The 57,671-nt window shown below is 68.6% G+C and carries 39 protein-coding genes (2 of these 39 cut by a window edge); 26 read left to right on the forward strand and 13 right to left on the reverse strand.

The annotated features are described in order from the left end of the window. The 8 genes from fliM to fliF all read right to left on the reverse strand — a co-directional run. Positions 1-522 carry the beginning of a flagellar motor switch protein FliM gene (gene fliM, locus FIU83_RS00540; RefSeq protein ID WP_152482263.1) on the reverse strand. Its footprint begins 522 nt before the window's first position, so the window shows 522 of its 1,044 coding nt (coding positions 1-522); its start codon is at positions 520-522; its stop codon lies beyond the left edge, outside the window. Positions 523-542: 20 nt separating this feature from the next. Then, positions 543-1,022 (reverse strand): flagellar basal body-associated protein FliL, encoded by a 480-nt coding sequence (fliL, locus tag FIU83_RS00545; RefSeq protein ID WP_152482264.1) that lies wholly within the window; start codon positions 1,020-1,022, stop codon positions 543-545. Positions 1,023-1,154: 132 nt separating this feature from the next. Then, entirely contained in the window at positions 1,155-2,582 is a 1,428-nt protein-coding gene (locus FIU83_RS17510; protein WP_216645045.1) for a flagellar hook-length control protein FliK, read from the reverse strand. A 19-nt stretch (positions 2,583-2,601) separates the two neighbouring features. Next, positions 2,602-3,063, reverse strand: a complete 462-nt coding sequence (gene fliJ, locus FIU83_RS00555) for a flagellar export protein FliJ (RefSeq protein ID WP_152482265.1) — start codon at positions 3,061-3,063, stop codon at positions 2,602-2,604. After that, a complete protein-coding gene (gene fliI / locus FIU83_RS00560) occupies positions 3,060-4,451 on the reverse strand; it encodes a flagellar protein export ATPase FliI (RefSeq protein WP_301538564.1) in 1,392 nt (463 codons plus the stop codon). The genes fliJ and fliI overlap by 4 nt, the downstream gene beginning before the upstream one ends. After that, entirely contained in the window at positions 4,448-5,203 is a 756-nt protein-coding gene (locus FIU83_RS00565; RefSeq protein WP_152482266.1) for a flagellar assembly protein FliH, read from the reverse strand. Before FIU83_RS00565 ends, fliI begins: the two co-directional genes overlap by 4 nt. Next, a complete protein-coding gene (fliG, locus tag FIU83_RS00570; protein WP_152482267.1) occupies positions 5,196-6,200 on the reverse strand; it encodes a flagellar motor switch protein FliG in 1,005 nt (334 codons plus the stop codon). The genes FIU83_RS00565 and fliG overlap by 8 nt, the downstream gene beginning before the upstream one ends. Then, a complete protein-coding gene (gene fliF, locus FIU83_RS00575) occupies positions 6,193-7,920 on the reverse strand; it encodes a flagellar basal-body MS-ring/collar protein FliF (RefSeq protein ID WP_152482268.1) in 1,728 nt (575 codons plus the stop codon). Before fliF ends, fliG begins: the two co-directional genes overlap by 8 nt. 253 nt (positions 7,921-8,173) lie before the next feature. On the opposite strand from fliF, the gene fliE reads away from it, so the two are divergent. Further along, a complete protein-coding gene (gene fliE, locus FIU83_RS00580) occupies positions 8,174-8,503 on the forward strand; it encodes a flagellar hook-basal body complex protein FliE (RefSeq protein WP_152482269.1) in 330 nt (109 codons plus the stop codon). Here the strand turns inward: fliE and FIU83_RS00585 are convergent, their stop codons facing one another. Beyond that, positions 8,504-8,869, reverse strand: a complete 366-nt coding sequence (locus FIU83_RS00585) for a flagellar protein FlaG (RefSeq protein WP_152482270.1) — start codon at positions 8,867-8,869, stop codon at positions 8,504-8,506. Between the two features lie 468 nt (positions 8,870-9,337). On the opposite strand from FIU83_RS00585, the gene FIU83_RS00590 reads away from it, so the two are divergent. The 5 genes from FIU83_RS00590 to FIU83_RS00610 all read left to right on the forward strand — a co-directional run bounded on the left by FIU83_RS00590 (position 9,338) and on the right by FIU83_RS00610 (position 18,784). After that, entirely contained in the window at positions 9,338-10,651 is a 1,314-nt protein-coding gene (locus FIU83_RS00590; protein ID WP_152482271.1) for a diguanylate cyclase, read from the forward strand. A 57-nt stretch (positions 10,652-10,708) separates the two neighbouring features. Continuing rightward, on the forward strand, positions 10,709-12,517 hold the full coding sequence (locus FIU83_RS00595; RefSeq protein WP_152482272.1) for a bifunctional diguanylate cyclase/phosphodiesterase: 1,809 nt from the start codon (positions 10,709-10,711) through the stop codon (positions 12,515-12,517). Positions 12,518-12,675: 158 nt separating this feature from the next. After that, complete coding sequence (locus tag FIU83_RS00600; protein WP_152482273.1) at positions 12,676-15,183, forward strand: EAL domain-containing protein; 2,508 nt, start codon at positions 12,676-12,678, stop codon at positions 15,181-15,183. 98 nt (positions 15,184-15,281) lie between these two features. After that, the gene (locus FIU83_RS00605) at positions 15,282-16,985 is read left to right on the forward strand and encodes a methyl-accepting chemotaxis protein (RefSeq protein WP_152482274.1); all 1,704 of its coding nucleotides are present in this window, start codon (positions 15,282-15,284) and stop codon (positions 16,983-16,985) included. Between the two features lie 14 nt (positions 16,986-16,999). Beyond that, the gene (locus FIU83_RS00610; RefSeq protein ID WP_253939509.1) at positions 17,000-18,784 is read left to right on the forward strand and encodes a bifunctional diguanylate cyclase/phosphodiesterase; all 1,785 of its coding nucleotides are present in this window, start codon (positions 17,000-17,002) and stop codon (positions 18,782-18,784) included. Here FIU83_RS00610 and FIU83_RS00615 read toward each other — a convergent pair. Further along, entirely contained in the window at positions 18,774-20,810 is a 2,037-nt protein-coding gene (locus FIU83_RS00615; protein WP_152482275.1) for a diguanylate cyclase, read from the reverse strand. The genes FIU83_RS00610 and FIU83_RS00615 overlap by 11 nt on opposite strands. 188 nt (positions 20,811-20,998) lie before the next feature. Between FIU83_RS00615 and FIU83_RS00620 the strand changes: the two genes are divergently transcribed. Next, positions 20,999-22,858 carry a methyl-accepting chemotaxis protein gene (locus tag FIU83_RS00620; protein ID WP_152482276.1) on the forward strand — a complete coding sequence of 620 codons (1,860 nt, stop codon included), beginning with the start codon at positions 20,999-21,001 and terminating at the stop codon, positions 22,856-22,858. 85 nt (positions 22,859-22,943) lie between these two features. Here the strand turns inward: FIU83_RS00620 and FIU83_RS00625 are convergent, their stop codons facing one another. Further along, positions 22,944-23,306, reverse strand: coding sequence for a hypothetical protein (locus FIU83_RS00625; RefSeq protein WP_152482277.1), 363 nt, complete (start codon positions 23,304-23,306; stop codon positions 22,944-22,946). Positions 23,307-23,507: 201 nt separating this feature from the next. On the opposite strand from FIU83_RS00625, the gene fliD reads away from it, so the two are divergent. Next, complete coding sequence (gene fliD, locus FIU83_RS00630; protein WP_152482278.1) at positions 23,508-24,902, forward strand: flagellar filament capping protein FliD; 1,395 nt, start codon at positions 23,508-23,510, stop codon at positions 24,900-24,902. A 231-nt stretch (positions 24,903-25,133) separates the two neighbouring features. Here fliD and FIU83_RS00635 read toward each other — a convergent pair whose 3' ends face one another. Next, complete coding sequence (locus tag FIU83_RS00635; RefSeq protein WP_172975994.1) at positions 25,134-27,464, reverse strand: flagellin; 2,331 nt, start codon at positions 27,462-27,464, stop codon at positions 25,134-25,136. Positions 27,465-27,747: 283 nt separating this feature from the next. Here FIU83_RS00635 and FIU83_RS00640 point away from each other — a divergent pair, with 283 nt between their 5' ends. The 12 genes from FIU83_RS00640 to putA all read left to right on the forward strand — a co-directional run bounded on the left by FIU83_RS00640 (position 27,748) and on the right by putA (position 50,363). After that, a complete protein-coding gene (locus FIU83_RS00640; RefSeq protein WP_152482280.1) occupies positions 27,748-29,046 on the forward strand; it encodes a FliC/FljB family flagellin in 1,299 nt (432 codons plus the stop codon). Positions 29,047-29,134: 88 nt separating this feature from the next. Continuing rightward, on the forward strand, positions 29,135-29,359 hold the full coding sequence (locus tag FIU83_RS00645; RefSeq protein ID WP_152482281.1) for a hypothetical protein: 225 nt from the start codon (positions 29,135-29,137) through the stop codon (positions 29,357-29,359). A gap of 90 nt (positions 29,360-29,449) precedes the next feature. Next, the gene (locus tag FIU83_RS00650; RefSeq protein WP_152482282.1) at positions 29,450-34,465 is read left to right on the forward strand and encodes a sulfotransferase; all 5,016 of its coding nucleotides are present in this window, start codon (positions 29,450-29,452) and stop codon (positions 34,463-34,465) included. A 43-nt stretch (positions 34,466-34,508) separates the two neighbouring features. Further along, the gene (locus FIU83_RS00655; protein ID WP_152482283.1) at positions 34,509-35,474 is read left to right on the forward strand and encodes an ABC transporter substrate-binding protein; all 966 of its coding nucleotides are present in this window, start codon (positions 34,509-34,511) and stop codon (positions 35,472-35,474) included. Then, positions 35,471-37,387 (forward strand): diguanylate cyclase, encoded by a 1,917-nt coding sequence (locus tag FIU83_RS00660; RefSeq protein ID WP_216645046.1) that lies wholly within the window; start codon positions 35,471-35,473, stop codon positions 37,385-37,387. The genes FIU83_RS00655 and FIU83_RS00660 overlap by 4 nt, the downstream gene beginning before the upstream one ends. 237 nt (positions 37,388-37,624) lie before the next feature. Further along, entirely contained in the window at positions 37,625-38,122 is a 498-nt protein-coding gene (locus FIU83_RS00665; protein WP_152482284.1) for a DUF3015 family protein, read from the forward strand. A gap of 80 nt (positions 38,123-38,202) precedes the next feature. Then, positions 38,203-40,059, forward strand: coding sequence for a DUF4105 domain-containing protein (locus tag FIU83_RS00670; RefSeq protein WP_152482285.1), 1,857 nt, complete (start codon positions 38,203-38,205; stop codon positions 40,057-40,059). A gap of 186 nt (positions 40,060-40,245) precedes the next feature. Next, positions 40,246-40,899, forward strand: a complete 654-nt coding sequence (locus tag FIU83_RS00675) for a lysozyme-like domain containing protein (RefSeq protein ID WP_216645047.1) — start codon at positions 40,246-40,248, stop codon at positions 40,897-40,899. 87 nt (positions 40,900-40,986) lie between these two features. After that, entirely contained in the window at positions 40,987-41,982 is a 996-nt protein-coding gene (locus FIU83_RS00680; RefSeq protein ID WP_152482287.1) for an OmpA family protein, read from the forward strand. A 143-nt stretch (positions 41,983-42,125) separates the two neighbouring features. Then, a complete protein-coding gene (locus FIU83_RS00685) occupies positions 42,126-42,353 on the forward strand; it encodes a DUF2835 domain-containing protein (RefSeq protein WP_152482288.1) in 228 nt (75 codons plus the stop codon). 175 nt (positions 42,354-42,528) lie between these two features. Then, positions 42,529-46,512, forward strand: coding sequence for an EAL domain-containing protein (locus tag FIU83_RS17590; protein ID WP_253939510.1), 3,984 nt, complete (start codon positions 42,529-42,531; stop codon positions 46,510-46,512). 185 nt (positions 46,513-46,697) lie between these two features. Then, positions 46,698-50,363, forward strand: coding sequence for a bifunctional proline dehydrogenase/L-glutamate gamma-semialdehyde dehydrogenase PutA (gene putA / locus FIU83_RS00695; protein ID WP_152485195.1), 3,666 nt, complete (start codon positions 46,698-46,700; stop codon positions 50,361-50,363). Between the two features lie 253 nt (positions 50,364-50,616). On the opposite strand, the gene FIU83_RS00700 is transcribed toward putA, so the two are convergent. Next, entirely contained in the window at positions 50,617-51,408 is a 792-nt protein-coding gene (locus tag FIU83_RS00700; RefSeq protein ID WP_152482289.1) for a ribonuclease H family protein, read from the reverse strand. A gap of 264 nt (positions 51,409-51,672) precedes the next feature. Here FIU83_RS00700 and FIU83_RS00705 point away from each other — a divergent pair, with 264 nt between their 5' ends. The 6 genes from FIU83_RS00705 to FIU83_RS00730 form a co-directional block, all read left to right on the forward strand. After that, complete coding sequence (locus FIU83_RS00705) at positions 51,673-52,581, forward strand: 3-keto-5-aminohexanoate cleavage protein (protein ID WP_152482290.1); 909 nt, start codon at positions 51,673-51,675, stop codon at positions 52,579-52,581. Continuing rightward, the gene (locus FIU83_RS00710; RefSeq protein WP_152482291.1) at positions 52,578-53,534 is read left to right on the forward strand and encodes an L-carnitine dehydrogenase; all 957 of its coding nucleotides are present in this window, start codon (positions 52,578-52,580) and stop codon (positions 53,532-53,534) included. The genes FIU83_RS00705 and FIU83_RS00710 overlap by 4 nt, the downstream gene beginning before the upstream one ends. Beyond that, positions 53,534-53,995, forward strand: a complete 462-nt coding sequence (locus FIU83_RS00715; RefSeq protein WP_152482292.1) for a thioesterase family protein — start codon at positions 53,534-53,536, stop codon at positions 53,993-53,995. Before FIU83_RS00710 ends, FIU83_RS00715 begins: the two co-directional genes overlap by 1 nt. Before the next feature lie 193 nt (positions 53,996-54,188). Further along, complete coding sequence (locus tag FIU83_RS00720) at positions 54,189-55,796, forward strand: BCCT family transporter (RefSeq protein ID WP_152482293.1); 1,608 nt, start codon at positions 54,189-54,191, stop codon at positions 55,794-55,796. A 122-nt stretch (positions 55,797-55,918) separates the two neighbouring features. Next, positions 55,919-56,884, forward strand: coding sequence for a GlxA family transcriptional regulator (locus FIU83_RS00725; RefSeq protein ID WP_152482294.1), 966 nt, complete (start codon positions 55,919-55,921; stop codon positions 56,882-56,884). Positions 56,885-56,982: 98 nt separating this feature from the next. Beyond that, on the forward strand, positions 56,983-57,671 hold the 5' portion of the coding sequence (locus FIU83_RS00730) for a TauD/TfdA family dioxygenase (protein WP_152482295.1). It continues 532 nt past the right edge of the window; 689 of the gene's 1,221 nt are visible here — the first part of the coding sequence; it begins with the start codon at positions 56,983-56,985; the stop codon falls past the right edge of the window.

Genomic DNA, 57,671 nt, shown 5'->3' on the forward strand with positions numbered 1-57,671 from the left:
GGGGTAGACCGACTTCCAGGACTCGCTGTAGGCGTCGATGGCCAGGTGCAGCAGGCGCTGGATGATGCGCTGTTCGGTGTTGGTGAACTCGCGCCCCTCGGACTTGGTCACGAAGCGCCCGTCGCCGCCGAACAGGTTGTCCACCACCATGAACACCAGGCTCGGAGGGAACACGATCAGCGCCGAGCCGCGTAGCGGCTTCATGGCGATCATGTTGATGTTGGTCGGCACCGGGACGTTGCGGGAGAATTCGCTGTAGCTCTGGTAGCGGACCGAATCCACGGTGATGTCGGCGCTGCGGCGAATCAGGTTGAACAGTCCCATGCGGAAGTGCCGCGCGAAGCGCTCGTTGATGATGTCCAGCGCGTGCAGGCGCTCGCGGATGATGCGGTGCTGGGAGGCCGGGTCGTAGGGGCGCACGCGAGACGTGGCGGGGCTGTTGGCCTCCGGCTCGTCGTCACCGCTGACGCCCTTGAGCAGGGCGTCGATCTCATCCTGGGAAAGCAGGTCGTCTTGGGACATGTGTGTTGCCTACCCTCGGCCTATTGAACGATGAACTCGGTGAAGAGCACGTCGTCGATGGCCAGCTCCGGCTGGTGCTCCGACATGGGTGCCTCGAGGGCGGCGATCACCTGCTCGGCCAGGCGCTGCTTGCCGCCCGGCGAGGTCAGTTCACTGGCCTGCTTGCCGGAGAACAGCATCAGCAGGCGGCTGCGCACCTGAGGCATGTGCTGATCGAGCACCGCCTGGCTCTGCTCGTCGCCGAGCTTCAGCGACAGGCCGGTGTAGAGCAGGCGCGGCCCGTACTCGTCGTCGGCGAGATTGACGGTGAAGGGCTTGATCGGCAGGAAGATCGGTGCCTGGGGTTCGGGTTCGGCCTGGGCGTTGAGTGCCGAGCGCGCCTCGTCCTCGGGCTGGCTGAGCACCATGTAGAGCGCCACCGCCGCCGCCGAGCTCGACAGGATCAGCAGCACCATCATCGTCCACAGGAGCTTGCGCGAGCGGCCACTGGATTTCGCCATTCTCATTCCTAGGTTGCAGTAGATTGCCGACACTGAGGCCGCAGTATGCCGGCCGTGAAGGGCTCATGATGATCCGAACAGGCCCGGGGATGGCGCCTATCTTGTGCGTTTGGCGCCCGCCCCGGGCGCCGCTCAGGCATAGAGGTCGACGCGCCCGTCCAGGACGCGCTCCCGGCTCCCTTGCTCCTCGAGGGTGACGGTCGCCCCCTCCTCGGCGGCATCGCTTCCCGCCGAGGCGAGCATCCCGCCGGGTCGGCCGGAGGCATCGTCGCCCTCGGTGCCGCCCTGGCGCTGCTCGCCCACCGAGGTCTCGCCCAGGCTGATGCCCTGCTCGGCGAGCGCCTCGCGCAGCTGGGGGATCGCCTGCTCCAGCGCCTGGCGGACCTGAGCATGGGCAGAGACGAACTGCGCCTGGGCGCCGTGGTCGCCCATCTTCAGCGAGACGGACAGCGGCCCGAGCTCCGCCGGGTGGAGCTTGAGCTCGACCCGCTGCTCGCCCCCGTGCTGGCTCAGGCGCACCAGCTGCTGGCCCAGCTGCTGTGACCAGGCGGGGCTCGCCACCGGCGCCGGCAGGCTGGCCTGGCCCGGCGATGCAGCGGTGCCGGTCGGTGATCCGGCGGTGCCGCCCGTTGCCGCGCTCATGGCGCCGGACATTGCGTTGGCCGCGCCCTGGCCGGCCGGTTCCTGACCCGCCCCGGTGCGAGGCGTCTCGCCGCGCTGCCCCGGCAGGGCATCGCCGGCGGCCGCGAGGCGCAACGTCTCGTCGCTCGCCGCGGCCTGGCCGGCGCCCTGAGGGGTGAGGCGCTCGGCCGCGGCGGCGAGTGCCGCTGTATTTGCGGGTGACGAGGCGGTAGCGCCGCGACGCTCGGCGGCGATCGCCTCGAGCAGCGGATTGAGGCGCACGGCGTCGCCCGCGGCCGGGTTGGCGGGATTCACCATGCCCGGCGTGCTGGCACCGGCCGGACCCGCGGCGGCCAGGGGGAGCACCGCGAGGGCGTCGTCCGCCTCGGGACGTCCGGCCCGCTCGATCAGCGCGAGACGCACCTGAAAGGCGTCCCAGATGCCGCTGCCCGACGCCTCGACATCATCCGACCGACGCTCGCCCCGCTGGAACCCCTGGAGCGTCGCGGCGAGGGCGTCCTGCCCCGTCGTTTCGCGACTGTCTGGCGGCGCGTCCCCCTGTCGCAACGCCACAAGGGCCGCTTCGATCTCCTCGGTCGAGGCGCCGAGCAGCGAGGCCAGCCGCTCGATGGAGGGGCCGTGCTCCTCCGGCCTGCCGCTGCCGGTCTGGGGCGCTGTCTCGCCCGGCACCTTGGTCAGCAGCGCCTTGAGCGCCTCGACCTGGCCGCGGGTCGCGGCCGGCGACGTGAGCGAGGCGTCGCTCTGCCCGCTCGAGGCCCGGGGCGACGTGCCGTCGGCCTTGCCAGCCCCGCTCCCATGGGCGTAGCTCGCCCCGGCCAGGTGGCGGGCGAACGCGCCGTCCGGTGCCTTGGCATCCCCGGCGGCGGTGCGGTGTCCGGCGGCGTTGCCGGGGGCGTTGATGAGCAGCTGGATATCCATCGACAGTCTCCTTGTCGGCTCAGTGCTCGAAGTGGGACGAGCGCTGGCGGACCAGTCGGTTGTTGACCAGGTCATCACTGACGTGCTGTTCCCGGCGTTGTTCGTCGCGGCGCCTGACGGCCTCCCGGCGCTCGGCCAGGGTGTCGTAGGAGGAGAGGCGCTGCTGCTGTTGCTGCCACTGTTGTCGGGTGCGCTCGACCCGCTGCTGCTGGGCGGCCAGGGCCTGGCGGGCGCGCACCAGGGCGTCGTCCAGGGAGGCGAGGAACTGCTGGTAGTTGCGCATGGTGGCCGGATCGATGCCGTCGCGCATGGCCGCGTTCAGCTTGTCGGCGTACTCCTGGCGATAGCGGTTGAGCGACTCGAGCTGCTGGCCGACCTGGCTCGCGGTGCGCTGCTCGCCGGCCAGGGTCTGGCCGGCCTGGTCCCGAGCCTCCCGGGCGAGTTCGACGAGGGTGTCGAGGGAGGTGCGATCACGGCTCATGGCTGTCCTCCGAGGACGCCGGCCAGGGCCTGGCGGGCATCGTCCATGCTGCTGCTCTCCTCGATCCGCTGCTGCAGGAAGCCCTCGAGCCGGGGATAGCGCCGCACCGCCTCGTCGAGCTGTGGGTCGTTGCCCGGATGGTAGGCGCCGACGCTGATCAGGTCGCGGTTGCGCTGGTAGCGCGAGAAGAGTCCCTTGAACTGCTGGGCCTGGCGCTGCTGCTGCGGGTCGACGACCGCGGTCATCACACGGCTGATGGAGGCCTCGATATCGATCGCCGGATAGTGCCCCGCCTCGGCCAGGGTGCGCGACAGCACGATGTGCCCGTCGAGGATGGCGCGGGCCGAGTCGGCGATGGGGTCCTGCTGGTCATCGCCCTCGGTGAGCACGGTATAGAAGGCGGTGATCGAGCCGCCGCCGCGCTCGGCGTTGCCGGCGCGCTCGACCAGGTTCGGCAGCTTGGCGAAGACCGAGGGCGGGTAGCCCTTGGTCGCCGGCGGCTCGCCCACGGCCAGGGCGATCTCGCGCTGGGCCATGGCGTAGCGCGTCAGGGAGTCCATGATCAGCAGTACGTTGCGTCCCTGATCGCGAAAGCCTTCGGCCAGGCGCGTGGCATAGGAGGCGCCCTGCAGGCGCTGCAGCGGCGAGGTGTCGGCGGGGGCCGCCACCACCACGGCGCGGCGCAGCCCCTCCTCGCCGAGGATGTTGTCGATGAAGTCCTGGACCTCGCGGCCCCGTTCGCCGATCAGCCCCACCACGATCACGTCGGCGCGGGTGTAGCGGGCCATCATGCCGAGCAGGACCGACTTGCCGACCCCGGAGCCCGCGAAGAGCCCCATGCGCTGGCCGCGGCCGACGCTCAGCAGGGCGTTGATGGCGCGGATGCCGACGTCGATCTGCTCCTCGATGGGCGCACGGGCCAGCGGATTGAGCGGCGGCGTGGAGAGCGGGGCCCGGGGCGCCTCGGACAGCGGCGCCAGGCCGTCCAGGGGCGCGCCGCTGCCGTCGACCACGCGTCCCAGCAGCGACTCGCCGAGGGGGAAGCGCCGCGCGCTGTCGTGGGCCCCATCGGAGAGCGCGAAGACCCGGGCGCCTGGCATCAGGCCGGTGATCTCGGCCAGCGGCATCAGGTAGAGTCGCTCGCCGGAGAAGCCCACCACCTCGGCCTCGGCGTAGCGGCGCGGCTCGCCCTGGCCCGCCGGCAGTTCGATGCGACAGGCGTTGCCCAGCGCCACCTGCAGGCCCACCACCTCGATCACCAGGCCGGTGGCCCGCACCACCCGGCCGCTGGTGCGGCAGGGCGGCAGCGGCGCCACCCGGGCGCGCACGCCGCGCAGGGCGTGCTGCCAGTGAGCCTGGTGGGGGTTGGCGGACAGCGACTCGGTCACAGCTGGGGCTCCTCCGATGTCTTGGCGGCGGGACGGCGATGGCGAACCTGGGCCTTCACGGCCTGCCAGCGGCTCTCCCAGGTGGCGTCGAGTTCGCCGTTAGCGCTGGTGACCCGGCAGCCGCCGCGGCTCAGCTGGTCGTCGGGCTGCAGCGTCCAGCCGGCGGCCGAGAGATCGTCGCCCAGGTGCGTCTGCACCAGCTTGTGATCCAGCGGATGCAGCCAGAGGCGCTGCTGGCCGACCAGCGGCGGCTCGGTGTGCAGCAGCGCGCGGACAAGCTCCAGCACCTGGCGGGGCCGCGACTTGAGGGCCTCGCCGGCGAGCTGGTGCCCGGTGGCGAGCGCCAGGTCGACCAGGTCCTCGGCGACGGCCTCGTCGAGCGTCTCGAGGGCCTCACCGAAGGCGCCGGCGAGTTCGGCCAGCGGCGAGAGGGTCTCGGCGAGACGCGCGTCAAGTTCCTCCTGTGCCCGCCGGCGACCCTCCTCGAGCCCTTGGGCCAGCCCCTCGGCATGGCCCTGCTCGCGGCCGGCCGCGAGGCCCGCCTCATGGGCCTCGCGGCGCACCCGCTCGCGCAGCGCCTCGAGCTCTGCCTCGCGGCGCCGGGCCTCACGCCGCTCGGCGGCCTGCTGCGCCTGCTGGGGGCTCTCCGGCTCGCTCGACGCCTGGCGCGGCGGCGCCTTGAGCTCGCCCATCTGCCAGCGGCGCCAGGGGGACGGGGCGTCGTCCCGCTGAAAGCCCTCGGACTCAGACATAGGTGTCGTCTCCGCCGCTCAGCACGATCTCGCCGCCGTCGGCGAGGCGTCGCACCACCTGCAGGATGGTCTTCTGCTCGGTCTCCACCTGGGAGACGCGGATCGGCCCGCGGGCCTCCATGTCCTCGCGCAGGAGGTCGGCGGCGCGCTGGGACATGTTGCGCATGAACTTGTCCATGAGCGTCTCCGGCGCCCCCTTGAGGGCCACCACCAGGGAGTTGGTGTCGATCTCCTTGAGGATCATCTGGATGCTGCGATCGTCGAGGTCGATGAGGTTCTCGAACAGGAACATCTCGTCGATGATCTTCTGGGCCAGGTCCTCGCTGTGGGAGCGCACCGTCTCGATGGCGGCCTCCTCCTGGTGGGAGTTCATCAGGTTGAGGATCTCCGCCGCGGTGCGGGCGCCGCCCATCTTGCTGCGCTTGAGGTTCTGGCCGTCGAGCATGTTGGTCAGCACCTCGGTCAGCTCCTGCAGGGCGGCGGGCTGCACGCCGCTGAAGGTCGCGATGCGCAGCACCACGTCGTTGCGCAGCTTGTCGTCGAACAGCGCCATCACGTCTGCCGCCTGGTGGCGATCCAGATGGATCAGCACGGTGGCGATGATCTGCGGGTGCTCGTCGCGGATCAGCTCCGCCACCATCGAGGCTTCCATCAGGTTCAGGGCATCGATGCCGGAGCCCGAGCCGCTGGTCTCCAGCACGTCCTCGATCAGGCTGGAGGCACGATCGCTGCCGAGCGCCTTGGTCAGCACCGAGCGGATGTGCTCGCTGGAGTTGAGGTTCAGCGCGATGAACTCCTCGGTCTCGTCGCTGAAGGCCTTGAGCACCTGGCGCATCTCGTCGTGGGAGATCTGGTCCAGGCGCGCCATTTCCGTGCTGATCTGCTGGATCTCGGAGGGAGAGAGGTACTTGAAGACCTCCGCCGCACTGTCCTCGTCGAGGGCCAGCAGCAGGATCGCGCTGCGCCGCGCCCCGCCCATCTCTTGAAGCTTACTCATGCTTGTTCATCCAGCCGCGTACGATCATCGCCACCATGCGCGGATCCTCCTCGGCCATCTCGCGAAGATCCCGGAGCTGGTCCTCGTAGGCCGAAGCCTTGCGCCTGCGTCGCGGCTTGTCGTAGGTGGTCTCATCTTCCTGGCCGTCCGAGGACGAGCCCCTCTCTTCTTCCTCTTCGCCGACCCGAGCCTGGAAGGTAGCGGCGGGCGACGCGACGGCCGGCTGCGGCGCCTGGCTGGCGCGCTTGATCAGCGGGCGCAGGATCAGCAGGTAGAGCAGCAGGATCGCCAGGCCCACCAGCAGGTAGCGGCCCAGGGTCAGCGCCAGCTGCTGGAGGTCGGGCTGCTGCCACCACTCGAGGGTCTCGACCTCCGGCGCGGTCCGGGTGAAGGGGCTGTTGACCACCGCGATCTCGTCGCCGCGGGCCTGGGAGAAGCCCATCGCCTGGCGCACCAGGCGCTCGATCTGCTCGATCTCGGTCTCGCTGAGCGCGGTGGGCTGCATCACGCCCTCGTCGTTCGGGGCCTCGCGATAGTTGACGACCACGGCCGCCGATAGCCGCTCCACCTGTCCGCGGCGATGCTGGACGTGGGAGATCTGGCGATCGACCTCGTAGTTGATGACGTCGTCGCGGTTGAGGTTGCGGGTCGCCGGAGCCTCCTCGCCGGCCGGCTCGCCTTCAGCGTCCGCCCCCTCTTCGCCCTCGGGCGGGTTCTCCACGGGGGAGGGCGCCGAGCCGGGCGGTGTGTTGCTCAGGGCGCCGGGGATGCCGCCGGCGAGGTCGTCGCTGCCGCTGTAGTTGACGCTGCTCTGGCGGCTGCGCACGGCGGCCTCGTTGGGCGCCTGGTTGGGGGCGTAGCGCTCCGAGGTCTCCTCGCGGCGGGAGAAGTCCACCTGGGCCGTGACCTGGGCCTTGACGTTCTCGCTGCCGAGTATCGGGGCCAGGATCGATTCGATGCGCCGCTGGTAGGAGCGTTCCACCTCGGCGATGTAGTCCAGCTGGGTGCCGTCCATGCCCAGGCCGTTGCGCTCGGGAGCGGTCAACAGGCGACCGTCCTGGTCGACCACGCTCACCGCCTCGGCGGCCAGTTCCGGCACGCTGCTCGAGACCATGTGCACGATGGCATTGACCTGTCCCTCGCCGAGCACGCGCCCGGGGTGCAGGGTCAGCACCACCGAGGCCTTGGCCGGCTCGCGGTCGCGCACGAACACCGAGTCCTTGGCCAGCGCCAGGTGCACCCGGGCGCGGTTGACCGGCCCCAGCGACTCCATGGAGCGCGACAGCTCGCCCTCCAGGCCGCGCTGGTAGTTGATCTGCTCGGCGAACTGGCTGATGCCGAAGGCCTGGTTCTCCAGCAGCTCGAGGCCGACGTTGCCGCCCTTGGGAAGCCCCTGTTCGGCCAGCTGCAGGCGCAGGGTGTGCACCCGGTCGGCGGGTACCATCAGCGCCTGGCCGCCCTGGCTGAAGCGATAGGGCACGCCGCGGGTATCGAGCTCGCCGATGATGCTGCCGCCGTCTGACTGGCTGAGGTTGCTGTAGAGGACGCGATAGTCGGGGCTGCGGGCCCACAGCAGCAGCGCGACGATGATGGCGATCGAGGCGGCGCCCGCGATCAGCAGGAAGATCAGCGGGTTGCCGCGCAGCTGCTCCTTCAGGCGCGCGACGCCCGCCGCGCCCTGGCCGGCCTGCGGGTGGGTGGCGGAGGCGCCACTGCTCATGCGGGCCTCCCGGCGCGGCGGGAGGCGTTGGCGAAGTTCGTCAAGGCAGAAGACATCGAGTGCTGTCCGTCCATCGCGGTTGACCGCCCTCGGAAATGGGCGGAATTCTGATGGCGGCCATTATCCGCCCCCGCTGTCACCCCAAAGGTCGGAAAAGCCCTGTTTTTATGAGGCAATTGGCCGCTTGGTCGCGATACAGGGGCTGGTAGCCTGCCAGTCCTATTCTCGTGTCCTACAGGCCAAGGTGGTTGTGATGAGCTCGCCCGCGATCGAGTCGGTTCTCTCCCAGATGCAGTCGTTGTCCAGCCAGGCGGCGTCGCAGCCGACCAGCGGTCAGCGTGTCGATACCCAGGTGGGAGGTAGCGGCTTCAGCGGCGAGCTGCAGTCGGCCATCCACCGCATCAACGAGCTGAAGCTCGAGGCCGGGGCCAAGGCCGAGGCCTTCCAGGCGGGCACGCCGGGCGTGGAGCTCAACGACGTGATGGTCGACATGCAGAAGGCGAGCGTGGCCACCGAGATGGGCATCCAGGTGCGCAACCGCCTGGTCACGGCCTACAAGGACGTCATGAACATGCAGGTGTGATCACGCCTCCAGGTGGATCAGCCGGCCCTGCAATTCGTCGAGGCGCTCGGCGACTCGCAGGACCTCCTCCGACGGCACCTGACGGATCAGCTCGCCGCTCTCGCGATCGACGATCCGGGTCACGAGCCGCGATGACGCCTCGCTCAGTTCGAACTCTACGCCGTAGGGGCGCATCACCTCGTTGATGCGCTGGATCGGCGCGACCAGCGCCTCCCGGCCGACGGCCTCCGTGCCTCCTCGCGCCCCGTCCGCCAGCGCCCCGCTCCCGGGAGGCAGGTTGCCCAGCAGGCTCTCCAGCCGCTGGCGGGGCGTCAGCGCCGAGGGAGCCTGAGGCGTCGCGGAGGTCTCGATGAGTGGTGGCGTCATGAACGGTGTCCCTTTGTTGTTGGCTCTGGTCGGGTGATGTCGGCGTCGTGGCGCGCTCTTCTTCCAGGACGCTATGGGTCTATCGGCCACGCCCCTTGCCGGCTTGAGTGCATGGCGTCCCGTGCAGCCGTTGTCAGAGCGGCGCAAGGCGTCTTCTGCTCGGTATTCCCCGATGGCCGTAGGCGCGCGATACCCGAGGGCGATCGCTTTATTCAGCATAAATTGATATACATCAATGAAACCTCAGCGCGTGCCTTCCATCACCGCGATGGAGAGCCTCTTGCACTACCCTCGTCGGCATCGATGACCACGCACACGCGGTGGCGGGTCGGTATCGGCGGCCGTTCGTGCAGGGAGGCTCACTCCCCGAGGCCGATCACGCGAGGCGGGTGCACGCCTTTGCCTGGTGGCCGCCGATGGGCGGGCAGGGCGCCGGCGGGTTCTCCAATAACAAAAGGATGTCGCGGCATGGCCGAAGTCCAGACCGACAGCGTGGCGAAGATCCGGGGCGAGCAGATAGTCGTCGAGGATGTCGAGGCCCTGCGCCAGAGCTACCAGCAGCTCTATATCGCCGTCGAGCAGAGTCCGGCGGCCACCGCGATCACCGACGTCCGGGGGCGCATCGAGTTCGTCAACCAGCGCTTCCTGGATGTGACGGGTTACGCCCGCGAGGAGCTGATCGGCCAGACGCCGGCGATGATCCAGTCAGGCGAGACGCCTCCCGAGGTCTACCGCGACCTGTGGCAGACCCTGAGTGCCGGTCGCGTGTGGCAGGGTGAGCTGCTCAATCGGCGCAAGAGCGGCGAGCTCTACTGGGAGTACGAAGTGATCACGCCGGTGCGCAATGACGCGGGCGAGGTCGTCAATTTCGTGGCGGTCAAGGAGGACATCACCGAGCGCAAGCGCCAGGAGAGCGAGCTGAAGCTGATGGCGACCGCCTTCGAGACCGGGCAGGCGACCCTGATCACCGATGGCGAGATGCGCATCGAGCGCGCCAACCAGGCGTTCACCGATATCACCGGCTATCGGGAGCATGAGGTGCTCGGCAAGACGCCGCGCATCTTCAAGTCCGGACGACACTCCCGCGAGTTCTATGCCGAGCTCTGGGATGCCCTGCTCGGCACCGGCCACTGGCAGGGCGAGATCTGGAACCGCAACAAGTACGGCGAGATCTACCCGCTCTGGCAGTCCATCACGGCGGTCTACGATGACGCCGGCAGGATTCGTCACTTCGTGTCCGTGTTCCACAACATCGCCGAGCGCAAGCGCATGGAGGATGAGCTGGCGCGTCAGGCGACCCGGGACCACCTGACCGGGGTCTGCAACCGGCGCGCCTTCGATGCCGCCCTGCAGGAGGCCGTGTGGCGGGCCGAGGCCAGCGGGGAGCGCTTCTCGCTGCTGATCTTCGATATCGATCACTTCAAGCGAATCAACGATCGCCACGGCCACGACACCGGCGATGCCATCCTCAAGCAGCTGGCCGCTCGCGTGGCGGACAACCTGCGCAGTACCGACCTGCTGGCGCGCTGGGGTGGCGAGGAGTTCACCATCCTGCTGCCCGACACGCGTCGGCGCGGTACCCAGACCTTCGCCGAGCGCCTGCGTGGCCAGATCGCCGAGATGCGGCTGCACGGCCTGCGCGTCACCATCAGCATGGGGCTCACCGAATACCGGCCGGGCGACGACATGGACAGCATGCTGGCGCGCGCCGACGAGGCGCTCTATCGGGCCAAGTCGGCGGGGCGCAATCGTGTGGTGGCCGATGAGGCGGCACCCTGCTAGCGGCCGGCAGGAGTGCCGGAAGCGAACGGAACCATGGATGGAGAGGCGGAGGAGAGGATGAGCAGGGAGCATCACGTGCACCGAGGCGATCGGCTCGCCGCCGCGAGCGGTGGCGGGCATCGCGCCCTGGCGACGTCCCCCGACGCGCTTGCCGCCGGCGTCTTCGAGCATGTCGCCGAGGCGATCGTCATCACCGATGCCGACCATGCCATCCTCGCGGTGAACCCGGCCTTTACCGCGCTGACCGGTCTGCCCCGCGAGGCGGTGCTCGGCCAGTCACCGCGGGAGCTGCTCTTCCCTGGGGCGTCATCGCCCGGCATCGAGGGGCTGTGGCAGGAGGTGGAGCACCACGGCCACGGCAAGGCCGAGACCTCCTATCGGCACCGTGACGGGCGCGCCTGCCCGGCGGTCCTCTCCATCAGCCGCGTATGCGATGCCCAGGGCAAGACCTCGCACTACATCAAGGTGCTCTCCGACCTGGCCGTCCTGGCCTCCTCCGGTCGGCGGGCCGGTCGCCAGGTCTACTTCGATGCCCTGACGGGCCTGCCCAACCTCCAGCTGCTGACGCAGCTGATCCAGGAGTCCCTGCAGCATGCCGCTCGCCATGGCGGCCAGCTGGCGGTATGCGCGCTCGACATCGACCGCTTCAAGCGCATCAACGACCAGCAGGGTCAGGAGGCCGGCGACCTGCTGATCGCCGCCTTCGCCCAGCGCCTCAGCTACCTGCTGCACGGCGACGATATCCTCGCCCGGGTCGGCGGCGACGAGTTCGTGCTGCTGCTGCACCAGGGCGCCGACGACGACACCCTGGAGCAGCTGCTGGTGGCCATCCGCCGGCCGTTCTACCTCAAGGGGCGCTGCGTGCAGGTCACGGCGAGCCTGGGCGTCACCTTCTATCCACAGGACGACGAGGACGGCGACGTGCTGCTGCGTCACGCCACCCAGGCCATGCATCGTGCCAAGCAGCAGGGCCGCGACGGCTTTCACGTCTTCGATACCAGGCTCGACCGCCAGATCCAGGCGCGGGAGGCGGGCCGTCAGCGGTTTGCCGTCGCCGTGGCGCAGGGCGAGCTGACGCTGCACTACCAGCCCCAGGTGGATATGTTCGGCGGCGACGTCATCGGTGCCGAGGCGCTGGTGCGCTGGCAGCATCCGGAGCAGGGCACGCTGGCCCCGGGCGGTTTCCTGCCGCTCATCGAAGGCACGGAGCTCGAGATCGAGCTGGGGGAGTGGGTGATCGAGGCCACGCTGCGCCAGCTGAAGGCCTGGCGGGCGGTCGGGCTCGAGCTGGCGGTGCACGTCAATATCAGCCCCGCGCACCTGCTCAGCGACCGCTTCGGCGAGCGGCTGAGCGAGCTGTTGCAGCGCTTTCCCGAGGTGCCCCCTCGGCTGCTCAAGCTGGAGGTGCTGGAGAGTGCCGCCATGCACGACATGCAGGCGGCCTTGTCGGTCATGCGACAGTGCCAGGCGCTGGGTGTCGACTTCGCCATCGACGACTTCGGCACCGGCTACTCCTCCCTGACGCACCTGCGTCAGCTGCCGGTGGACCTGATCAAGATCGATCAGAGCTTCGTGCGTGACATGCTCACCGACCCCGACGACATGGCCATCGTCGAAAGCGTCATCTACATGGCCAATCGCTTCCGCCGGCCGATGCTGGCCGAAGGCGTCGAGACCCTGGAGCATGCCCGGGCCCTGCTGGCCCTGGGGTGTGCTCGGGTGCAGGGCTACGGCATCGCTCGACCGATGCCACCCGAGCGCTTCCCCGGCTGGCTCGAGGAGTGGCCGAGCCGGCACGAGTGGTCGGCCCTGGCGATGCACCTGAGCGGGCCGCCTGGCCCGGCCTCCTCCCTCGAGGCGAAATGATGTTCGGCAGCGGTCACCGTCAATGCATTGACCTGTATCAAGAAACGAGCGCATCACGCGGTTTCGTATCGCGTCAGGGACGTTTACATTACATCACTTTTTGGTGATGTTGCGGCGAGCCCCTGGCGCGCTGTCCCACGGAGCGAAAGCGAGATCCCATGACGCAAGAGCTCTCCGTCGAGCGCATCATGAACACCGGCCTGCTGACCTGTGCGCCGGAGACTCCCCTGTGCGAGGCCGCGGCCCGCATGGCCGAGCGGCGCGTCAGCGCGATGCTGGTGGTGACGGACGAGCGCGCGGTCGGCATCTGGACCGAGCGCGACAGCCTGTTCGTCGACTTCACCGATCCCGAGGCCGTGAGGCGCCCCATCGAAGGGGTGATGAGCCAGCCGGTGGCCACGATCCATCCCGCCACCCCGGTCGGCGAGGCCGCCCTGCGCTTCAGCGCCGAGCGGCGCCGCCATCTGCTGGTGGTGGACGATGCCGGCCGCCCCCGGGGCATCCTCTCCCAGACCGATCTGGCGCTGAACCAGGGCCTGGAGCCCTACCTTCGCCTGCGCGAGGTCGGCGATGCGATGCGCCAGCGCCCGCTGCTGCTGCCGGGTGACCGGTCGCTGAACGAGGCCGCGCGGCACATGGGGCGCCACGGCTGTGATGCCGCCGTGGTCACCTGCCAGGACGGCGAGCTCGGCATCCTCACCGAGCGTGACCTGGTGCGTTTCGTTGCCCGGCATCCCGGCAACACCGTCATCGGGGAGCTCGCCAGCCGGCCACTGATGACCGTCGACGTCGAGGCGGCGCTGATCCATGCGCGGGACCTGTTGATCGACCAGCGCGTGCGCCACCTGGGCGTGCTCGACGGCGAGGGAGAGGTCGTCGGGCTGCTGGGCTTCCAGGACCTGCTGGCCGGTGCCGAGCACCTCTATCTCGAGGACCTGCGCGAGGCGCTGGAACAGCGCGACCAGGCCCTGTCCCAGTCGCGGCGTCACCTGCAGCTGGCGGAGCGAGTGATCGACGCCTCCCTGGAGGGGATCATCATCACCGATGCCGAGACGCGCATCGAGTTCGTCAACCCGGCCTTCACGCACCTGACCGGCTACAGCCTGGAGGAGGCGGTGGGGCGCACCCCGGCACTGCTCTCCTCGGGGCGCCACGACGCCGACTTCTATCGCGACATGTGGCGGACCCTGCAGGAGTCGGGCTACTGGCGCGGCGAGATCTGGAACCGGCGCAAGAGCGGCCAGCTCTACCTGGAGCTGCTGACCATCACGGCCATTCGCGACGACCGCGGCGAGATCAGCCACTACGCGGCGCTGTTCAGCGATATCACCCACATCCGCGAGAACGAGGAGCAGGTGCGTCGCCTGGCCTACTACGACCCCCTGACCCGGCTGCCCAACCGCCGCCTGCTGGAGGACCGCCTGGAGCTGGGGATCCGCCATGCGCGCCGTTATGGCCAGCGCCTGGCGGTGATCTTCCTCGACCTCGACCACTTCAAGCAGGTCAACGACGCCCTCGGCCACGCCCTGGGCGACGAGCTGCTGCTCAAGGTCTCAAAGCGGCTGCGCGCCCAGCTGCGCGAGGACGACACCCTGGCCCGCCAGGGCGGCGACGAGTTCATCGTGCTGCTCAACGAGATCGAGGCGGTGGAGGAGGTCACCCGGGTGGCGCACCGCCTCGTCGAGTCGGTGAGCGCTCCCTTCGAGGTCGGCGGCCAGGCGTTCCGCGTCGGCTGCAGCCTCGGCATCAGCCTCTATCCGGATGACGGCGACCGGGTCGAGACCCTGGTGCGCCGGGCCGACTCCGCCATGTATCGTGCCAAGCAGGAGGGCCGCAACACCTACCGGCTCTTTCGCGCCGAGATGCACCGCGAGGATCGCGGCCGCCTGGAGCTCGAGACCGCGCTGCGCAACACCGCCGAGACCGGCGCGGGGCTCGGAGTGCACTACCAGCCGCTCTTCGACCGCGACAGCGGCGAGCTGGAGGGCGCCGAGGCCCTGCTGCGCTGGCACCACCCGACGCTTGGCCACGTCTCCCCCGGCGACTTCATCCCCCTGGCCGAGCGCTCGGGGCTGATCCTGCCGCTGGGCGAGCGGCTGATGCAGCTGGTGGCCGCCCAGCTGCGCGACTGGCGGGCCGCCGGGCTCGCGCCGCCGCGGGTCGCCGTCAACCTGTCGGCGCGCCAGTTCTGGCAGAGCGACCTGGTGGCCCAGGTGCGTGAGCTCTACGCCGCCTATGCGCTGCCGCCGGGCCAGATCGGCGTCGAACTCACCGAGAGCGTCCTGCTCGACAAGCACCAGGAGGCGATCGCCACCCTGCAGGCGCTGCGCGAGCTGGGCTGTCGCATCGCCATCGACGACTTCGGCACCGGCTACTCCTCGCTGAGCTACCTGCAGGACCTGCCGGTGACCACCCTCAAGATCGATCGCAGCTTCATCCAGCAGCTCGGCGAGAGTCGCGGCAGCTCGGCCATCGTGGCCGCGGTGACGGGACTCGCCGAGGAGCTCGGCCTGCGCGTGGTGGCCGAGGGCGTGGAGACCGAGGCGCAGCTGCAGGCGCTCTCCCGACATCACGTCAACCTGATCCAGGGCTATCTCACCGGCCGCCCGGTCGAGGCCGCCACCTTCGCGGAGCGCTACCTGGCCCGCCACGGCGCCCCGGCCTGAGGGGGCTCGGGCCGATGCCATCGGAATGTCATAAATCGCTGATATAAATCGGGTCTGGCCGTCCGCCGGCCGCCCGCTTCGCAGCGACAGGACTTCCGATGCGACTTCTCGATCGACTGACCATCCGGCTCAGCTGGAGCCTGGTGCTGATCGCCTTCGGCGCGATCATCCTCGGCACCGGGGCGCTCGGCCTCTACGCCAACCACCATGGCCGCACCGCCTTCGCCGATCTGCGCGAGGTCCAGGAGCAGCAGTCCCGGGCCCTCCACCAGGCCTACATCGCCACCCTTCGGACCCAGGTCGCCATGGAGCGCGCCGCCCACCTGCTCCGGGTGCCCTCCTTCGATCGTCCCGGGCCGATCGTCGACCAGGCCCGGGCCGACATGGACGCGGCCGAGGCGGCCTTCGAGCGCTTCCAGGCCATGGCCGAGGGCGAGACCGCCGAGGCGCTGGGCGAGCGCTTCCATTCGCTGCTCGGGACCGGGCTCTCGCTGCAGCTGATGCTGCTGGAGGAAGAAGATCTGGGCGGCTACGACGCCGGCAAGGCCCGGCTGGCCCAGCTGAGCCAGGCCTTCATGGACGGCGCCGAGGCCTTCTTCGAGGCGTCGACCACCCGCGGCGACGCCCAGGCCGAGCGCTTCAATGCCATGGCGAGCTGGCTCAACCTGGCCCTGGTCGCCGCCCTGGCGGGCGCGCTGGCGCTGGTGCTGGTGGTGGTCTGGGGCGTGCGGGTCAACGTCATCCGCCCCCTGGCACGCATCACCACGCATTTTCGGCGCATCGCCGACGGTGATCTCGCCACGCCGGTGGAGGCCCGCGGCGGCAACGAGATCGGCCAGCTCTATGCCGAGCTCGACGGCATGCGCCGGGCCCTGGCCCAGACCGTCGAGCGCATCCGCCACGGCGGCGGCGCGGTATGGGAGACGGCGGCGCGCCTGAACGAGGGCAATCAGGAGCTTTCGGCGCGCACCCAGCAGCAGGCGGCCTCTCTCGAGCAGACCGCCGCCAGCCTGGATGAGATGACCGCCTCGGTCGCCGACACCGCGGGTCACGTCCGCGAGGCCAACGAGCTGGCCGATCGGGCCACCGAGCGGGCCCGGCGCGGCAGCGAGGGGATGAGCGCCTTCATCGAGACCATGGGGGAGATCCGCGAACGCTCGACCCGCATCGGCGAGATCGTCGGCCTGATCGACGATATCGCCTTCCAGACCAACCTGCTGGCGCTCAACGCCTCGGTGGAGGCCGCCCGGGCGGGCGAGCACGGCCGCGGCTTCGCGGTGGTGGCGGGCGAGGTGCGCCAGCTCGCCTCGCGCAGCGCCCGCTCGGCCAGCGAGATTCGCGGGCTCACCGAGGCCTCCCGGGCCAGTGTCGCGCGGGGCGACGAGCTGTCGTGCCAGGCCAGCGAGGCGATGGAGGCCATCGTCACCGCCATTCGCGGCCTCGGCGAGCGCATCGGCGCGATCGACCATGCCGCCACCGAGCAGCATCGCGGGCTCGACCAGATCAACCGGGCGATGCACCAGATGGGCATCGTCACCCAGCGCAATACCGAGCGGGTGGCCGAGGCGCAGGACACCGCGCGGGCCCTCGAGGAGGAGGCCGAGCGGATGCGGGCCTTCACCGCCCGCTTCTGCCTGCCGGCGCTCGACGAGGAGGCCAGCCGCGACGGCGAGGCGCTGCCCGGCAATGAGGGCGACGGCGTCGGCAGAGCACCCCACGAGCGGGCGGGTCCCGGTCGCTCGGATACTATCGCCGACGAGCCCGCGGCCTGGATGCCCCCGCGAGAGGCCGAGCCCGCCTGATGGAGGAGCCCACCATGCGCAACAGCGCCATCACGCCGGGCCGCGCCGCCGAGGCGATGCTCGATCGCGAGGCCGATGAGCTCGACCGCATCCTGCGTGAGGAGGCCATCACCCCGCTCTTCCAGCCCATCGTCGATGCCGGCTGCCAGGGGATCTTCGGCTACGAGGCGCTGTCTCGCGGGCCGTCGGGCTCGCCGCTGCACTCGCCGGTGACGCTGTTCGACACGGCTCGGCTGACGGGGCGCCTGGTCGAGCTCGACCTGCTCTGCCGGCGCCTGGCCATCGAGGCCTTCGCCGCCCTCGACCTGCCGGGACGACTCTTCCTCAACGTCATGCCGACCTCGCTGCTCGAGGAGGACTTTCGCGAGGGACTCACCCGCGCCTTCCTGGCCGGCGTCGGGCTCTCGCCGGAGCGGGTGGTGATCGAGCTCACCGAGCACCTGCCGATCCACGACTATGCGCTGATGCGCCAGGCCGTGGATCACTACCGGCGCATGGGCTTCCAGGTCGCCCTGGACGACCTGGGGGCCGGCTACTCCAGCCTGCGCCACTGGGCCGAGCTGCGCCCCGACTTCGTCAAGATCGATCGCCACTTCGTGCAGGAGGTCGACCGCGATCCCGGCAAGGGACAGTTCCTGCACTCGCTGCTCGAGGTGTCGCGCAGCCTGGGCTGCCGGGTGATTGCCGAGGGCATCGAGACCGCCGGCGAGCAGCGCTGCCTGTGGGGCATGAACTGCCGCCTGATGCAGGGCTATCACTTCGCACGGCCCGCTCAGCAGCCGCCGCGCCGTCTCGAGCACCCCGCGCCGACGCCGACGGCGGTGTCGGGGGGCGTCGGCGTGGGTGGCACTGCCGCCGCGCTCTGCCGCCATCTGGCGCCGGTGGTCCAGGGAACGCCGGTGCCGGAGGTGGTGGCGCGCTTTCGCGACGACCCGGAACTGCGCTGCCTGGCGGTGCTGGATGCCGAGCAGCGCCCCGTGGGCGTGGTGCGACAGCACGCCTTCCTGTCGCTGTTCACCAACCCCTTCAGCCACGCCCTGCATGCCCGTCAGCCCATCGATGCGGTGATGGATCGGCGCATGCGCGTCGCCGAGGCGTCGATGCCGCTGGAGGCGCTCAGCCGCCACATCACCGGCGCGACCCAGGGCGCGCAGGATGACTTCGTGATCGTCGATGCCGACGGGCGCTATCGCGGGCTCGGCCTGGTGGTCGACCTGCTGCGCGAGATCACCGCCCTGCAGGTGCGCAGCGCCCGCCAGGCCAACCCGCTGACCGGGCTGCCCGGCAACGAGGCGATCAACGATGCCCTGGCGGCGCGACTGGCCGACGGCGGCGCCTTCGTCGCGGTCTATGCCGACCTGGACCGCTTCAAGGCCTTCAACGACGCCTACGGCTACGTCCAGGGCGACCAGGTGATCCTGGCGCTGGGGCGGTTGCTCAAGGAGGTGGTCGGCGAGGCGGGCTTCGTCGGCCATGTGGGCGGCGACGACTTCATGCTGGTGCTCGAGCCCGAGGGCGCCCGGGCGAGCTGCGAGACGATCCTCGCACGCTTCGCCCGCTTCGTTCCGGGCTTCTATGACGCGGCGGCTCGCCCGGGCGGAGGGAGCGGGGGCCCCGATCGGCGCGAGAGCGGCGTACCGCGGATGTCACTCTCCCTGGCCGCCTTTCCGGTGCCGGGGAACGCGGGGCTGACCGCCAGGGAGGTCGCCAACGTGCTGGCCGAGCTCAAGGGGCAGGCCAAGCGTCAGGCGGGCAACAGCCTGTTCGTCGAGCGGCGTGGCGCCGGGGTCATGCGTTGATCACGGCGTCGCGACCTTGCGCCTTGGCGCGGTAGCTTGCGGCATCGGCGCGCCGCACCGCGTCGCCCCCGCTCTCGTCGCCCCGCTGGAAGGTGCTGACGCCGACGCTGGCGGTGACGCGCCAGTGCCTGCCGTCCTGCTCCACGCTGCAGGCGGCGATCCGTGCCCGCAGCGCCTCGGCGATGCGCCGGGCGCGGGGCCACGCGCAGCCCGGCAGCAGCACGGCGAATTCGTCGCCACCCTGGCGGGCGGCGTGATCGCTGCTGCGGGTCACGGTGCCCATTGCGGCAGCCACCTGGCGCAGCATGCTGTCGCCCAGGGCATGGCCGCCCTCATCGTTGACGGGCTTGAAGTGGTCCAGGTCGAAGAGCAGCAGCGCCGAGGGGGTGCCGGCCTGCTCCCAGGCGGCGAAGGCCTCCTCCAGGCGGCGCCCGAAGCCGCGCCGGTTGAGCAGGCCGGTCAGCGGGTCGTGCTCCGCCTCCCAGCGGCGCCGCGCGTCCTCGTGCCGGCGCTGGGTGATGTCGCGCACGGCGCCGACCAGGCCGATGAACTCGCCGTTCACGTGGATCGCCTTGGTGTGCACGTCGAGCCACAGCGTCTCGCCGTTCTCGGCGACATAACGGAACTGGCGCTCGAGATCGTGATGCTCGCGCAGGCTCGACTGCCAGGCGTTGAGCATCGCGTCGCGATCCTTGTCATGGAGACGCCGGGCCCAGGTCGTCAGGCAGATCGGTGAGGAGAGGTTCAGCAGCGCCTTCAGGCTCTCGTTGACGAAGGTCAGCCGGCCGCGGGTATCGGTCACGAACATGCCCTGGGGCGAGGCGTCGAGGATCCCTTCCAGGAAGGCCTCGCGCTCCTGGAGCTCATCCAGGCTCTGCAGGCGCTGATGTTCCAGCTCGTTGAAGACGTCGACGACGCGCCTAAGCTCCGTCATCCGGGTGGGAATCTCCAGCTCATGCCGCTGCCCGAGACTCAGCTCCCTGATCTGCTGGGCCAGGCGCGTCAGCGGCTGCAGGAAGCGCCAGATCAGCCCCCCCATCACCGGCAGCAGCAGGCCCAGGGCCCACCAGGCGCGGTGGGTGATGCGCTGCATGACGCTGGCCAGGGGCGCGAAGGCCTGCTCGAGGGGCAGGTAGACACCCACGACCCATTCGGCGGGCCAGATCTGGCGATAGGCCTTGAGGGCCTTGCCGCCCTGGCCGGTCTCGCCGAGGGCGTCGCCCTCCCAGCCGAGCAGGGCCAGGTCGAGGCCGGGATCGTCCAGCGCCGAGACGGCCCCCGGCAGGCCCCGGCGCTGCTCGGGATGGTAGAGCAGGCGGCCCGAGGCGGTGGCCACGACCACGTGCCCCTCATCGCCCAGGCGCAGGTGCTTGAAGTCCTCGAAGAGCTCGCTGCGCTCGATCTCGACGAGCCCGCCCAGAAAGCCCGTGTAGCGACCCTGGGCATCCCGGACGGGGACCAGCATCATCACCATCGGCTTGCCGGAGACGATGCCGATGAAGGGGTCGCTGACGTGGGGGCGCTGCACGTGGCGCATGTGGCGAGCGTAGGCGCGGTGATCGATGCTGAGGCCGTTGCGGCCGGGGAGCGTCGGCCAGTTGTCGACGATGATGTTGTCGGCATCGACCAGCGCCAGGCCCTCGAAGAGGGTGAGCAGCGCCTCGTGATGGCCCTCGGCCAGGACGCCCGGCGCGGCACTCGGCAGCGCGTCGGCGAGGCGCTCCAGCATCGCCAGGCGCTGTTCGATCTTCTGCGTGATGGCGTTGCGCACCAGCTCCGCCTCGTAGCGCAGGTGGACCCGATTGGACTCCTCGACCAGCAGCGAGCCGGACTGCCAGCCGAAGGCCAGCAGCATCACGCAGAGCACGCCCCATACCGCGGCGACCCCGAGAAGCAGGCGTCCGCGCAGCGAGAGCAGCAGCGCCCGACCGGCGGCTTGCAGAGGCGCGAGGATCTTCAGGGGGCCACCTCTCGGGTCGCTGTGGTCGTCATGATGGGCGTCGTCGTCCAGGCACAAAGCGCACATAGTGCCAGCCTGGGGCGTGTGCTCCAATCCCCGGGGTCATGACTAATTAGTTTTTTCTGTTATTTGGCGCAGCGACGTTGAGTGGCTGGTCCGGCTCAAGTCTCGGCGGACAGCGCCGATAAGCCGGGGGTCGCCGGCACCTGGCACCCGGGCCCGGCGCGGACCATAACCCCTCCACGAGAGTGACCATGCTGACTTCCCTGAGACTGCGCATCCTCCTTGCCACCCTGGCGGTGATCGCCGTGGCGCTGGTCGCCAACGGCGCGGCCAGCTACTTCACCGTCCAATCCCACAACGATCGACAGATCGCCCAGCAGCTCGACTCCGTCGCCAGCGGCAATGCCCAGGCCATCGAGGAGTGGATCGCCGCCCGCGCCACCATGCTCGAGGCGCTCGATCCGGTCGCCACCCGGGAATCACCGATGGACGCGCTGAACCAGCTGCGCGTGTCCGGCGACTTCATGAACACCTACCTCGCCACGCCCCGCGGTGACGTCGTCTTCTCGGCCAGCGAGGCTCCCGAGGGCTACGATCCCCGCGTGCGGCCCTGGTACCGCCAGGCCGTGGAAGCCGGCGAGGTGGTGGTCACCACCCCCTATGCGGATGCCACCTCCGACAAGCGGGTGGTGACCTTCGCCGCTCCCTACTATCGCCAGGGTGAGCTGGTCGCCGTGGCCGGCGGTGACGTGGCCCTCGATGCCATCATCGCGATCGTCGACGAGATCATGCCCACGCCCTCGAGCCTGGCCTTCCTGGCGACTGCCGATGGCACCCTGGTGGCCCATCCCGATCCCGACCTGAGCCTGGCAGCGGTGAGCGAGCTCTCGCCGGCGCTGACGGCCGAACGGCTCGAGGCGCTGCACGCCGCCGAGACGCCGCCGCATGCGGTGCTGGACGGCGCCGACAAGCTGCTGCGGGGCAATACCATCGACGGTACCGACTGGCAGCTGGTCGTGGCCCTGGACGAGCACGAGGCCACCGCCGGGCTTCGCGGCGTGATGAGCGCCTCCGCCATCACCCTGGTTGTGGTCGGCCTGATGGCGGCGCTGCTGCTGGGCACGCTGCTCAAGGTGGTCTTCCGGCGGCTGCTGGCGGCGCGCGATGCCATGGAGAGCGTGGCCAGCGGCAGCGGCGACCTGACGCGACGCCTGCCCGAGGAGGGACGCGACGAGGTGGCGCAGATCGCCAACGCCTTCAACCGCTTCGTCTCGCGCATGGAGACGGTGATGCTGACCATTCGCGACAGCAGCGAATCGGTGCACGTGGCCGCCACCGAGATCGCCCAGGGCGGCCAGGACCTGTCGCGGCGCACCGAGAACGCCGCCTCCAGCCTGCAGCAGACCTCGGCCTCGATGGAAGAGATCACCAGCACCGTGGAGCACACCGCCGAGTCCTCCCGCCAGGCCAACGGCCTGGCCGAGTCGGCCGCCGACACGGCCAAGCGCGGCGGCGAGGCCGTCGATCAGGTGGTGACCACCATGCAGGGCATCACCGATTCCTCTCAGGAGATCAGCGAGATCGTCGGCATGATGGACGGCATCGCCTTCCAGACCAACCTGCTGGCGCTCAACGCCTCGGTGGAGGCCGCCCGGGCCGGCGAGGCCGGACGCGGCTTCGCGGTGGTCGCCGACGAGGTGCGCCAGCTGGCCAGCCGCTCGGCGGACGCCGCCAAGCAGATCAAGGAACTGATCGACACCTCCGCGGAGCGCACCGAGCAGGGTGCCAGCCAGGTGCGCGCCGCCGGCGAGACCATGCAGGAGTTGGTGGCGAGCGTCACCCGGGTCGCCGACGTGCTGGGCGAGATCACCGCCGCCACCGGCGAGCAGAGCGATGGCATCGGCCAGGTCAACGTGGCGGTCAGCGAGCTCGATCGCATGACCCAGCAGAACGCCGCCCTGGTGGAGGAGTCCACCACCGCCGCCGAGCAGTTGAAGGAGCAGGCCAACCGCCTCGCCCAGACGGTGGGCGGCTTCACCTTGAGCCAGCGCTACACGGCGGGGCTGGGCGGCGCCTCCTCCCAGGCCGGTCGCGAAACCGAGCGGGCCTGAGGCCTGTCACTGGCCCGAGGTATAGACCCGACTCAACGCAAGACGCCCGCGGCAACCGCCGCGGGCGTCGTCGTTCATGAGGCCTTCATGTGGCCAGTGCCTGGGCGCGTTGGTAGAGGATGCGAGCACTCTCGATGGCGACGGCCTCGTGGGCGTCCAGCGTCAGCTTCGCCCCCTGGCGCGATGCGCCACTGCGTGCAGCTTCTTCCAACTGCTGCGAATAGCGCCGCATCAGGTGCTCGAGGTTCATGCGGATCATCGAGATCTCGAGCTCGAACTCGATCTTCAGCTCCTCGAGCCGGGCCTTCTCGTCCGCATCGGCGCAGCGGGCGATCCGGCCCTGCAGCGTACTGTCCACAAGGCGTTCGGTGGTCTTGAGCTTGGGGATAAGATCGTAGACGACGTCGCGGGCATAAAGGGTGTCGGCGTGCGGGGTCGGTCCAGGCAAGGTGCTGTGACTCCAGGCAGTCGTGGGTTATCCAGGCCCACTTATCGCCCGCGAATGGCGGAGCTTTAGGGTCCGTCCGGGAGAATCGCGGTGCCCTGTGCGCGTTAACGGATTGGCGCGGACCTTTTTGCTAAAGTTTACCGCGCCACGGCCGATAGTTCGTGGCAGACATCCTATGGGCGCTCACGGAGGGGCTTTCGCATGGCCAGCATCTCATCTCTCGGCATCGGTTCCGGCCTGGACCTCAACGGCCTGCTCGACCAGCTGCGCTCCGCCGAGCGGGAGAAGCTGGCGCCGTTGACGGCCCAAAAGAGCCAGGAACAGGCGAAGATCTCTGCTTACGGGCGACTACAGTCCGGCCTGGACAAGTTCCAGGACGCCGTGGCCGCGCTCAACGACCCCGCGCTCTTCGAGGGGTTGTCGGCCAAGGTACAGGGCGACGGTCTGAGCGCGACCGCCGGCGCCGAGGCCAGCCCGGGACGTTACGAGGTCAGCGTCAATCGGACCGCGACGGCCGGTACGCTGGCGACCACGGCCGCTACTTCCCGAGACGAAGAACTCTTCGCCAGTGCCGCTTCCCTGACCCTGGAGTTCGGCGCTACCTATGATGCGGATGGCAACTTCGACGAGACCGCCCCGGCGCTCAGCAGCCTGAATATCGATATCGCCGCCGGCAGCAGCCTGGAGGACGTGCGCGATGCGATCAACGCCAACGAGGAGGCCGGTGTGGACGCCTCCATCGTCAATGACGGCAGCGGCTATCGGCTGGCGCTGAGCTCTCGGGAGACCGGCGCCAAGGCCTCGGTCGTGGGACTCTCCTTCGATAGCGGCCCGCTGAGTGAAGATACCGCCACCTTGCGACCGGGCAACGATGCCGAACTGGGGATCAACGGCATCACCGTCACTAGCCCCACCAATACCGTGGAGGGCGCCATCCAGGGCGTCACCCTGGAGTTGGACCCCTCCTCCACGGGAGAAACGCTCAGCCTGGAGGTTTCGCGGGATACCGATGGTCTCAAGAAGGCCGTAGAGAAGATGGTGTCGTCCTACAACGAACTGCAGTCTACCATCGGACGCATGACGGCCTATGGCGGCGAAGACAATACCTCCGGCGAGCTGATCGGCGATCGCACCGTGCGCAACATCGAGTCGGACATGACACGCGACCTGACCAGCAGCGTGGCCGGAGGTGAGGTTTCGCTCATGTCGCAGCTCGGCGTATCGCTGAACGAGAAGGGGCGCCTGGAGCTAGACGAGGACAAGCTCGACGAGATCGTCGCGGCGAATCCCGAGCAGCTGGCCGACTTCTTCGCCGGCGCCGACGAGGCCGGCGGCCTGGCCGGGCGCATGGATGCCACCCTGGGGCGTTTCCTGGGCGAGGACGGGCTGATCGCCAGCGCGATTGAAGGCTCGGAGAGCCAGGTAGAAAGCCTCGATCGCCGCTATGTGCGCATGGAGCAGAGCGTGGATCGCACCGTCGAGCGCTACCGCGCCCAGTTCGGCCAGCTCGATGCCATGATCGCCAACATGAACCAGACTAGCAGCTACCTATCCCAGCAGTTCGCCTCCCTGGATGCCCAGCTCGGGCGCGGCTGATCCCCTACCGGCCTGTTGGCCCTTTTGAACCGGCTCATCCGGCGCCCCGGCCCTTGCCTTCGGGGCGCTGTCATGGGTGCATGCCAGTCGAGGTGGACATACTCTCGATGACGACGGCTTTGTGGGTGTCCGGTGTCAGCAGCTGCTACCTGGTCGGCTCTCTTGAGCGGTAGCTTCCTGCAGCAGCAATTGAGATCAGTGGACATGAACCTCATTTCACTAACCTGGCCTTCAGCTCAGTAGCGAGAGCGCGTTCTGGGGGAGCTGATTGGCCTGTGCCAACAGGGTGGTGCCGGCCTGCTGGAGGATCTGTGCCTTGGTCATGCTGGCCACCTCTTTGGCGTAGTTGGCGTCCATGATTCGGGAGCGAGCCGAGCTGAGCTGTGTCTCGACCCTCTGGCTGCTATCGACCACGTTGTCCAGGCGGTTAGTAATAGCGCCGAGGTGCCCGCGCTTACTGTCGACGTAGCCGATAGCACGGTCGAGAGCCGCGAGTGGATTCTTGGGCTTCTTGAGTCGAATTTCCTGAGCATCTTCGACGATGTTGATGATGGTATGTGGCGTGCCATTGGAGACTTCATCACCGTTACCAAAGCCGTTGGCATCCGTGGTCACGCTGACGTTGAAGCTACTGTTCAGGTTGGAAGGGTGGTAGATGATCACCTCGCCATTCCCGTTGATGGTCTTGATAAGTATGTCGTTATCTTCGCTGTTGACCAGCGAAGCGATCTTGAAGCTGCCATATTCGGACTGGCTGTTTGGCAAGTCGAAGTAGTAGTTGCTGTCACCTTCGCTGCCTGAGCGCAGCACGTCATTGTGAACCTCGCCGTCAGCGTCAGTGTAGTTTACTTCCACGTTACGCGGATCGATTGTAACGGTCGTGGTGCCGGAAACTGTCTGCACATTGTGGTCATCGGCCTCGTCGGTGCGGAAAGTAGCATAGGGAGAGCCGTCGATGGCTTGGGCGCTCAGCGCAGAGGGATTGCCATCGCCATCGGCGGAGACCGTAAGCTCGGCGCGGTAGTAGGAGTAGACCCCGCCACCTTCATCCACCTCGATGACGTACTCATCCTGATGACCAGCGTCATTGCGTTCCATCAGGCGGGTAGCGCCAGGCAAGGGATCACCGTTGCCGTCCTGAAGAGCGACCATCTCGCCCGACACGGATATGGCCGGCGTGCGGATAGTGCTGCTGGTGTCGTTCGCCAGCTCCGGGTCGAGGTGGCCCTGGCTGGTATCGGCTTGGAAGGTCAAAGTGGTGGTGGCGGGGGGGCCTGTGGTGGTTTCCTGAATGCTGTTAAGCGCGTAGTAGACGCTATCCCCGTTGTCGCTCTCCGTGGCTCTCAGGTAGTAGTCGCCATCTACCTGAACCAGCTCACCATCGGTCAGGCTGTTGCCGCCTTCATCGACGTATTCGAGCGTGTCGGCGGCATCCAGGTCGTAGCCATTCACGGTGCCGCTGGTGATGGCGGCGGGAGGCGTGTCGGGGCCGGGCAGCGGCGTGGCTGCCTGGCGAACTTCCATGGTCGTGGCGGTCGGACTGCTGTCGTCCACGGTGTATTTCAGCTCGGTTTCATAGTGGCGCACGATACCGTTGGCATCCGTTTCCTCTACCAAGTAGGTGTCGCCATCCTTGACGACCCGGCGTGAGGCACCATCGCTGAAGGCGTTGCCGCCGCTATCGGTAATGGTGATATCGCTCGAGGCGAGGTAGTCGGTAGATAGGGTGCCGGCCTCGCTATAGATCTGTCGGACGGACCTGAAGCTGACTGAGCTGGTGTCGCTGGCGGTATCGTGCTCGGCCTGCACATTGACGTCATAGAGCACCGGTCCCCCGCTGGACACGGCGCTCACATAGTAGCCGGTATGATCGTTGCCGGGATTATCGGTACTGGGAATGCGTTTCAAGTCGTGGTTGCTGCCTCCCATGCCGGCGTAGCTGATGCTGGTATGTGCAGTATCGTCAAGGTGAATATCGCGGGCGCGGCCCATCAGGGTGTTGCGATCCGTGACCTCTCCGTCGATGCCGGCGATGGTGAACTCTTCCAACCCCAGCTCTTCCACGCTGAACCCTGGTGGAGTCAGGTCGATATCCAGCGTCTCACCGTCGTTGGCCCCGACCTGGAGCCCCACTTCGCCTGCGCGACCGGTAAGCAACGGCATCCCGTTGAACCTGGCGTTTTCTGCCAGGCGGTCGATCTCCTCGAGATTCGCGTTGATCTCCGCCTGGATCACATCGGTGTCGCGCAGCTTGAGCGAGCCGTTCAGCCCCTGCACCGTCAGCTCGCGGATGCGCTGGAGGCGCTGATTGATCTGATCGAGGGCGCCTTCGGCGGTCTGCGCGACGGAGATGCCGTCGTTGGCATTGCGCTGTACCTGCGCCTGGCCCCTGATCTGGCTGGTCATCCGGTTGCCAATGCCGAGCCCCGCGGCGTCGTCCTTGGCACTGTTGATGCGCAGGCCGGAGGAAAGGCGCTCCATTGCGGAGCTGAGACTGCTCCGGGCCCTCAGCTGGTGCTGATGGCCCTTCAGGGCCAAGAGGTTGGTCTGAATCGATGCCATGACTGCGTCCTTGCAAAGGCGATGTGTACCGTAGGAGCTTATCGGCAACCTCATGTGCCACTTTAGCGACTGACGAGACAATCGGGGTGTCGACGGCAGCGTCCGCATTCCCCGGCTGTCAACGGTCGTCGCAAAAAAATGGCGGCCTTCCCTAAAGTCCCTCCAAAAGCCGCCGTTAAAGGGAGTAACGGCCAACGGCGCCGTTGTGGCAGGCCCGCTGGGCCTCGGTAACTCGCAGCGGGCCCGCCAATGGAGCCCTCAACTATCGGGAAGGAATCACACCATGTCCGTGATCAATACCAACATCACTTCGATGATCGGTCAGCAGAACCTCCGGGAGTCTCAGAACTCCCTGTCCACCGCCATGGAGCGCCTCTCCTCCGGCCTGCGCATCAACAGCGCCAAGGACGACGCCGCCGGTCAGGCCATCGCCAACCGCATGAGTGCCCAGATCACCGGCCTCAGCCAGGCGCAGCGTAACGCCAATGACGGCATCTCCGTCGCCCAGACCGCTGAAGGCGCACTGAACCAGGTCAACGACAACCTGCAGCGCGTGCGCGAGCTGACCGTTCAGGCGCAAAACGACACCAACTCCGCCGACGACCGCGCTTCCATCCAGGCCGAGATCGACCAGCGTCTGACTGAGATCGACCGTATCTCCGAACAGACCGACTTTAACGGCGTCAAGGTGCTCTCCAGTAATCAGAGTCTTTCGATTCAAGTGGGCGCCAACGACGGCGAGTCTATCGACGTTAATTTGGAAAAAACCACCGCCAACACCCTTGGTTTAGGTGGCTTTAGCGTGACTGGCCCAGTAGACAAGTCGGGAACTGCTGGCGCAAAAGATGTATTCGGTGAGGCTGCGCATGGTTTGGTGACGCTAAATAAAACGAGTAATGCTGCTGTAGCGGGGGCTGCTTTTAAGGCAGCCTATGGTGAATCTACCCAAGTTACCGATACTAAAGTTAATGATTTTTCTGCGCAGCTGGCTAAGAATCTCGGTGTGGCGGCATCTGTTGTAAACGTAACCGCTTCTGATGCGTATGTCGACGACGCTGGTAACTGGTACGCAAAGGTAGATATTGATTCCTCCAAAGGAACTAACACTGTTCAGGCGCTTAATCAGCAAGGTTTGATGACGGAAGATGCTAGTGGTAACAAGGTGCAGTTTGACAGCACCACTAACACCACCGGCACTTATTATGTCGCAATTGATCCGGCTGATGCAGATAACGTGGCAGCCGCTACCGTCAATTTCTCTGAAGACGGCAAGGAGCTTGGCGTCAAAGACCTGATGGGAGGTGCTACAGCCAACCCCATGGAGCAACTGGATACGGCGCTTAATCAAGTCGATGAGTTGCGTTCCGATCTTGGTGCGATTCAGAATCGTTTCGAATCGGCCATCACCAACCTGAGCACTAACGAGACCAATCTCTCCGCGGCCCGCTCGCGCATCGAAGATGCCGACTACGCGACCGAAGTGGCCAACATGACCAAGAACCAGATCCTGCAGCAGGCAGGCACCTCAGTTCTCTCTCAGGCCAACCAGCTGCCGCAGAATGTACTCTCTCTGCTGGGCTAAGCTGAGTCTCCTGATCGCCCTGCTGGGTGGTCGTGAGAAAAATATCTACGGGGCCTTCGGGCCCCGTTTTTGATGGAGTGAACATGCCATGGAAAAACACGATGCCAGCCTCAACCTGCATACCAAGGTGGTGGCACACAAGGATATCGAGGTAAAGGTCAGGTCAGACGACGCGGCGCTGGGCACGCTGCTGGTCAGTAAGGGAAACGTAGAGTGGCTGCCGGCCAACAACCATGTCAACAGGTATCGCTTTTCGTGGGAGAGGTTCGCCAGTCTTATGGGTGAGCACGGCAAGCCTGTAAGAAACAGCTGATACCACCGCCGTTTCGTGGCCAATTCCTTGCTTTGTTCGTTCGCCTGCCCTGCTACCATTATCGCATTTGCCGTTTTTACAGGATAGCCCATGTGCCGCACTGCCCAGCGTTCTGCCAGCAAGCCCTCTCCCAAGCAGCTAAAAGCCATCGACGCCTTGATCCGCCAGGGCCACTTCACCGAGGCCGAGACCAAGGCTCGTACGCTTGTGGAACAGCACCCGAAAAGCGGCGATGCTTTGGGTATCCTTGGCCTGGTGCTGGCCAATCAGACGCGCTACGGTGAGGCGTTGGAAGCATTGAATCGAGGGTTGTCTTGTGCGCCGGGTACGCCAGCCATTCTGGCTACGCAGGGGCTATGCTTGTTTAAGTTGGAGCACCTTGATGCGGCAGTGGAGTCACTTAGCCAAGCGTTGTATCAAGAGCCCCATCGTTTAGCCGCGCGCACTAATCTGGGTAACGCCTATCTGGCGCTGGGTGAGGTAGAAAAAGCTCGAGAATGTTTTGCCGAGAACGTGCGCCGCGATCCGCTGAATATTGGTGCCCACTACAGCCTTTCACAGTTTGTCACATACCACCCGGACGATGCCGTATTTTCTCAGCTGCCGCCGCTGCTGGAAAAGCCTGAGGTTTCCCAAAAAGACAAGGCGACGCTGGGATACATACTGGGCAAGGCGTATTGGGATAGTGGCGAGCCAGACAAGGCATTTGCCTTTTTCCGAAATGCCAATGAGAGGCGAAAACATCTCAAGGGCGATCCTAATCTGCATGAAAAAGACGGTGCCCTAGCTGCTGCGACCAATTTCCCAAGTGAAATCTATGCAAAACTGCAGAGCGGCGGCTTACAGGATGTGCCGCAAGTTGTCATCAGTGGGCTTTCCCGTTCGGGAAAGAGCCTGCTGGAATCACTGCTGGCAGGGGCAGAGGGCATCAAAAAGAGCGGGGAGAATCAGAACCTTCGCCTGTATGTCGATAAGGTGCTGGCGCCTTACGCTGGAGATGTCAGCCAGTACTTGAATGCACTGACGCCGGAAAAATGTCGAGCCGATGCTCAAGGTTACACGGACTTTATAGGCTTCGATGGCAACATACGCATTACCACTCGCCCCATGGATATCTGGGCGTTGGGATTGATCGGCCTGTGGTTTCCCAACGCACCCATCGTGTTCTGTCAGCGCGACGTGTTCGATCTGGGCCTGACAGCGTATTTCAATCAGTACACCGAGGGTAACGACCACACCGAAGACCTCTACACCCTCGGCGAGCATATTGCCTACTACGAGCAGGCCATGCAGCACTGGGCTCGGGTGCTGCCTAACCCCATCCACTGGGTCAGCTACGAGGAGCTGGTGCGCGATCCGAAGGCGGTCTCCCGCAGGCTGCTCAAGGCGCTGGGCAAGCCGGACAACGCCGCCTATGAGCAGCAGGCCGCCCGCCATGCGGCATTCGCCGAGCACCTGAGCCCGGTGCGTTCGCTGGATGTGCCCATGCCCATCCGCCAAGACTTCGTCGGCGTCGCCGAGCCGTTCAAGCACCATCTCGGCCCGCTGGAAGATGGCTACCGGGCCGCCATGGAGGCCAAGGGGCTGCCCGTGCAGCCCATCGAGCGCTTCGATTGGCAATTGAAGGGCCGCCTGGTGGCCATCGACAACGCCGCCCGCCTGCCCCGGGAAGAGAACTTCGCCGAACTGATGGCCACCAACGCCCTTGCAGTGGTGGCCTTCGACCCGGCCAGCCGCGTGGCGGCAGAAAGCGTGGCCGAGGTGGAGGAGTTTCAGCATGTGCCCCACGCGCTGCTGGGTGACGGCAAGCCCGTCACGCTTTACGCCACTCTGGATGAAAACCTGACCGCGCCGCTGGAGCCGCTGCCCGCCGAACGGCTGCCGGAAAGCCTGCGCGGCGGCGCCCAGGTGCTCACTCGCCTGCCCGTCAACACCCTGCGGCTGGACGATATCGAGGGCCTGGCAAGCCTCGACTGGCTGATACTTGACGAGTTGGCCGACGCCGAAGCCGTGCTGCAAAATGGCGAGCGTGCTCTTGAAGAGACGCTGTTGCTGCAGGTAGGTATTGCCTTTGCGCCGACGCACCATCGCCAACCCAATCTGGCTGAGGTCAGCCACTGGGCCAGCCGCCACGGCTTCAGCTTTTATCGCCTGAATAACCCTCAACACCGCAGCCTGCTGCCTGAGCGTGACGACATCGCCCGGCCTCAGGCGACACAGCTGGCCAGCGCCGATGCGCTGTTTATTCCCACGCCCCAGCGTTTGGCGGCGCTGGACGACAACCGGCGCAAGCGCCTGGCGTTTGTGCTGGATACCGTCTATGGCATACACGACCTGCCCTATCAGCTACTGGCCGAAACCGACGCCGCCCTTGCCGAGCGCTACCTGAAGGCCCGGGGCTATGTGGGCGTTCATCGAGCGGTGGATGCGCCGGATATGCCGTCGTTTTTTGCCGTGCGCAAACCTCACCGCGCCGCCGAGCGGGGCCTCGCCGCTGCCCTGGCGCGGCATAACATTCACCGCGCGGTGGGGCTGGCCCAGCAGCTGCTGAAAGAGCACCCGGGCGATGCGGAAGGTCGTTATTATCTGGGTCAGGCGCTTTCGCACCTGGGCCAGCACAGTCAGGCGCTGGCGCAGCTGGTGCCGCTATACGATGAAGCGCCCCAGCTACGTTACGGGCTGGCGCTGGGTGAGGCCCAGTACCGCGCCGGGCACAACAAGGCGGTACGCCGCACTGTCGAGCAACTTGCCGAGCAGCACCCGGAGCACTTGGCCGTGGCGCGGCTTGCGCTGCTGCCGATGCTTGGCAGCCATAAACGCCGGGAGCTGGATGAAGCGCTGACGCGCTGCCGGGCGCTATTGGAACACGCCGACAGCGCCCTGGTAGCCGCTGGGCTTGGCGATGCGGTAAGCGCTCGCGCCGAGCTTTTGCATCTGGCGGCGCGCTTTGAGCAGGCGCTGGCACGGGATGCCGAGGCCAAAACGAGTGCCGTTTCTGTCCATGAGCAGGCGCTCGAGGCGCTTGCCGATCGCCAGGGGCCGCTGCGCGCGCAGGTTCTTACCGCGCTGGCCGCCGCCCAGCATGACGCCAACGAGCCCGAAGCCGCCGTGGAGGCGCTCTGGGAGGCCTGCGCTACCTATCCCTATTCGCTGCATACCGTGGCCGCCTACGACAGGCTGCGCGAGGCGCTTGGCCAAAGCCCTCATACTGAGCACCAGCGGCTGGCGGCGCTGCATAACAAGGTGCAGGAAATCTGGCGCGGTTATCAGGGAGAGCAGCTGCAGTTCAGCTTTGGCGACTTCGGCCTGCCGTACCAGGGCTTCGAGCCCCTGATGCTGCCGGGCACTCGCTCGGCCAGAGCACGCCTGGCCCACTACGGCCTGGAGGCGGTGCTGCCCGAGGGCGCCACGGCGCTGGATATCGGCTGCAATCATGGCTTTTTGCTGCTAGGGCTGGCCGAAAAGCTCGGCCGGGGCGAGGGCTTCGATATCAGCAAGGCCTGCGTCGAAGTCGGCAACGCCGTGGCCGCGCACCTGGGGCATACCCACATCCAGCTGCATCACAAGGCCTTTGACGACTTTGTGGGCAAACAAACCTACGACCTGGTGATCGCCTGCGCGGTGCACCAGTGGATTGGCCGGCCGCTGGAAGACTTTGGTGATGCGCTGGCTGCGCTGTGCAAGCCCGGCGGTATCGTGCTGCTGGAGAGTCAGGGTGCCCGGGATCGGCACCTTACCGAGCCGGGCTTTGTGGATAACGCCACGGCCATCGCCAGCGCCGGTTTCAGCGTGCTGCGCAAGGGCTCTCTGTGCGATGACTCGCTCAACTACCGTGAGTTCTGGCTGCTCAAGCGCCGCGAAGCGTCGGCAAGCGCCAAACCGGCGCCGAAAAAAGCGGCCGGAAAACAGGCCACCCAGCCGTCGCTGCCGCATATGGAAGGCGACGCCACGGTGCTGGAGCCGATGCGCGCCATCTGCAGCACCCTGGCCCGCCACGGTGCCTGGTTCAATCCTGATCTGCGTCTGCAGGCAGATAGCGGCAATCTGGCGCTTTACGGCACCCCGGGCGCCGAACGCGCCAGCTATATGCGGGTGCCGGTGGCGCTGATGCCCCAGTTGGAGTGCTTTGATCTCCATGCCCAGGGTGGCAAGCTCGCCGCCACTCCCAACGGCACGCCGCTTTTGCCTTATCAGCAGGAAATGATGGAGGCCATGCTTGAGCTATACAACGCCACCGACAAGCTCGCCCTGTGGCGCGAAAGCCTGCCGTTCCTCGCCTGGCGACACACGCCTCGGGTGCTCGACTACCTGCTGGCCGCGCGCCCGCTGAACGCCAACCTGAGCCACTGCCATGAGCAGTTTAAGGTCGGCGAGCATGACCAGCTGCTGGTGGACAGCTTCTTTAACTCGCGCAAGTTCGGCGTGACCGAACAGCATCTCAGGGCGCTGGGGGTGAAGGGCAAGGTCAGCCACCGCAATGCGCTGATGCCGCTCGTGGACTGCCTCAACCACCGGCTGAGCGCCGAGGGTTACAACACGCCGCTGGTCGGCGGCAAGCCGACCATGCGCACCTTCCACGTGCCGGACGCCGAGACCGGTGAGCTGTTCGTGCGCTACAACCTCTACGACGCCGTGGACACCACCCTGAGTTACGGCTTTATGGATGCCGCCAGCACATGGCTGGCATCAATACCGGTGACGCTCAGCGTCAGCGGCCAGACCCTCAAGGTGCAGGGCTTGCCCATGCAGCTGCAAGGCCCGCTGCCCGCGGCCTTCGAGGACATTCGTCCCTACATGCCCGCTCTACATCGCCAGGGCGAGCGTCAGGCCGTGGTCACCAAGTTGATGCTCTGCACCGAGAACCCCCACAGCCTGCGCCGCGTGCTGACGTATCTGGTCTACGAGCTGGGCATCGCCCACACCGACTTCGTCGCTCGCCAGCAGGTGGCCGAGCTGGAGCGTCAGCTGATCGAGAAGAACCGCCAGTGGTGGCAGGGGCTGGAGCCGCTGACCGCCGAGCTGGCTCCCGATCACCCCGCCCGACAGCTGTGCCGGCACAGCCTCGAGATCATTCGCCGGGTCGAGGAACAGCTGCGACCGAATTGAAGAGTGAGTGCGAGATACGCTGGTATGCAGCAAATGACCCCCCATGCATCGACGTGACCTCCTGATCGCCCTGGCCGCACTGGCGGCCGCCCCGCTCGGCCTGGCGGGGTGCTCGTTCGGCGGGCCGCTGGCGTTCGGTATCCACCCCTGGCCGGGGTACGAGCCGCTCTACCTTGCCCGGGCCTTCGGCTGGCTGTCGGACGCGGTGGCGCTGCACGAGGATCACAACATCGGGGGCTCACTGGCCGGGCTGCGCCGCGGCGAGCTCGACGGCGCCGCCCTGACCCTGGACGAGGTGCTCAAGGCGCGTGCGGAGGGGCTTCCGCTGACGGTGGTCGCGGTGTGCGACGACTCGGTGGGGGCCGACATGGTGCTGGCCCGGCCTGGCATCGCGACGCCGCGGGCGCTCGCCGGCGGACGCATCGCCGTGGAGCAGACGGCCGTGGGCAACCTGATGCTGTCGCAGTTCCTCGCCGCCGCCGGGCTGCGCCGCGACGAGCTCCGGGTGGTCGATCTGGCCCCCAACGTGCAGCTGGCCGCCTGGCGGGCGGGGAAGATCGAGGCCGCCATCACCTACGAGCCCACCGCCAGCCGGCTGCTGCGCGAGGGCGCGGTGCGCCTCTTCGACAGCAGCCGGTTCCCGGACGTCATCCTCGACGTCCTGGCGGTGCGCCAGGATCGCCTGCGCTGGCGCACGGGGGCCGTGAGCGCGCTGGTGGCGGGCCACTTCCGCGGGCTCGACCACCTGCGGGTCAGCCCCCAGGACGCCATGCGCCGCATCGGCGCCTGGCGCGGGCTCAGCCTCGGGGAGGTGCGCGCCTCCTACGCCGGGCTGGAGCTGCCGGGGCCCGCTGGCAACCTGGACTATTTCGGCCCGCAAGGCGACCTGGCAAGGGCGGCGCGGCTGCTAAACGACGTCATGGTGGCCAACGGCCAGCTGGCGCGGCCGGACGGCCTGGAGGCGCTCTCCAACCCGCGCTACCTGCCCGACATCGGTGAGCGCTCATGAGCCTCGGTCGCCGCCTGCTGCTCGTCGCGATGACGCTGCTGCCCGGCCCGCTGCTGGCGGAGGAGACGCTCACTCTGGGCGTCTTCGCCTATCGGCCCGAGGCGGTGATGGAGGCGCGCTATCGCCCGCTGGCCGACTACCTCGGCGAGCGGCTGCCGGATCACCGCGTCGAGCTCGAGGTGATGAGCCTGGACGAGATCGAGGAGGCGATCTCCCATCGCCGCCTCGACCTGTTGATGACCAACCCCAGCCACTACCTCGAGATCCGCAGCCGCAACAGCCTGACCGGGGCGCTCGCGACCGTCATCAATGCCCAGCACGGACAGGCCGTCAGTAGCCTGGGGGGCACCATGATCAAGGCGGCGGGCAACGCGGCGATCCAGGAGCTCGACGATCTCGCGGGGCGGCGCATCGCCATGCCGGGCAGGCGCTTCCTGGGAGGCTACCAGACCCACGCCCTGGAGCTGATGGATGCCGGCATTGATCCGCGCCGCGACATCGAACCGATGATCGCCGGCAGCCACGATGCCGTGGTGGCGGCGGTGCTGGCGGGCGAGGCGGAGGCCGGCTTCGTGCGCACCGGCATCCTCGAGGGGCTGATCGCCGAGGGAGAGCTCGCTCCGGGGCAGCTGGAGGTGATCAACCCCCAGCGGCTGGCGAGCTTTCCCTTCGCCGTCTCCACGCGGCTCTATCCCGAGTGGCCCTTCGTCGTGATGCCCCAGTTGGTGCCGGAGACGGTACGCCGGATCGCCGTGGCGCTCTTCACCCTCGAGCCCGAGCACCCCGCCGCCCGGGCGGCCATGATCGCCGGCTTCGCCCCGCCACAGGACTACCTGCCCGTGGAGAACCTGGCGCGCCGCCTGCGTCTGCCGCCCTTCGACGCCGTGCCCGACTTCACCTGGCACGACATCTGGCAGCGCTATGCCGGCTTCCTGCTCGGTCTCGCGGCCGCCGGCGCGCTGGTCGCGGCGCTGCTGGCGCTGCTGGCTCGCCGCAACCGGCAGCTTCGCCAGCAGCGGGAGCGCCTGAGTCTGCTCGCTGGCGTCTTCACCCACTCCCACGAGGGGGTGATGATCACCGCGCCCGACGGGGAGCTGCTGGAGGTCAACGATGCCTTCAGCCAGATCACCGGCTACCCCCGCGGCGAGGCGGTGGGGCGCAACGCCAGCCTCCTCGGCGCCGGCCGGCATCCCCAGGCCTTCTACGCGGACTTCTGGCAGCAGCTCAAGCGCACCGGCCACTGGGACGGCGAGGTCTGGAATCGTCGCAAGAACGGCGAGGTCTATCCCCAGCGGCTCACCATCAGCGCCGTCACCGACGGCGCGGGGGAGGTGCAGCGCTACGTCGGCCTGCTCTCCGACATCACCCAGCTCAAGGCGCACCAGCGCGCCCTGACCCACGCCGCCCAGCACGATGCCCTCACCGGCCTGCCCAATCGCGCCCTGCTCGCCGACCGGCTGCGCGTGGCGATGGCCCAGGCCGATCGCAGCGGTCAGCGTCTGGCCGTGGTCTTTATAGACCTGGACGGCTTCAAGGCGGTCAACGACACCCACGGCCACGACATGGGCGATCGCCTGCTGGTGGCGCTGGCCGAGCGCATGCAGGGCGAGTTGCGTGCCAGCGACACCCTGGCCCGGCTGGGCGGCGACGAGTTCGTGGTCGTGCTGCTGGACCTGGCGAGCGACGAGGAGGGCGAGCGGGTGATCGACCGGCTGCTGGCGGCCACCGCCGCGCCCGTGGAGGTCGCGGGGCGCCGGCTCCAGGTCTCCGCCAGCCTCGGCGTGGCCTACTACGATGCGGCCGAAGGCGGCGATGAGGACCAGCTGCTGCGCCATGCCGACCAGGCCATGTACCGGGCCAAGGAGGCCGGCAAGCACTGCTATCGGGTGTATGAAGCGCCCTGCCAAGTGTAAATCGCGCGGCCTCCGACCTTTGGCGTTTGACGCTCAGTAGTTGATCCGTTGTTGACTAAATAAAGTTGTGTAGAATTAGCGACAGTCCAAAAGGAGCTTGAACCTACCGTGCGGACGGGCAGATCGGTCCATCGACGGTGGGATCTCCAGCATGCAGTCAACGATTATCGGGAGCCGCCGACCCCTCGATAGGCAAAAAAACAAGGTCGGCAATCTGGAAACAAGGGAACTGAACACATGAAATACGCAACCGTCTCTGCGGCCGCGCTGGCCGGCAGCCTGATGCTCCTGGGCGCGACCACCGCCTCCGCCGCCAGCCAGAGCAACATCAATCCCTGGAAGGAGTGCGGCATCGGCGCCGGCATCTTCGATGACAACGGCACCGCCGCCGCGCTTTCCAACATTATCTGGGACTCCGGTACCACCGCCGTGACGTCCGCGACGCTGTCTCCCGAGACCTGCAGCGGTAGGCAGGTCGAGGTCGCCCAGTTCGTCGATCAGACCTATGACCAGCTGGCCATGGAGACGGCCATGGGCGAGGGCGAACATCTCACCGCCGCCCTCGGGCTGATGGACTGCAGCGCCGAGGCCCGCCCGAGCGTGGTCAGCCAATTGCGCGCCGACCTGCAGGAGGCCAGCGCCACCGCCGGGTATGCTGATCAGGCGCACGCCGACAAGGCCTTCCAGTATTACGACAGCCTGAACCAGGCGGCCGCCGACTGCGCCGCCAGCTAAGGGGCTCCTGGGGCCGGGGATCTCCCCGGCCCCGCTGCTCTTCCCGCGAGCCTTTCCCGATTCCTGCAAGGACACTCCCCATGCGACGCCTGCTGGTGACGCTGTCGGCCCTGCTGTGCCTGTCATCAGGCGCTAGCCAGGCCGCCGACGTCGCGCTATCCGATCACCCGCAATGGCGGTCGCTGCTGCACTTCGATCGAGACGGTGCTTTTAGCGAGCCGCGCAGCGCGGTGCTGGACGACGACTTCTTCCTGGCCGAGAACGGTCAGCTCGATCCCGTCGCCGAGCTCGCGGCGACCCTGAGGGCGCTGCGGGCGTCTCCCGTGCCGGGGCAGGCGCATGCGCGCTGTCGCTTCCCGGCCCGTGCCATGTGGCTCGAGCGCATGACCGGGGAGACCTGGCCCGAGGCCGGCTGCCCGGAATGGAAAGCCTGGCGGGAGGAGCATGCCGGGGCCGAGGTGGGCCTGGTGTTCGCCTCGGGCTACCTGGGCAACCCCGCCTCCTTCTTCGGCCACCTGATGCTGCACCTGGACAAGACCGGCCGGGAGCAGGGCATGACGCCGTCACGGTTGCTGGACACCAGCCTGAACTTCGGCGCCGATGTGCCCGACGAGGACGGCCTGGTGCCCTACATGGCCAAGGGACTGTTCGGCGGCTACGAGGCCGAGTACTCCCGCGCGCCCTTCTATCGCAACACGGCGCTCTACTCCGAGCGCGAGATGCGCGACCTCTGGCAGTATCGACTCGCGCTGCCCGAGGCCGAACGCGAGCTGCTGGTGGCGCACCTCTTCGAGGTGATCGGCCAGGATTTCGATTACCTCTTTCTCACCCAGAACTGCGCCTCGCGCATCGCCCGCACCCTGGAACTGGTGGTGGATGCCGACCTGACCCCGAGTGGTGCCCCCTGGGTGGCGCCGGAGACCTTGGTGCGCGCCATCGGGGACGCCGAGGTGGCAGGGCGGCCGCTGCTCGAGGAGGTCCGGCACGTGCCGTCGCGCCGGCTGCAGACCGAGTGGCGCTATCGGGCACTCGCCAGGCCGGAGCAGGCCGCCGCCACGGCGGTGTGGTCAAGCGTGGATGAGCTCGACATGGAGGCCGAGGCGTTCCGCCGCCTTGCTCCCGGCCGTCGCGCCGCGGTGCTGGATACGCTGCTGGGACACGCGGCCTTTCTCAAGCAGACCGGCGAAGTGCCTAACCTGGCGGAGCAAGAGCGCCGGCTGCTGCAGGCGCGCCTGGCCCTGCCGGCGGGCAGCGAGTCCCTGAAGTCCGCAGACCCGGTGCCGTTGCACGAGGCGACGCCGCCGGCGCTGGTGCGCCTGGAGGGCATCGACAACGAGACGCTCGGCGCGGCGGCGCGCCTGATCCTGCGCCCCCTGCAGTACGATCTCCTGGACGGCAACGCCACCCGCATGCCCGATGCCGCCCTCGAGGTCGGACGCCTCGAGGTCGACCTCGACGACGAGGGGGCGCGGCTTAATCGCCTCGAGCTGTTTCGGGTGACCAACCTGCATGCCAGCAGCGTGCCCCTGCCGACCCTGGCCGGCGTGTCCTGGCACGCCTCCGGCGGCATCGCGCGTGCCCGCCTGGACTGCGATGACTGCCTGGAAGGGCATGTCACCCTGCTGGCCGGTCGGTCCTGGCGGCGGGGCCGCCACTTGCCCTTCGCCCTGCTGGGCGGACAGCTGCGCAGCGAGCGCCACCAGGCCGGCCCCTTGGCGCCGATGGTGCGGCTGGGGCTGCTCAGCGATTGGACTCCCCGTCAGCGCAGTCTGATGCAGGTCACCCAGGCCGATGGCCTGAAGGGCGAGGCGGGCCGGCTCACGCGCTGGCGGTTCCAGCATCGGCTGGCGCTTGGCAAGGAGCTGGATCTGCGCACGGGGGTAGAGGCCGACGATACGGCCCACGAGGTGAGTCTCGGGCTCTCCTGGTATTTCTGATGAAAGGCGGCTCAACCCTCTGAACGAGCGTGTCTGGGGTAGTATCTCGTGTTGAGCATTTCAGTGCCGCCTCAAGTCTCGGGCGCATGGGCCGATAGGTCGCTGCGGGGCAGCGAGTCGCGGCCGGAGTCTCGCGATAAGAGTGCGCTCCGCAACCAGAACCGTCACGGGAGAGAGGGCAGGAGCATGAGAGCCAAGGGGTTATGGATCGTGGGCTTGAAGCCCCTGGTGGCGCTAACACTGCTGCTGAGCCTGACCGGCTGCGCCATGCTGGCGCCGGCGCCGCCGGACAACCAGTCGAACGTCTGCGAGATCTTCCGCGAGCAGCCGGACTGGTACGACTATGCCCGGGCCTCCGAGCAGAAGTGGGGCACGCCCATCGCCACCCAGATGGCCTTCATCCAGCGGGAGTCCAGCTTTCGCAGCCACGTGAAGCCGCCGCGCACGAAGCTGCTCGGCTTCATCCCCTGGACCCGGCCTTCGTCGGCCTACGGCTACGCCCAGGCCCAGGACCCCGTGTGGGGCGAGTACGAGGCGGACGCCGGGCGGCCGTTCGCGCGGCGCACCCACATGAAGCACGCGACGGACTTCATCGGCTGGTACAACGCCCGCACCCGGCGCATGACCGGCGTATCCCTCAATAACCCCCGCCACCTCTACCTCGCCTACCACGAGGGGCAGGGCGGCTACCGCCGCGGATCCTGGCGGGGAAAGCCCGGCGTTCGGCGTGCGGCCGGTCAGGTCGCGCGCACGGCTGCCCGCTATCGCAGTCAGCTGGCCGCCTGCGAGGCGGAGTTCCGCTGCGACGGGCTGCTCGAGATCTGGCCCTTCTGCCGCTGACGCCGACAACGGTTGTCTCCGCGGCGGCCCGGGCCTAAGGTTGGCGCCTTTCTGCCATCCGCCACTGAAGCGTTCGGAGAGGATCCCATGATCGACGAGCACCGCGGGCCAGGCCGCCACGACGCCCTGTTGCGTCCCCTGCCGGCGGATGACGACGCCAGCGGCTGGATGATCAGCTACGTCGACATCATGACCCTGCTGGTGGCCCTGCTGGTGCTGATCATCACCCTGGGCGAGCTGGGCGCCGGGGCCGATCCCTCGAAGGCCAACGAGCGCGATGCCCCCGCCGCACCGTCGACGCGCGAACTCGGCGTGCCGCTCCCCGAGCCGCTGCGGCGCGTGATGGCCAGTCGCGAGGCGCCGGCCGCCGCGCCCGGGGCCCTCTCGCCCCGTGCCGTCTCGGCCGCCCTCGGGGTGGCCGGACTGCCGGTGGCGCGTCCCGCGCCGCCCCCCGCGTTGCTGGCGCAGCCGGACAGCGTCGCGACATCGGACGAGACGCGGGAGGCATCCCCTGTCGACGGGCCACAGTGGCTGATGTCGGCCGGCGTCGACCTCTCCCGGCCGCTTACCGACTACCTGGTGGTGCTTGCCGACGCGCCGCCGCTGGGCGTCGAGGCGGTCGATGCGGCCGCCGTCGAGGGCGCGCGGGCGGTGAGCGAGGCGCTCGAGGAGGCGCCGTATCTCGCCGATCTGGACGGCATGGAGGTGTCGCGGATCCCCGAGGGTGTGCGGCTGCGGGTCGAGGATCGCCTGCTGTTTCCGACCGCGGAGGCCGAGCTGACCGAGGAGGGACGCGCCCTGGTGGCGTCGCGGCTCGCCGAGATGGTGCGGCGCCATCCGGGAGAGGTAGCGGTGGAGGGGCACTCCGACAGCCGGGCGATCCGCACCGAGCGCTTCCCCTCCAACTGGGCGCTCTCCAGCGCCCGGGCCATCGCCATCGTCGAGGCGCTGGTGGCGGCCGGCGTCGATCCGACGCGGCTCCGCGCCGTGGGCCTGGCCGACACGCGCCCCCTGGCCGGCAATGCCACCGCCGAGGGGCGCGCCCGCAACCGCCGGGTGGAGGTCGTGATCCAGGCGCGCTGATCGGGTCGCCGAGGGGACTCAAGGCGCGCGCAGATCTCCGTCCCGTCGCAGCGAGAGGCCGCGGCTCGCCAGCACCCGCTCGCTGCCATTAGGAGTGATAGAGTAGTGGCGACCCCCGCAAGTGCGAGTAACCGACGACGCCCATGCCCAGTATCGACGTGGTGATCGAACTCTCCCATGAGGCCTGCCTCGCGCACTATGCGGGGCAGGTGGCCCAGGTGCAGACGCGCAGCCTGGATGGGCGCCGGGTGGTGTTTCCCGCCGAGGCGCTGCGGCGCGTGGTGACTCGCGACGGCGTACACGGTCGCTTCCGGCTGACCTTCACCGAGGCGGGCCGCTTCTGCGCGATTCGCCGTCTCGGGGCGACCTGAGCCGGCGTCCATGCGGGTTGGAGAGGGAGCCGGATGACGAGCATACTGGGCGATGTTTGGCTACGATACCGCGATGATGCCCGACGCTCGTCGGGCGACGCGGGGGCAGGGAGGCGCCCTCGCCGATCGGGTGGGGTGGCCACCGGTCGATACCTCGTGCAGGGAGCACACTGCCATGCCCTTCAAGAGCCGTGACATTGCCTTCGATAGCTGGCTGCTGATGGTCTCGGCGGCCTTCGTGTTGATGGGCCTGATCGGGGTGGTGCAGGGGTGGCGCACGTCGGCGCCGACCCTGCTGGTGCCGGATGCCGCCCTGGCCACCCTGCTGGGGGGCGGCGGCCTGCTCGCCACGGTGCAGCAGTGGCGGGGCGTGCGCCTGGCCTCGGGTGTCGCGCTGCTGGGCCTGATGCTCTATACCCTCGCGCACAATGCCCTGCTCGGGGGGAATCAGGTGGGCGTCTCCTGGTTGTCGGGCGGCACGCGCGTCTCCACCGGGTCGGCCGTGTTGATGACGATGGCGGCGCTCTGCCTCGCGGGAGGGCTTGCACGGCCCGTGTTGCGCTGGCCATGGCGGCTGGTGGGGCTACTGTTGATGGGCTATGGGCTCCTGGTGCTGGCCGTGGGGCCGCTCTCTCCCACCGGTGCCTGGGGGTTACAGGCCCTGACCGCCTCGCCCTGGGTGGTGGCGCCTTTCGCGTTGCTTTACGGCGTCGCCATGCTGACGATCGCCGCCAGGCCAGGCGCGCTGTCCCTCCAGCTGGGACGCACGGCGATCCTGGCCGGCCTGGCCGGCGTCCTGGTCAGCTGCCTGACCTGGTTCCTGCTCAGCGGCCAGCAGCAGCAGCGGGTTCACCAGCAGGCGGAACACGTGCTCGACAACGTGCGCCTCAATGCCGACCAGCTGATGCACTCCCACCTGCAGCAGATGCAGCGCATGGCCGAGCGTCTGGATGGGGCGGCCGAGCAGCGTGAGACCGCCGCGGCGATTCGCGATGCGGCCCACTATCTGCGTGACATTCCCAGCCTCGAGGTCGTCGGCCTGCTGGAGGCAGGCCATGACTGGCACTGGCAGCAGGCGCGCAGCGATGAGGCACGGCGCCGGCTGGCGCGCTGGATGCAGACCCCGCGGGTCGACGACTGGCTGGGCCTGCCCTTTCCCGATCCTCGCATGATGGTGCCCGACCAGGCCGCACCCGGCATGGCGCTGCTGGCGATCGCCCTGCCGCGTTGGGAGCAGCAGCTGGTGGCCGTGCTCGACATGGCGACCCTCCTGGATCTCGGGCTGCGCGTCCAGCTGGGCGACCTGCAGCTACGCCTCGCCCGGGATGGCGAGCCGCTCGCCGTCCTGACCGCGCCGGGCCGGGTCGCCGGCCAGGCGGCCGACGCGCCGGTCCTCGCGGACCGCCACATCGGACTTCCCGGAGGCACGATGCTCAGCCCCTCCGTGCAAGCCGGCCCCGGGGTGAGCGGGCTTCACGCCAGGGTGGTGCCTGCCGCCGTGGCCCTGGGCGGGTTGACGCTCAGCTATCTGCTGGTCTTCAGCCTGGGCCTGGTCCGGCTGGTGATGGGGCGCTCCCGGGACCTGGTGGCGGCGCGGGAACAGCTCGAGCAGCAGCAGGCCATCCAGTCGATGATCGTCGAGGAGGCACCGCTCGACCGCACGCTCGAGGCGACCTGCGAGATGCTCGAGGCCCAGCTGCAGGGCGGCCTCTGCTCGATCATGCAGGCCGACGACCAGGGCCGCGAGCTGCGCCTGGTCGCGGGACGGCGCCTCTCGGCACCCTACCGGCAGGCGATCGCCTCGGTGACCATCGGTCCGGATATCGGCGCCTGCGGCAGCGCCGCCCATCGCCGTGAGCTGGTGGTCTGTCGGGATCTCGCCAGCGATCCTCGCTGGACAGGGTTGCATCACCTGGTCGAGCGCGAAGGGCTCCGGGCCTGCTGGTCCTACCCGGTGCTCTCCCGTGATGGCCGGCTGCTGGGGACCTTCGCCACCTACTATCGGCGACCGTCGGTGCCGGACGATCAGGAGCTCGAGCGCATCGTCCAGGCCGCGGACCTGGTCGCCCTGGCCATGGAGCGCGCCCAGGATCGCCGCGCCCTGTGGGAGAGCGAGCAGCGCTACCGGTCGCTCTTCACCTACAACCCGGATGCGGTGTTCTCCCTGGACCTGCAGGGGCATTTCGTGACCGCCAACGACCACTGTGCCGTCCTGACCGGCCACTCCGCCGAGGCGCTCCGGGGCAGGCACTTCGCCGAGTTCCTGCGGGCGGAGGACCTCGCCGCGGTGCAGCAGAAGTTCGAGCGTACGGGGAATGGTGAGCCCTGCCGCTATGACCTGCCGGTGCCGCACCGCGACGGCACCCTGCATTGGCTGGACCTCACCACCCTGCCGGTGGTGGTGGAGGAGCGCATCATCGGGGTCTACGGCATCGCCAAGGACGTGACGCGAGAGCGGGAGTACGGAACACGGCTGCGGATCCTGGAGCGCAGCGTGGAGGCCAGCGTCAACGGGGTGCTGATCGCCGATGCCGGCGTGGCCGGCCTGCCGATCATCTATGCCAACGACGCCTTCCAGCGCATGACGGGCTATGCCCGGGAGGAGGTCATGGGACGCAACCCGCGCTTCCTGCAGGGCAGCGAGACCGACCCGGCGGCGGTCCAGACGCTGCGTCGCGAGCTGGCGCAGCATCGTGAGGTGCATGTCACCCTGTGCAACTACCGCAAGGACGGCACGCCGTTCTGGAACGATCTCCATATCTCCCCGGTGCGCGACGAGCGGGGGACGGTCACCCACTATGTCGGCATCCAGCATGACATCTCGGAGCAGAAGGCCTACGAGGCCCACCTGACCTATCACGCCGGCCACGATGCCCTGACGGGGCTGGCCAACCGCAGCCTGCTCGAGGACCGCCTGGTGCACGACCTCGAGCTGGCGAGGCGCCAGGGCAAGCGGCTGGCGGTGCTCTTCCTCGATCTCGACGAGTTCAAGCCGATCAACGACAGCCTCGGTCACGCCGTCGGTGACGAGCTGCTGCGCGGGGTCGCGCGGCGCCTCTCGGCGGCGATGCGGCCGGGCGATACCCTGGCGCGCCTGGGGGGCGACGAGTTCGTGGTGCTGCTGCCGGATCTGCATGACCCCGCCGAGGCGGGGCAGGTGGCCGAACGGCTGCTGACCATCGTGAGCCGGCCGTACCGGGTCGGTGAACACGAGCTGTCGCTGTCGTGCAGTATCGGCATCGCCGTGAGCGGTGCCGAGCTGGCTCAGCCGCTCGAGCTCATCCAGCAGGCCGACATGGCCATGTATCGAGCCAAGCAGCAGGGGCGCAACGCCTGCCAGTGGTTCTCGTCCGAGATCGTCCACCGGATCGGCGATCGCGTGGCGCTCCGCAACGAGCTGCAGGAGGCGATCGAGGCGCACGCCTTCGAGCTCCACTATCAGCCCCTGATCGATCGTGCGGGGCGTGCCGCGGGCGTGGAGGCCCTGCTGCGCTGGCCCCATCCCACGCGAGGCTATGTCTCGCCCGCCCAGTTCATCCCCCTGGCCGAGGAGACCGGGCTGATCATCCCGATCAGCGAGTGGGTGCTGGCCAGGGCCTGCGAGGACCTGCGCCAGCTCGACCGGGCCGGGCTCGGCAGCCTCAACGTCGCGGTCAACCTCTCGCCGCTGCAGTTCCAGCGCGCGAGCTTCCTCGCCAACCTGCGCGAGACCCTGGCGGTCACCGGGCTGCCGGCGCCCCAGCTGTCGCTGGAGCTGACCGAGGGCATCCTGATGGATGACACCGAGGGCGCCATCGAGACCCTGCACGCCCTGAGGGCGATGGGCGTGGGGGTCGCCATCGATGACTTCGGCACCGGCTTCTCCAGCCTCAGCTACCTCAAGACCCTGCCCATCGACCGGGTCAAGATCGACCGCAGCTTCGTCAGGGAGGCCACCAGCCGGGCGGAGGACGCCGCCATCATCCAGGGCATCATCTCCATGGCCCACCATCTCGGACTCAAGGTGGTCGCCGAGGGGATCGAGCACGAGCCGCAGCATCGCCTGCTGCTGGCCCACGGCTGCGACCTCTTCCAGGGCAACCATTTCGCTCGGCCCATGCCCCTCGAGTCGCTCCTCGACTTTCTTGCCGAGCACCGCTCGCTGTCGGTCGATGACTAGCCGGATACCCGTGCGCCATCCCGAGCGTTTACTCAGTGTCGTCCCGCGCCACCGGGGACCTTAGGCAAGCCGCGCCATGGCGCCTACGCTTAAGTGATGGCTTTCGACAATGGCGACGGTCGCGCGGGTCGCATGAGGGCCCCGTGTCGCGTCGCTGCGGCAGGAGAATCGATGTGAATGATGCAATGAGAGGCCTGGACGGCAGCGAGCGGGTTCCCGAGAGCGAGCTGCGCTCGCGCATCCGCGCCCACTACGACGTCGACGAGGCGGAGGTGCTGCGCGGGCTGGTCGAGCGCATCGCGCTCTCGGAGGAGGAGCGCCAGCGGGTCGCCGAGGCCGGCGCCAACTACGTGGCGCGGGTGCGCAAGGAGACCTCGCCGTCGATGATGGAGTCGTTCCTCGCCGAGTACGGGCTCTCCACCGCCGAGGGCGTCGGCCTGATGTGCCTGGCCGAGGCGCTGTTGCGGGTGCCCGACGCCGAGACCATCGACGACCTGATCCACGACAAGATCGAGCCGTCCGACTGGGGCGCGCACCTCGGCAAGTCGTCCTCGTCGATGGTCAACGCCTCGACCTGGGCGCTGATGCTGACCGGCAATGTGCTGGAAAAGGATCCCAAGGGCCCGGTGCGCGCACTGCGCGGCCTGGTGCGGCGCATGGGCGAGCCGGTGGTGCGCACCGCGGTGGGCCAGTCGATGAAGATCCTCGGCCGCCAGTTCGTGCTCGGCCAGACCATCGAAGAGGGCATGAAGAATGCCCGCGAGCTCGAGAAGCAGGGCTACACCTACTCCTACGACATGCTGGGCGAGGCGGCGCGCACCGACGACGACGCCCTGCGCTACCACGATGCCTACGCCACGGCGATCCGCGCCATCGCCAAGCAGGCCAAGGGCGACGTGCGCGGCAGCCCCGGCATCTCGGTGAAGCTCTCGGCGCTGCACCCGCGCTACGAGACCACCCACCGCGACACCGTGATGAGGGTCCTGGTGCCGCGCGCCCAGGAGCTGGTGAAGCAGGCGGCCAAGGCCAACATCGGCTTCAACATCGACGCCGAGGAGCAGGATCGTCTGGATCTCTCGCTGGACGTCATCGAGGCGCTGCTCTCCGATCCGGACCTCGACGGCTGGGACGGCTTCGGGGTGGTGGTGCAGGCCTACGGGCGCCGCGCCGCGCCGGTGATCGAGGCCCTCCACGAGATGGCCGAGCGCTACGACCGCAGGATCATGGTGCGCCTGGTCAAGGGCGCCTACTGGGACACCGAGATCAAGCTGGCCCAGGAGATGGGCGTCGAGACCTTCCCGGTGTTCACCCGCAAGGTCAACACCGACGTCAGCTACATGGCCTGCGCACGCATGCTGCTGGAGCGACGCGATCGCATCTACCCGCAGTTCGCGACCCACAACGCCCACACCTGTGCCGCCATCATCGCCATGGCCGGCGATGACAAGGAGAGCTACGAGTTCCAGCGCCTGCACGGCATGGGCGAGTCGCTGCACCACATCGTCCGGCAGGCGGAGGGCACCCATTGCCGCATCTACGCGCCGGTCGGCGCCCACCGCGACCTGCTGGCCTACCTGGTGCGTCGCCTGCTGGAGAACGGCGCCAACTCCTCCTTCGTCAACCAGGTGGTGGACGACTCGATTCCGCCGAGCGAGGTCTCCAAGGATCCGGTGGCCGAGCTCGAGCGCCTGGGTGACGCCATCGCCAGCCCCTCGATCCGCCAGCCCGGCGAGCTGTTTGCCCCGGAGCGCCAGAACTCCCGGGGCTATCGGATCAACGAGCCGGCCTCGATCCTGCCGCTGATCTCCGCCCGGGAGGCCTTCGCCGACGCCACCTGGACGGCCGGGCCGATGCTCGCCGGGAGCCCGGCGCCCCAGGGCAAGGCGCGCGATGCGCGCTCTCCCGCCGACACCTCCCGGGTGGTCGGCCAGGTGCATGAGGCGACCCGGGAGGAGGTGGCGGCCGCGCTGGACGCCGCCGAGGACGGCTTCCAGGCGTGGTCGGCGCTGCCGGTGGCCGAGCGCGCCGAGGTGCTGCGTCGCACCGCGGACCTCTATGAAGAGCACATCGCCGAGCTGACCGTGATCGCCACCCGCGAGGCCGGCAAGATGATCTTCGACGGCATCGCCGAGGTGCGCGAGGCGGTGGACTTCCTGCGCTACTACGCCAACGAGAGCGAGCGCCTCGAGGCCGAGGAGCCCGGCAGCGCCCGGGGCATCTTCGTCTGCATCAGCCCCTGGAACTTCCCGCTGGCCATCTTCACCGGCCAGATCGCCGCCGCGCTCGGGGCCGGCAACGCGGTGCTCGCCAAGCCCGCCGAGCAGACGCCGCTGATCGCCGCCCGGGCCGTCGAACTGATGCGCGAGGCCGGCCTGCCCGAGGCGGCGCTGCAGCTGCTGCCCGGCGACGGGCCGACGGTGGGCGGCCCCCTGACCAGCGATCCGCGCATCGCCGGGGTCTGCTTCACCGGCTCCACCGAGGTGGCGCAGATCATCCACAAGGCGCTGACCCAGAACGCCGGGCCGGACGCGGTGCTGATCGCCGAGACCGGCGGGCTCAACGCCATGATCGTGGACTCCAGCGCGCTGACCGAGCAGGCGGTTCGCGACATCCTGATCTCCTCCTTCCAGTCGGCCGGCCAGCGCTGCTCGGCGCTGCGCATGCTCTACGTCCAGGAGGAGGCCCGGGAGCGGCTGTTGACCATGCTCGACGGGGCCATGGACGCGCTGGTGATCGGCGATCCCTGGAACACCGATACCGACGTCTCGCCGGTGATCGACGCCGAGGCCCAGGCCGATATCACCGCCTACGTGGAGGCCCAGCGCAAGGCCGGCAAGCTCTTGAAGACCCTGCCGGCGCCGGACGTCGGTACCTTCGTCACCCCGGCGGTGGTCGAGGTCGGCGGCATCGAGGATCTGGAGCGCGAGGTCTTCGGGCCGGTGCTGCACGTGGCCACCTTCAAGGCGCGGGAGCTCGACGAGGTGGTCGACGCGATCAACGCCAAGGGCTACGGCCTGACCTTCGGCCTGCATACCCGCATCGACGATCGCGTGCAGCAGATCGTCGAGCGGATCCACGTCGGCAACGTCTACGTCAACCGCAACCAGATCGGCGCCATCGTCGGCTCCCAGCCCTTCGGCGGCGAGGGGCTCTCGGGCACCGGGCCCAAGGCCGGCGGGCCGCTCTACGTCACCCGCTTCCGCCGCACCGCCGAGGTCGAGCATCACGAGGCGCCCGGCGGCGAGGTGGTGGCGCTCGGCGAGCTGCAGTCCGCCCTCGACGGGCTCGATCCGCGCAACTGGGCGGCGCGGCCCGACCGGGTCGAGGTGCTGCGTCGGGCGCTCTCCGGCCAGCGCGGGGTGATCCGCAAGGCGCTGGCCGAGGCCGCGTCCCTGGACATGACGCCCCAGACCCTGCCGGGGCCGACCGGGGAGAGCAACCGGCTGGCGATGTACCCCAAGGGGCCGGTGCTCTGCCTCGGGCCGACGCTGGAGATCGCCGTCGCCCAGGCGGTGCAGGCGCTGGGAACCGGCTGCCCGGCGCTGATCGTCGCGCCGGGGGCGGCCGAGGCCGTCAAGCCGCTCGAGCGGGCCGGGGCGCCGGTCGCCGGGCGCGACGGCCGGGTCGAGGCCGAGACCCTCACCGCCCTCGAGGGCATCGTGGCGGTGGCCGCCGCCGGCAGCAGCGACTGGACCCGCGAGCTGCGCCTGGCGCTCGCCGAGCGCGACGGGCCCATCGTGCCGCTGGAGACCCAGACCATCGCGCCGGAGCGCTACGCGGTGGAGCGCCACCTCTGCATCGACACCACCGCCGCCGGCGGCAACGCCAGCCTGCTGGCCACCGCCGAGTAGGGGCGTCGCCCGACCGATCCGGTCGGGTAAAAAGTTGAGGAAGGAAGCCAAAGGGCCTGCGACGTCGTCGCAGGCCCTTTTTTGTCGGCCGCTGCTCAGCCCTTGTGGGAGCGATCGGTTCGACGCCTCGACTCGCACCGCGATGGGCGTCGTCAGACGCCTGGCCAACGGCACCTGCCTACCGAAGGCTTATCACCCCGCCGCCGCTGCGCGGCGGATCGCCGTGCAAGCACGACTCCCACGATTTGCGCCGTCAGCCGCGCTTGAGCCTGAGCACCTCGGCCACGTCCTGGTTGCCTTGATAGCGTGTGAAGGCGGGCTCCCGCTGGTCGGCGCCGTACATCGCCATCCGGTCGGCCAGCTCGTTGCCCTCCACCCCGGCGTGGCCCTTGACGTGGGCGATGGCGACCTTCGCCTTGAGCCGCTCGTAGAGCGCATGGGTCGGCTGGATGATCTCCGGGTTCTTGATCGCCTGGCCGTCGGCCTTCTTCCAGCCGCGCCGCTTCCAGCCGCCGGCCCACTTGGTGATGGCGTTGATGGTGTAGGTGGAGTCGCAGTGGATGCGCACCGAGGCGCCCCGGGCGATCTCCTGCTCGGCGACCCTCAGCGCCTGGTGGAAGGCGTTCAGCTCGGCGGTGTTGTTGGTGCCCCGGGGGTTGTGCAGCCCGTACCAGAGCTCGGCGAGGACCCCGTCGCGGTAGACCACCATGCCCGAGCCGGCATCGCCGGGGTTGGGCTCGCAGGCGCCGTCGCAGTAGATCTCGATGTCGTAGCGCTGGGCCGGCGCGTCCTGGGCCGGCGTCGCTCGGGGGCGGCGTGCGGCCGCGGGTTTGGTGCCGGTTGCGGGCTTGGGCCTGCGCGCGGGGGCGGCGCCGCCCGGTCCCTTGGCGAAGGCGGCCTCGGCCTCCTCGCGGGAGGGGAAGGACTTGTAGCGGGCCTTGGGATAGCCCTTCACCTGGCGACTGCACTCGTCCCAGGTGCTGAAGATGCCGGTCTCTCGTCCGACCCAGACGACATAGGACTTGGGGCCTTTCCTTGCTGCCATGCGGCGCTCCGTGGTGGTGTGGCTCGATGTCGGGAGTGGCTGGGCCGCCCGCGCTGTGCGGGAGCGTCGCTTGCCCTCGCGACCCCGTCCATTCTACGGGAGGGCGCCTGAGCTGCCGAGTCGGGGGGCCGATCCGCCGCGGAGAGGGTGTCTCTCGACGAAAATGTCGTTTTATGTATATTTATGGTCGCTTTACGTCGAGTCAGGCGGGCGTGATGTCCCCACACTGTGGCCATTCCCAGCCCAGAACCCTGGAGGTCGACCATGAACCGCAACGTCATCCTGACCTGCGCCGTCACCGGCGCCGGCGACACCGCCGGCAAGAACCCCAACGTGCCGGTCACGCCGCAGCAGATCGCCGACAACTGCATCGAGGCCGCCCGCGCCGGCGCCAGCGTCGCCCACATCCACGTGCGCGACCCCGAGACCGGCGGCATCAGCCACTCCACCGAGCACTTCCGCGAGGTGATGGAGCGCGTGCGCGAGGCCGACGTCGACATCGTCATGAACATCACCGCTGGCGGCGGCGGCGACTGGATCCCGGACGCCGAGGACCCGACCCGCGGCGGCCCGGGCACCGACATCCAGACCCCGGCCGAGCGCCACGCGCCGGTGGGCGAGCTGCTGCCCGAGCTCTGTACCCTGGACTGCGGCAGCCTCAATTTCGGCGACATGGTCTACGTCAACACCGCCGACTGGCTGCGCGAGCACGCCCGACTGGTGCAGGCCGCCGGCGTCAAGCCCGAGCTCGAGTGCTTCGACCTGGGCCACGTCTGGTTCGCCCGCCAGCTGCAGCAGGAAGGCCTGCTCGACGGCGACCCGCTGTTCCAGCTCTGCCTGGGCATCCCGTGGGGCGCCGAGGCCGACCCCGAGACCATGCTGGCGATGCGCAACAAGCTGCCGGAGAACGCCAACTGGGCCGCCTTCGGCATCGGTCGCCACCAGATGCCGATGGTCGCCCAGGCGATGCTGCTCGGCGGCCACGCCCGGGTCGGCCTGGAGGACAACCTCTATCTGAGCAAGGGCGTGATGGCCACCAACGGCGGCCTGGTCGAGAAGGCCGGCACCATCATCGAGAACCTCGGCGGTCGCATCATGACCCCGGCCGAGACCCGCGCGCACCTCAAGCTGCGCGACCCGAACACGGGCAAGGTCATGGGAGGTGAGGCATGAGCCAGCAGCTGACCGTCATCGGCACCGGCGTCATCGGTAACGGCTGGATCGCCCGGGCCCTGGCCCGCGGCTGGGACGTGGTCGCCTTCGACCCGGCCGAAGGCGCCGAGGCGCGTACCCGCGCCTTCGTCGACAACGCCTGGGGCTCGCTTACGAAGCTGGGCCTGGCCGAGGGCGCGAGCCCCGAGCGGCTGCGCTTCGTCGCCAGCATGGAGCAGGCCGTCGAGGGCGCCGATCTGATCCAGGAGAACGTCCCCGAGCGCCTCGAGCTCAAGCGCGAGATCCTCGCCGCCCTGGACGCCGCGGCCGCACCGGGCACGATCATCGGCTCCTCCACCTCGGGCTTCAAGCCGACGGACCTGCAGCGTGACTGCACCGCGGCCCCGGGCCGGGTGATCGTCGCCCACCCCTTCAACCCGGTCTACCTGCTGCCGCTGGTCGAGCTGGTCGGCGGCGAGGCCACCGAGGCCGCGCACACCGAGGCCGCCCAGGCGCTCTACCAGGACCTGGCCATGCGCCCGCTGGTGGTGCGTCGCGAGATCGAGGGCCATATCGCCGACCGCCTGATGGAGGCGCTGTGGCGCGAGGCGCTGCACCTGGTCAACGACGGTGTGGCCACCACCGAGGAGATCGATGCCGCCGTGGTCTACGGCTGCGGCCTGCGCTGGTCGCTGATGGGCACCTTCCTGACCTTCCACCTGGCCGGCGGCGAGCAGGGCATGCGCCACATGCTCGAGCAGTTCGGCCCGGCCCTGAAGCTGCCCTGGACCAAGCTCGAGGCCCCGGAGCTCACCGATGAGCTGATCGACAAGGTGGTCGAAGGCTGCGAGTATCAGGCCGCCGACCGCCCGGTTGCCGAGCTCGATCGTCGCCGCGACGACTTCCTGGTCGAGCTCCTCGACCTGGTGCAGAAGTACTGGCCCGAGGCCGAGGGCCTGGAGGGGCGCATCTGATGGCGCTGATGGAGATCCGCGTCGCCCCGGAGTGGGTCGACTATAACGGCCACATGAATGACGCCGAGTACGCGCGAGTGTTCTCGCTGGGCGTGGAGGCGCTGATGGACGCCATCGGTCTCGACGAGGCCGGTCGGGCCCGCCATGGCTACACCCTCTATACCCTGGAGACGCACCTCTGCTATCGGCGCGAGGCCCACGAGGGGCAGCCGCTATCGGTCGAGGTGACGGTGCTGGCGCGTGACGCCAAGCGCCTGCATGTCTTCTTCACGCTGCACGACAGCGAGGGGTCGCTGCTGGCCACCAGCGAGCAGATGCTGATGGGCATCGACAGCGACGCCGGCCGCCCGGCGCCCTTCCCGGAGGCCGTGGCCAGCGTCATCGAGACGCTGCCCGCCGCCGCCGAGGGCGACTGGCCGGAACTCGCCGGCCGCCGCATCGGGCTGCCCGCCAGGCGCTGAGCGTCTTCGGCCCTTACGCCAAGAACATGGACGCCAGGAAGAAAAAACGAGGTACCGCCCGGTCGACGCCGGGCGGCCAACGGGATCGCCGGCCCGAGGCCCGGCTCAAGAGGACGACGTTATCGCTACTTCAACTCCCCCCACCCCGCCGACACGACGGACCAGCCATGAGGTCGAGACCTCCACCGACTACATGGTCACCGAGCTCTCCCAGGAGGGCTTCTTCAGCGGCATGCACAAGGGCATGACCATCACCGCCGCGCTGCTGGTGCTGGGTTTCGTGCTGTTCACCGGCGTGATGCCCGACCTGGCCAGCGGCCTGTTCGGCACCACGCGTGCCTGGATCGAGACCACCTTCAGCGGCTACTACCTGATCACCGTGATGCTGCTACTGGTGGTCTGCGCCTACATCGTGCTCAGCCGCCATGGCAGTGTGCGCCTGGGACCCGATGACAGCCGGCCCGACTTCAGCAACTTCGCCTGGTTCTCGATGCTGTTCTCCGCCGGCATCGGCATCGGCATCCTGTTCTTCGGCGTCGCCGAACCGATCTTCTACTTCGACAATACCGGCGCCTTCGGCTATCCCAACAACCCCCATGCCGACATGGCCGGCGCCGCCGCCATGAACCACGAGCGCGCCATCGACGCCCTGCGGGTCTCGGTCTTCCACTGGGGGCTGCACGGCTGGGCGATCTACGTGATCGTCGGCATGTCGCTGGCCTACTTCGCCTACCGCAAGGGCCTGCCCCTGGCGCTGCGCTCGGCGCTCTACCCGTTCATCGGCGAGCGTATCTTCGGCCCCATCGGCCACGCCGTGGACATCCTCGGCGTGCTCGGCTGCGTGTTCGGTGTCGCCACCTCGCTCGGGCTCGGCGTCAGCCAGATGGCCGTGGGCCTGGACCGCCTGGTCGGCCTCGACCCGGGGCTCAACACTCAGCTGGTGCTGATCGGCGTGATCTCCCTGGTGTCGGTGCTCTCGGCAGTCTCGGGGGTCCAACGAGGCATCAAGATCATCTCCGAGATGAACATCTGGATCTCGGTGGCCGTGGTCGGCACCTTCCTGATCGGTGGTCCCACCCTGTGGCTGGTGACGACCTTCGGCGAGACCGTGCTGGACTATGCCCTCAACTTCATCCCCATGGGCCTGTGGTTCGCCGACGATGACGGCACGGCCCAGTGGCAGCAGGGCTGGACCATCTTCTACTGGGGCTGGTGGCTCGCCTGGGCGCCGTTCGTTGGCATCTTCATCGCCCGCATCTCCCGCGGTCGCACCCTGCGCGAGTTCGTGCTCGGCGTGCTGCTGGTGCCGACCCTGATCATCTTCGTGTGGCTGGTGATCTTCGGCGGCAACGCCCTGCACCAGGAACTGACCGCCGCGGGCGGCCCGGGCAGCGGCGGCATCACCGAGCTGGTCAACGCCTGGAACCTGCCGGCCGCGCTGTTCGCCACCGCCGACGGCATCGCCGGCACCGGTACCTTCGGCTGGGTGCTGTCGGCACTGATGGTGTTCCTGCTGATGAGCTGGTTCGTGACCTCCTCGGACTCCGGCACCCTGGTGCTGACCACCATCCTGTCGCTGGGCAACGAGGACCCGCCCCGGCGCTTCCGGGTCTTCTGGGGCTCGTCGATCGGCCTGGTGGCGGCCGTGCTGCTGGTGGCCGGTGGCCTCAAGGCGCTGCAGACCGCCTTGATCGCCGCGGCGCTGCCGCTCAGCATGGTGATCCTGGTGATGACCGCCGGCGTGCTGGTCTCGCTGCTGCGCGAGTCGCGACGTCGCCTCGGCGCGACCCAGCGCCAGTAACGGCGCGCCGCGCGAGCGCGCGACGCGAGGAAGGCGGCCGAGATCCCCCGGGGGATCTCGGCCGCTTTCGTTGGGATGTCCCTCCGTCTACCATCGTCTCGATCCCGCTTCCCAGGTGCTCCATGCGACTGACGCCCCCCGCCTCCTCCCCGGAGCGTCTCGGTTTCCTGCTGCTGCCGCGCTTCGCCATGGTGGCTTTCTTCTCGGCCATCGAGCCGCTGCGCATCGCCAACCGCATCAGCGGGCAGACGCTCTTCCGCTGGGACGTGATCAGCCGCGACGGCGGGCCAGTGGAGGCCTCCAACGGCATGACCCTGGCCGCCGACGCGAGCCTCGGGAACGCGCCGCTGGCGCCGAGCCTGGCGGTTTGCGCGAGTTTCGCCCCCGAGGCCGCCATCGACGCGGCGCTGCTCGACTGGCTGCGCGAACGGGCCGCCCAGGGCGTCACCCTGGGCGGCATGGACACCGGCTGCTTCGTGCTGGCCGCCGCCCGGCTGCTCGCCGACCAGACGGTGACCCTGCACTGGGAGAGCCTGCCCGAGTTTCGCGCGCGCTTCCCCGCGGTCGAGGCGGTGGAGTCGGTCTTCGAGGTCACCTCGACCGGCTTCTCCTGCGCCGGTGGCAGCGCGGCCATCGACATGAGCCTCGACTTGATCCGCCGGCGCCACGGCGACGACCTGGCCGACCGGGTCCGCGAGCAGCTCGTCCACCACCAGGGCCGCCAGCCGGCGAGTCGCCAGCGCGGCGTACCTGGCCAGGGCCTCGACCCGCGGATCCATCGCGCCATCGTGCTGATGGAGGACCACCTGGAGGCGCCGCTCGGCATCCGCGCGCTGGCCGACGAGCTGGGGCTCGGCTGGCGCCGCCTGGAGCGCCTCTTCGAGCGGGAACTGGGCTGCTCGCCCCAGCGCTTCTACGTGGAGCGCCGCCTGGCCCACGCCCACCGGCTGCTGCGCGAGACGCGCCACCCGATCACCCAGATCGCCCTGGCCAGCGGCTTCGCCTCCGCCTCGAGCTTCACCCGCGCCTTCCGCCGCCACCACGGCGTGACGCCGAGCCAGCTGCGCCGCGGCCCCGATCCGGCCTGATTGTCGAATCGTGCACAGTGGGTGTCGAATCGGGTCGCATCGCGTCCCGCGTCGGCTGTCATCCTGTGGCCATGCTCAACGCCAACGGGAGTCACGACATGACCACGCTACCCCTTACCCCCGACTACGACGCCTGGCCCATCGAGGCCGACCTCGAGCGCGTCGCCGTCACGCCGCGCCTGGTGACGGTGACCTGGAGCGACGGCCGGGTCAGCCGCTACCACAGCGTCTGGCTGCGCGAGAACGCCGCCGACGACACCACCGTCAACCCGGCGACCCGGGAGCGCATCCTGGACCTTTCCACGCTGCCCGCCTGGCCGGAGGTCGAGGGCGCCGAGATCGACGATGCCGGCGCGCTCTGCGTGGACTTCGCCGTGGAGGATCGCCGCCTGCGCTTCCACCCCGGCTGGCTGCGCGCCCACGACTACGACAACCTCCGGGATCCCGAGGCGCCGCTGGTGCCGGTGACCTACTGGCAGGGCGGACCCGAGGCCGGCCCGGACACCCTCTCCGCCGCCGGGCTGCTCGACAGCGCGCCCGACAGCGAGGCCGAGGAGGCGATCCTCGCCCCGGCGCTCGAGAGCGTGCTCGCCAAGGGCCTGGTGCGCCTGCGTGACCTGCCCACCGAACCCGGTTCGCTGGAGGCCATCGCCCATCGCATCGGGCCGATCCGCGACACCAACTTCGGCGGCCTGTTCGACGTCCGGGCCAAGCCGGACCCGGACTCCAACGCCTACACCTCCATCGCCCTGCCGCCGCACACCGACCTGCCGACCCGCGAGTATCA

It is taken from the genome of Halomonas sp. THAF5a (assembly GCF_009363755.1).
Lineage (GTDB): Bacteria > Pseudomonadota > Gammaproteobacteria > Pseudomonadales > Halomonadaceae > Halomonas.

Coding starts and splice junctions, on each gene's coding strand:
- fliL (WP_152482264.1), bottom strand. CDS start 1,022: ATGGCGAAATCCAGTGGCCGCTCGCGCAAGCTCCTGTGGACGATGATG.
- putA (WP_152485195.1), top strand. CDS start 46,698: ATGAGAGGCCTGGACGGCAGCGAGCGGGTTCCCGAGAGCGAGCTGCGC.
- FIU83_RS00660 (WP_216645046.1), top strand. CDS start 35,471: ATGAGCCTCGGTCGCCGCCTGCTGCTCGTCGCGATGACGCTGCTGCCC.
- FIU83_RS00600 (WP_152482273.1), top strand. CDS start 12,676: ATGACGCAAGAGCTCTCCGTCGAGCGCATCATGAACACCGGCCTGCTG.
- FIU83_RS00565 (WP_152482266.1), bottom strand. CDS start 5,203: ATGTCTGAGTCCGAGGGCTTTCAGCGGGACGACGCCCCGTCCCCCTGG.
- FIU83_RS00605 (WP_152482274.1), top strand. CDS start 15,282: ATGCGACTTCTCGATCGACTGACCATCCGGCTCAGCTGGAGCCTGGTG.
- fliD (WP_152482278.1), top strand. CDS start 23,508: ATGGCCAGCATCTCATCTCTCGGCATCGGTTCCGGCCTGGACCTCAAC.
- FIU83_RS00635 (WP_172975994.1), bottom strand. CDS start 27,464: ATGGCATCGATTCAGACCAACCTCTTGGCCCTGAAGGGCCATCAGCAC.
- FIU83_RS00640 (WP_152482280.1), top strand. CDS start 27,748: ATGTCCGTGATCAATACCAACATCACTTCGATGATCGGTCAGCAGAAC.
- FIU83_RS00595 (WP_152482272.1), top strand. CDS start 10,709: ATGAGCAGGGAGCATCACGTGCACCGAGGCGATCGGCTCGCCGCCGCG.
- FIU83_RS00675 (WP_216645047.1), top strand. CDS start 40,246: ATGAGAGCCAAGGGGTTATGGATCGTGGGCTTGAAGCCCCTGGTGGCG.
- FIU83_RS00655 (WP_152482283.1), top strand. CDS start 34,509: ATGCATCGACGTGACCTCCTGATCGCCCTGGCCGCACTGGCGGCCGCC.
- fliE (WP_152482269.1), top strand. CDS start 8,174: ATGAGCTCGCCCGCGATCGAGTCGGTTCTCTCCCAGATGCAGTCGTTG.
- FIU83_RS00615 (WP_152482275.1), bottom strand. CDS start 20,810: ATGTGCGCTTTGTGCCTGGACGACGACGCCCATCATGACGACCACAGC.
- FIU83_RS17510 (WP_216645045.1), bottom strand. CDS start 2,582: ATGGATATCCAGCTGCTCATCAACGCCCCCGGCAACGCCGCCGGACAC.
- FIU83_RS00725 (WP_152482294.1), top strand. CDS start 55,919: ATGCGACTGACGCCCCCCGCCTCCTCCCCGGAGCGTCTCGGTTTCCTG.
- fliF (WP_152482268.1), bottom strand. CDS start 7,920: ATGAGCAGTGGCGCCTCCGCCACCCACCCGCAGGCCGGCCAGGGCGCG.
- fliG (WP_152482267.1), bottom strand. CDS start 6,200: ATGAGTAAGCTTCAAGAGATGGGCGGGGCGCGGCGCAGCGCGATCCTG.
- FIU83_RS00680 (WP_152482287.1), top strand. CDS start 40,987: ATGATCGACGAGCACCGCGGGCCAGGCCGCCACGACGCCCTGTTGCGT.
- FIU83_RS00720 (WP_152482293.1), top strand. CDS start 54,189: ATGGTCACCGAGCTCTCCCAGGAGGGCTTCTTCAGCGGCATGCACAAG.
- FIU83_RS17590 (WP_253939510.1), top strand. CDS start 42,529: ATGCCCTTCAAGAGCCGTGACATTGCCTTCGATAGCTGGCTGCTGATG.
- FIU83_RS00685 (WP_152482288.1), top strand. CDS start 42,126: ATGCCCAGTATCGACGTGGTGATCGAACTCTCCCATGAGGCCTGCCTC.
- fliJ (WP_152482265.1), bottom strand. CDS start 3,063: ATGAGCCGTGATCGCACCTCCCTCGACACCCTCGTCGAACTCGCCCGG.
- FIU83_RS00585 (WP_152482270.1), bottom strand. CDS start 8,869: ATGACGCCACCACTCATCGAGACCTCCGCGACGCCTCAGGCTCCCTCG.
- FIU83_RS00700 (WP_152482289.1), bottom strand. CDS start 51,408: ATGGCAGCAAGGAAAGGCCCCAAGTCCTATGTCGTCTGGGTCGGACGA.
- FIU83_RS00705 (WP_152482290.1), top strand. CDS start 51,673: ATGAACCGCAACGTCATCCTGACCTGCGCCGTCACCGGCGCCGGCGAC.
- FIU83_RS00620 (WP_152482276.1), top strand. CDS start 20,999: ATGCTGACTTCCCTGAGACTGCGCATCCTCCTTGCCACCCTGGCGGTG.
- FIU83_RS00610 (WP_253939509.1), top strand. CDS start 17,000: ATGCGCAACAGCGCCATCACGCCGGGCCGCGCCGCCGAGGCGATGCTC.
- FIU83_RS00710 (WP_152482291.1), top strand. CDS start 52,578: ATGAGCCAGCAGCTGACCGTCATCGGCACCGGCGTCATCGGTAACGGC.
- FIU83_RS00715 (WP_152482292.1), top strand. CDS start 53,534: ATGGCGCTGATGGAGATCCGCGTCGCCCCGGAGTGGGTCGACTATAAC.
- FIU83_RS00665 (WP_152482284.1), top strand. CDS start 37,625: ATGAAATACGCAACCGTCTCTGCGGCCGCGCTGGCCGGCAGCCTGATG.
- FIU83_RS00645 (WP_152482281.1), top strand. CDS start 29,135: ATGGAAAAACACGATGCCAGCCTCAACCTGCATACCAAGGTGGTGGCA.
- FIU83_RS00590 (WP_152482271.1), top strand. CDS start 9,338: ATGGCCGAAGTCCAGACCGACAGCGTGGCGAAGATCCGGGGCGAGCAG.
- FIU83_RS00670 (WP_152482285.1), top strand. CDS start 38,203: ATGCGACGCCTGCTGGTGACGCTGTCGGCCCTGCTGTGCCTGTCATCA.
- FIU83_RS00650 (WP_152482282.1), top strand. CDS start 29,450: ATGTGCCGCACTGCCCAGCGTTCTGCCAGCAAGCCCTCTCCCAAGCAG.